The 56,170-nt window shown below is 59.0% G+C and carries 54 protein-coding genes and 2 pseudogenes (2 of these 56 running past the window's edge); 37 read left to right on the top strand and 19 right to left on the bottom strand.

Features of this window, described 5'->3' with window-relative positions; all coding sequences use genetic code 11:
- Both ACTG2U_RS13295 and ACTG2U_RS13290 read left to right on the top strand, forming a co-directional pair.
- On the top strand, positions 1–699 hold the final stretch of the coding sequence (locus ACTG2U_RS13295) for a sensor histidine kinase (protein WP_043820734.1). The gene continues 1,890 nt to the left of window position 1, outside the view; the window shows 699 of its 2,589 coding nt (coding positions 1,891–2,589); its start codon lies beyond the left edge, outside the window; it ends in the stop codon at positions 697–699.
- 58 nt (positions 700–757) lie between these two features.
- On the top strand, positions 758–1,441 hold the full coding sequence (locus ACTG2U_RS13290; RefSeq protein ID WP_033138525.1) for a response regulator: 684 nt from the start codon (positions 758–760) through the stop codon (positions 1,439–1,441).
- 4 nt (positions 1,442–1,445) lie between these two features.
- On the opposite strand, the gene ACTG2U_RS13285 is transcribed toward ACTG2U_RS13290, so the two are convergent.
- The gene (locus tag ACTG2U_RS13285) at positions 1,446–2,573 is read right to left on the bottom strand and encodes a multidrug effflux MFS transporter (RefSeq protein WP_439974585.1); all 1,128 of its coding nucleotides are present in this window, start codon (positions 2,571–2,573) and stop codon (positions 1,446–1,448) included.
- Between the two features lie 92 nt (positions 2,574–2,665).
- Here ACTG2U_RS13285 and ACTG2U_RS13280 point away from each other — a divergent pair, with 92 nt between their 5' ends.
- The gene (locus tag ACTG2U_RS13280) at positions 2,666–3,454 is read left to right on the top strand and encodes an AraC family transcriptional regulator (protein WP_429012917.1); all 789 of its coding nucleotides are present in this window, start codon (positions 2,666–2,668) and stop codon (positions 3,452–3,454) included.
- On the opposite strand, the gene ACTG2U_RS13275 is transcribed toward ACTG2U_RS13280, so the two are convergent.
- Entirely contained in the window at positions 3,420–3,653 is a 234-nt protein-coding gene (locus ACTG2U_RS13275) for a hypothetical protein (RefSeq protein ID WP_139473927.1), read from the bottom strand. The two genes, ACTG2U_RS13280 and ACTG2U_RS13275, sit on opposite strands and share 35 nt — an antisense overlap.
- A gap of 293 nt (positions 3,654–3,946) precedes the next feature.
- Here ACTG2U_RS13275 and ACTG2U_RS13270 point away from each other — a divergent pair, with 293 nt between their 5' ends.
- Entirely contained in the window at positions 3,947–5,197 is a 1,251-nt protein-coding gene (locus ACTG2U_RS13270; protein ID WP_439974584.1) for a valine--pyruvate transaminase, read from the top strand.
- 71 nt (positions 5,198–5,268) lie between these two features.
- Here the strand turns inward: ACTG2U_RS13270 and ACTG2U_RS13265 are convergent, their stop codons facing one another.
- Together ACTG2U_RS13265 and ACTG2U_RS13260 are read right to left on the bottom strand one after the other, a co-directional pair.
- Complete coding sequence (locus ACTG2U_RS13265; RefSeq protein ID WP_042063298.1) at positions 5,269–5,709, bottom strand: Hsp20 family protein; 441 nt, start codon at positions 5,707–5,709, stop codon at positions 5,269–5,271.
- Between the two features lie 92 nt (positions 5,710–5,801).
- A complete protein-coding gene (locus tag ACTG2U_RS13260) occupies positions 5,802–6,215 on the bottom strand; it encodes an Hsp20 family protein (RefSeq protein WP_005339298.1) in 414 nt (137 codons plus the stop codon).
- Positions 6,216–6,495: 280 nt separating this feature from the next.
- On the opposite strand from ACTG2U_RS13260, the gene ACTG2U_RS13255 reads away from it, so the two are divergent.
- Entirely contained in the window at positions 6,496–7,266 is a 771-nt protein-coding gene (locus ACTG2U_RS13255; protein WP_335844234.1) for an MBL fold metallo-hydrolase, read from the top strand.
- A gap of 91 nt (positions 7,267–7,357) precedes the next feature.
- A complete protein-coding gene (locus ACTG2U_RS13250) occupies positions 7,358–8,317 on the top strand; it encodes a helix-turn-helix domain-containing protein (RefSeq protein WP_429012920.1) in 960 nt (319 codons plus the stop codon).
- A gap of 103 nt (positions 8,318–8,420) precedes the next feature.
- On the opposite strand, the gene gyrB is transcribed toward ACTG2U_RS13250, so the two are convergent.
- The 4 genes from gyrB to dnaA all read right to left on the bottom strand — a co-directional run bounded on the left by gyrB (position 8,421) and on the right by dnaA (position 14,492).
- Positions 8,421–10,832, bottom strand: a complete 2,412-nt coding sequence (gene gyrB / locus ACTG2U_RS13245) for a DNA topoisomerase (ATP-hydrolyzing) subunit B (protein WP_005357188.1) — start codon at positions 10,830–10,832, stop codon at positions 8,421–8,423.
- Positions 10,829–11,932 carry a DNA replication/repair protein RecF gene (recF, locus tag ACTG2U_RS13240; protein ID WP_005339305.1) on the bottom strand — a complete coding sequence of 368 codons (1,104 nt, stop codon included), beginning with the start codon at positions 11,930–11,932 and terminating at the stop codon, positions 10,829–10,831. Before recF ends, gyrB begins: the two co-directional genes overlap by 4 nt.
- A gap of 2 nt (positions 11,933–11,934) precedes the next feature.
- Positions 11,935–13,038, bottom strand: coding sequence for a DNA polymerase III subunit beta (gene dnaN / locus ACTG2U_RS13235; RefSeq protein WP_005339306.1), 1,104 nt, complete (start codon positions 13,036–13,038; stop codon positions 11,935–11,937).
- 83 nt (positions 13,039–13,121) lie between these two features.
- On the bottom strand, positions 13,122–14,492 hold the full coding sequence (gene dnaA, locus ACTG2U_RS13230; RefSeq protein ID WP_005339307.1) for a chromosomal replication initiator protein DnaA: 1,371 nt from the start codon (positions 14,490–14,492) through the stop codon (positions 13,122–13,124).
- A gap of 311 nt (positions 14,493–14,803) precedes the next feature.
- Here dnaA and ACTG2U_RS13225 point away from each other — a divergent pair, with 311 nt between their 5' ends.
- The 8 genes from ACTG2U_RS13225 to mnmE all read left to right on the top strand — a co-directional run bounded on the left by ACTG2U_RS13225 (position 14,804) and on the right by mnmE (position 21,070).
- Entirely contained in the window at positions 14,804–15,562 is a 759-nt protein-coding gene (locus ACTG2U_RS13225) for an amino acid ABC transporter substrate-binding protein (protein WP_005339308.1), read from the top strand.
- Positions 15,563–16,231, top strand: a complete 669-nt coding sequence (locus ACTG2U_RS13220; RefSeq protein WP_019445518.1) for an amino acid ABC transporter permease — start codon at positions 15,563–15,565, stop codon at positions 16,229–16,231.
- Between the two features lie 12 nt (positions 16,232–16,243).
- Positions 16,244–16,978, top strand: a complete 735-nt coding sequence (locus ACTG2U_RS13215) for an amino acid ABC transporter ATP-binding protein (protein ID WP_058059797.1) — start codon at positions 16,244–16,246, stop codon at positions 16,976–16,978.
- A gap of 270 nt (positions 16,979–17,248) precedes the next feature.
- Entirely contained in the window at positions 17,249–17,383 is a 135-nt protein-coding gene (gene rpmH, locus ACTG2U_RS13210) for a 50S ribosomal protein L34 (RefSeq protein WP_005307156.1), read from the top strand.
- Positions 17,383–17,742, top strand: coding sequence for a ribonuclease P protein component (gene rnpA / locus ACTG2U_RS13205; protein WP_005342318.1), 360 nt, complete (start codon positions 17,383–17,385; stop codon positions 17,740–17,742). Before rpmH ends, rnpA begins: the two co-directional genes overlap by 1 nt.
- Positions 17,709–17,957 carry a membrane protein insertion efficiency factor YidD gene (yidD, locus tag ACTG2U_RS13200; RefSeq protein ID WP_075116235.1) on the top strand — a complete coding sequence of 83 codons (249 nt, stop codon included), beginning with the start codon at positions 17,709–17,711 and terminating at the stop codon, positions 17,955–17,957. The genes rnpA and yidD overlap by 34 nt, the downstream gene beginning before the upstream one ends.
- 5 nt (positions 17,958–17,962) lie before the next feature.
- Entirely contained in the window at positions 17,963–19,609 is a 1,647-nt protein-coding gene (gene yidC / locus ACTG2U_RS13195) for a membrane protein insertase YidC (protein WP_005342319.1), read from the top strand.
- Between the two features lie 99 nt (positions 19,610–19,708).
- On the top strand, positions 19,709–21,070 hold the full coding sequence (mnmE, locus tag ACTG2U_RS13190; protein WP_335812797.1) for a tRNA uridine-5-carboxymethylaminomethyl(34) synthesis GTPase MnmE: 1,362 nt from the start codon (positions 19,709–19,711) through the stop codon (positions 21,068–21,070).
- Between the two features lie 73 nt (positions 21,071–21,143).
- On the opposite strand, the gene fhuB is transcribed toward mnmE, so the two are convergent.
- From fhuB to ACTG2U_RS13165, 5 genes and pseudogenes are all read right to left on the bottom strand, one after another.
- A complete protein-coding gene (gene fhuB / locus ACTG2U_RS13185; protein ID WP_439974583.1) occupies positions 21,144–23,126 on the bottom strand; it encodes a Fe(3+)-hydroxamate ABC transporter permease FhuB in 1,983 nt (660 codons plus the stop codon).
- On the bottom strand, positions 23,123–24,016 hold the full coding sequence (locus ACTG2U_RS13180; RefSeq protein ID WP_335812817.1) for an ABC transporter substrate-binding protein: 894 nt from the start codon (positions 24,014–24,016) through the stop codon (positions 23,123–23,125). Before ACTG2U_RS13180 ends, fhuB begins: the two co-directional genes overlap by 4 nt.
- A gap of 33 nt (positions 24,017–24,049) precedes the next feature.
- Positions 24,050–24,814, bottom strand: coding sequence for an ATP-binding cassette domain-containing protein (locus ACTG2U_RS13175; RefSeq protein WP_439974581.1), 765 nt, complete (start codon positions 24,812–24,814; stop codon positions 24,050–24,052).
- Positions 24,815–24,860: 46 nt separating this feature from the next.
- Positions 24,861–26,506 (bottom strand): annotated as a pseudogene (locus ACTG2U_RS13170) (multidrug ABC transporter permease/ATP-binding protein).
- A 79-nt stretch (positions 26,507–26,585) separates the two neighbouring features.
- Positions 26,586–28,682 (bottom strand): TonB-dependent siderophore receptor, encoded by a 2,097-nt coding sequence (locus ACTG2U_RS13165; RefSeq protein ID WP_439974580.1) that lies wholly within the window; start codon positions 28,680–28,682, stop codon positions 26,586–26,588.
- A 396-nt stretch (positions 28,683–29,078) separates the two neighbouring features.
- On the opposite strand from ACTG2U_RS13165, the gene mioC reads away from it, so the two are divergent.
- The 15 genes and pseudogenes from mioC (at position 29,079) to glmU (ending at position 42,864) form a co-directional block, all read left to right on the top strand.
- Positions 29,079–29,528, top strand: a complete 450-nt coding sequence (gene mioC, locus ACTG2U_RS13160) for an FMN-binding protein MioC (RefSeq protein ID WP_033138545.1) — start codon at positions 29,079–29,081, stop codon at positions 29,526–29,528.
- Between the two features lie 508 nt (positions 29,529–30,036).
- The gene (mnmG, locus tag ACTG2U_RS13155) at positions 30,037–31,926 is read left to right on the top strand and encodes a tRNA uridine-5-carboxymethylaminomethyl(34) synthesis enzyme MnmG (protein ID WP_429151258.1); all 1,890 of its coding nucleotides are present in this window, start codon (positions 30,037–30,039) and stop codon (positions 31,924–31,926) included.
- A 21-nt stretch (positions 31,927–31,947) separates the two neighbouring features.
- A pseudogene (gene rsmG, locus ACTG2U_RS13150) lies at positions 31,948–32,573 on the top strand (16S rRNA (guanine(527)-N(7))-methyltransferase RsmG).
- A 26-nt stretch (positions 32,574–32,599) separates the two neighbouring features.
- Positions 32,600–33,403, top strand: coding sequence for a ParA family protein (locus ACTG2U_RS13145; protein WP_005357226.1), 804 nt, complete (start codon positions 32,600–32,602; stop codon positions 33,401–33,403).
- Positions 33,400–34,308, top strand: coding sequence for a ParB/RepB/Spo0J family partition protein (locus tag ACTG2U_RS13140; RefSeq protein WP_201948175.1), 909 nt, complete (start codon positions 33,400–33,402; stop codon positions 34,306–34,308). The genes ACTG2U_RS13145 and ACTG2U_RS13140 overlap by 4 nt, the downstream gene beginning before the upstream one ends.
- Positions 34,309–34,498: 190 nt before the next feature.
- Complete coding sequence (locus ACTG2U_RS13135) at positions 34,499–34,909, top strand: ATP synthase subunit I (protein WP_257687330.1); 411 nt, start codon at positions 34,499–34,501, stop codon at positions 34,907–34,909.
- Positions 34,910–34,917: 8 nt separating this feature from the next.
- Positions 34,918–35,700, top strand: coding sequence for a F0F1 ATP synthase subunit A (gene atpB / locus ACTG2U_RS13130; protein WP_005339335.1), 783 nt, complete (start codon positions 34,918–34,920; stop codon positions 35,698–35,700).
- A gap of 58 nt (positions 35,701–35,758) precedes the next feature.
- Positions 35,759–36,001 (top strand): F0F1 ATP synthase subunit C, encoded by a 243-nt coding sequence (gene atpE / locus ACTG2U_RS13125; RefSeq protein WP_005307205.1) that lies wholly within the window; start codon positions 35,759–35,761, stop codon positions 35,999–36,001.
- Positions 36,002–36,055: 54 nt separating this feature from the next.
- Positions 36,056–36,526 (top strand): F0F1 ATP synthase subunit B, encoded by a 471-nt coding sequence (gene atpF, locus ACTG2U_RS13120; RefSeq protein ID WP_005339336.1) that lies wholly within the window; start codon positions 36,056–36,058, stop codon positions 36,524–36,526.
- 13 nt (positions 36,527–36,539) lie between these two features.
- Positions 36,540–37,073, top strand: coding sequence for a F0F1 ATP synthase subunit delta (gene atpH, locus ACTG2U_RS13115; RefSeq protein ID WP_005339341.1), 534 nt, complete (start codon positions 36,540–36,542; stop codon positions 37,071–37,073).
- Positions 37,074–37,088: 15 nt separating this feature from the next.
- Positions 37,089–38,630, top strand: coding sequence for a F0F1 ATP synthase subunit alpha (atpA, locus tag ACTG2U_RS13110; protein WP_005339342.1), 1,542 nt, complete (start codon positions 37,089–37,091; stop codon positions 38,628–38,630).
- A gap of 43 nt (positions 38,631–38,673) precedes the next feature.
- The gene (gene atpG / locus ACTG2U_RS13105; protein ID WP_005339343.1) at positions 38,674–39,540 is read left to right on the top strand and encodes a F0F1 ATP synthase subunit gamma; all 867 of its coding nucleotides are present in this window, start codon (positions 38,674–38,676) and stop codon (positions 39,538–39,540) included.
- A gap of 33 nt (positions 39,541–39,573) precedes the next feature.
- Positions 39,574–40,962 carry a F0F1 ATP synthase subunit beta gene (gene atpD, locus ACTG2U_RS13100; protein ID WP_005342353.1) on the top strand — a complete coding sequence of 463 codons (1,389 nt, stop codon included), beginning with the start codon at positions 39,574–39,576 and terminating at the stop codon, positions 40,960–40,962.
- An 18-nt stretch (positions 40,963–40,980) separates the two neighbouring features.
- A complete protein-coding gene (locus ACTG2U_RS13095) occupies positions 40,981–41,409 on the top strand; it encodes a F0F1 ATP synthase subunit epsilon (protein ID WP_005339345.1) in 429 nt (142 codons plus the stop codon).
- 93 nt (positions 41,410–41,502) lie between these two features.
- The gene (glmU, locus tag ACTG2U_RS13090; protein WP_439974579.1) at positions 41,503–42,864 is read left to right on the top strand and encodes a bifunctional UDP-N-acetylglucosamine diphosphorylase/glucosamine-1-phosphate N-acetyltransferase GlmU; all 1,362 of its coding nucleotides are present in this window, start codon (positions 41,503–41,505) and stop codon (positions 42,862–42,864) included.
- A 70-nt stretch (positions 42,865–42,934) separates the two neighbouring features.
- Here glmU and creD read toward each other — a convergent pair whose 3' ends face one another.
- The 5 genes from creD to blrA form a co-directional block, all read right to left on the bottom strand.
- Positions 42,935–44,266 carry a cell envelope integrity protein CreD gene (creD, locus tag ACTG2U_RS13085; RefSeq protein WP_439974578.1) on the bottom strand — a complete coding sequence of 444 codons (1,332 nt, stop codon included), beginning with the start codon at positions 44,264–44,266 and terminating at the stop codon, positions 42,935–42,937.
- A 116-nt stretch (positions 44,267–44,382) separates the two neighbouring features.
- Positions 44,383–44,862 carry a DUF1566 domain-containing protein gene (locus ACTG2U_RS13080; RefSeq protein WP_439974577.1) on the bottom strand — a complete coding sequence of 160 codons (480 nt, stop codon included), beginning with the start codon at positions 44,860–44,862 and terminating at the stop codon, positions 44,383–44,385.
- Between the two features lie 111 nt (positions 44,863–44,973).
- On the bottom strand, positions 44,974–45,768 hold the full coding sequence (blaOXA, locus tag ACTG2U_RS13075) for an OXA-12 family class D beta-lactamase (protein WP_439974576.1): 795 nt from the start codon (positions 45,766–45,768) through the stop codon (positions 44,974–44,976).
- A gap of 80 nt (positions 45,769–45,848) precedes the next feature.
- Positions 45,849–47,270 (bottom strand): beta-lactam sensor histidine kinase BlrB, encoded by a 1,422-nt coding sequence (gene blrB / locus ACTG2U_RS13070; RefSeq protein WP_439974575.1) that lies wholly within the window; start codon positions 47,268–47,270, stop codon positions 45,849–45,851.
- Positions 47,267–47,941, bottom strand: coding sequence for a beta-lactam response regulator transcription factor BlrA (blrA, locus tag ACTG2U_RS13065; protein ID WP_439974573.1), 675 nt, complete (start codon positions 47,939–47,941; stop codon positions 47,267–47,269). The genes blrB and blrA overlap by 4 nt, the downstream gene beginning before the upstream one ends.
- 122 nt (positions 47,942–48,063) lie before the next feature.
- Between blrA and ACTG2U_RS13060 the strand changes: the two genes are divergently transcribed.
- Together ACTG2U_RS13060 and glmS are read left to right on the top strand one after the other, a co-directional pair.
- On the top strand, positions 48,064–48,837 hold the full coding sequence (locus tag ACTG2U_RS13060; RefSeq protein ID WP_005339356.1) for a DeoR/GlpR family DNA-binding transcription regulator: 774 nt from the start codon (positions 48,064–48,066) through the stop codon (positions 48,835–48,837).
- Between the two features lie 55 nt (positions 48,838–48,892).
- The gene (gene glmS, locus ACTG2U_RS13055; RefSeq protein WP_439974572.1) at positions 48,893–50,725 is read left to right on the top strand and encodes a glutamine--fructose-6-phosphate transaminase (isomerizing); all 1,833 of its coding nucleotides are present in this window, start codon (positions 48,893–48,895) and stop codon (positions 50,723–50,725) included.
- Between the two features lie 58 nt (positions 50,726–50,783).
- Here glmS and ACTG2U_RS13050 read toward each other — a convergent pair whose 3' ends face one another.
- Positions 50,784–51,560: a helix-turn-helix transcriptional regulator gene (locus tag ACTG2U_RS13050; protein ID WP_005357256.1), complete on the bottom strand. Its 777-nt coding sequence runs from the start codon at positions 51,558–51,560 to the stop codon at positions 50,784–50,786.
- Between the two features lie 210 nt (positions 51,561–51,770).
- Between ACTG2U_RS13050 and ACTG2U_RS13045 the strand changes: the two genes are divergently transcribed.
- The 6 genes in view from ACTG2U_RS13045 to ACTG2U_RS13020 are tightly spaced (at most 2 nt apart) and all read left to right on the top strand, a layout consistent with a single transcriptional unit that may run on beyond the window.
- Complete coding sequence (locus ACTG2U_RS13045; protein ID WP_439974571.1) at positions 51,771–52,532, top strand: DUF3450 domain-containing protein; 762 nt, start codon at positions 51,771–51,773, stop codon at positions 52,530–52,532.
- Positions 52,529–53,833, top strand: coding sequence for a MotA/TolQ/ExbB proton channel family protein (locus tag ACTG2U_RS13040; protein ID WP_429012938.1), 1,305 nt, complete (start codon positions 52,529–52,531; stop codon positions 53,831–53,833). Before ACTG2U_RS13045 ends, ACTG2U_RS13040 begins: the two co-directional genes overlap by 4 nt.
- A complete protein-coding gene (locus ACTG2U_RS13035) occupies positions 53,830–54,360 on the top strand; it encodes a MotA/TolQ/ExbB proton channel family protein (RefSeq protein ID WP_005339367.1) in 531 nt (176 codons plus the stop codon). Before ACTG2U_RS13040 ends, ACTG2U_RS13035 begins: the two co-directional genes overlap by 4 nt.
- Positions 54,357–54,758 (top strand): ExbD/TolR family protein, encoded by a 402-nt coding sequence (locus tag ACTG2U_RS13030; RefSeq protein WP_005339369.1) that lies wholly within the window; start codon positions 54,357–54,359, stop codon positions 54,756–54,758. The genes ACTG2U_RS13035 and ACTG2U_RS13030 overlap by 4 nt, the downstream gene beginning before the upstream one ends.
- Positions 54,755–55,417, top strand: coding sequence for an energy transducer TonB (locus ACTG2U_RS13025; protein ID WP_160882005.1), 663 nt, complete (start codon positions 54,755–54,757; stop codon positions 55,415–55,417). The genes ACTG2U_RS13030 and ACTG2U_RS13025 overlap by 4 nt, the downstream gene beginning before the upstream one ends.
- A 2-nt stretch (positions 55,418–55,419) precedes the next feature.
- On the top strand, positions 55,420–56,170 hold the 5' portion of the coding sequence (locus ACTG2U_RS13020) for a hypothetical protein (protein WP_429012940.1). 428 nt of this gene lie beyond the right edge of the window; 751 of the gene's 1,179 nt are visible here — the first part of the coding sequence; it begins with the start codon at positions 55,420–55,422; its stop codon lies off the right edge, out of view.

The raw sequence follows: 56,170 nt of genomic DNA, 5'->3' as shown, positions 1-56,170 counted from the left end.
GACCGGATGCGCGCGGCCCTGCTCTCCTCGGTCTCCCACGATTTGAAGACGCCGCTGGCGACCATCATGGGCGCCGGCAGCACCCTGCTGGAATATGGTGACCGGATCCCCGCCGAAGACCGTGACGAACTGCTCCACTCGGTGCAGGAGGAGGCGCGCCGCCTCCACAGCTATGTGCAGAATCTGCTGGATATGACCCGCATCGGCTCCCCCGACTTCCAGCTGAAACGGGACTGGGTCGATCTGGCGGATCTGGTGGAGAGCGCCCGCAAACGGCTCGACTCCTCCTGGCGCCAGCACAAGCTGCTGGTCCATTTCGATCAGCATGTGCCCCAGCTCTATGTCCATGGCGCCCTGATCGAGCAGGTGCTGGTCAACATCCTCGACAACGCCTCCCGCTACTCGCCAGCTGGCACCCCCATCGAGTTCAAGGTGATGGTGGCCGAACCCGACCTCATCATCGATATCATCGATATCGGGGTCGGTATCGCCGAGTCGGATCGGGAGAAGATCTTCAATCTCTTCTACACCCAGCCGGTGGGCGATTGCGGCAGCCGTGGCACCGGGCTTGGCCTCGCCATTTCCCGCGCTATGATAGAGGCCCACGGCGGCAAGATTTGGGCCTTCTCCGGCCCCAATGGCAACGGCACCTGCATGCGTATCTCCCTGCCGCTCGCCCTCAATTCACCGGAGGTCTGATGGCTGACCGCCAGCTCGGGTCACTCAGCCCCTCCCACCATTCGCCTCTGGAGGTTCGATGGCACACATTCTGGTCATAGATGATGAAGCGGCGATCCGTCGCTTTCTGCGGATCAGCCTGATTGCCGAGGGGCATCAGGTGAGTGAGGCGGTGGGGGTCAATGAAGGGCTGGAGCAGTACCGCCATCTCAACCCCGATCTGGTGATCCTCGATCTCGGCCTGCCTGATGGCGATGGTATTCAGGTACTGCAGGCCATTCGCGAACACCACCCCAACCCGGTGCTGGTGTTGTCGGCCCGTGATTCGGAGCAGGAGAAGGTGCGCTTGCTGGATGCCGGTGCCAACGACTACATGAGCAAGCCGTTTGGCATCGGCGAGATGATGGCCCGCATTCGCGTACTCTTGCGCCAGCGGGCTGGCGTCAGCAGCGGCGAGCGACGCCACTTCCCCCAATGCGGCCTGACGCTCGATATCAGCAGCCACAAGGTAACCATGAAAGACGAGGAGATCCCCCTCTCCCGCAAGGAGTTCGCCCTGTTGCAGGCGCTGGTGTGCCACCCCGGCAAGCTGGTGATGCAGACCCAGCTGCTCAACGACATCTGGGGGCCGAGCCACAAGGAAGACACCCACTACCTGCGCATCGTCATCGCCAGTCTGCGCAAAAAGCTGGGGGATAACCCCCAGCAACCGACGCTTATCGAGACCGAATCCGGTATTGGCTACCGCTTTATCGGCAACTGACGTTTCACGTGGAACGACGCCCGCAGCAAATCAGCGCCAGCAGACCACAGCCACTCAGCAACAGGCCGAGATCCTGCAATCCGGCCGCTACTGCCAACCCCAGACTGAGCATCAGGTAATAACCAAGCCCGAACAGGGCGCCAGCACTGCCAGCTACCTCACGATAGGCCAGCAGCGCCTGACTCAGCACATTGGGGATAGCCAGCCCGAAGGCCACCACCACACCCATCATGGGCAACAGGAACCAGAGGCTGGCCTGACTCGCCCAGACCAGCAGCCCGGCGACCAGCGCCAGAGCGCAAGCCAGTCTACTCAGAGAGGACGGCAGCCACCCCCTCCCCAGCAGATGCTTGTTGAGCAGGCTGCCGAGCAGGGTCGCCAGCGCCAGCAAGATCCCCGAATAGCCAAACTCGCCGGTGCTCAATCCCAATCCGGCAAACAGGAAGGGGGCCAGACTGTAGTAACCAAACAACATGGTGTTGAACAGGGCGACCAGCATGGCACTGCGCCAGAGCCCACCATCTTTTATCATCCGGCACACCAGCGGCCAGAGCGCGACTCGCTGGGTACTAACCTGACGGGTTTCCGGCAACTGCCAGCAGGTCACCAGCAGCAAACCGACCGCCAGTATCAGCAGACCGCTGAACACCCCAAGATAGCCGAACCCGCTCGCCAGCTGCCCACCACTGAGCAACCCCAACACTGGGCTGAGTGAGAGCGCAATGCCCATCACCGAGAAGACCCGCGCCAGATCGCTGCCCTGATAGCTGTCGCGCAGCATGGTCTGGGTCACCACGGATCCCACGGCGGCGCCAAAAGCCGAGATAACCCGGGCCACAAGCAGGGTTTCAAACTGGTTGGCCAGCAGCGCCAGCAGGGTGCCGACACCATAGGTGAGCAGACCCGCCAGCATGGCGGGACGCCGCCCGATCAGATCGCATAGCCGCCCCCAGCAGACCACGCCCACCGCAAACGCCAGAAAATAGACCGACAGGGTCTGGGATGCCTGCCCCTCGCTCACCCGAAACTGGCTGGCGATGTGGGTCAGTACCGGGCTGTAGATGGTCTCCACAATTTGGGGAAACATCATCAATCCCACCACCAGCCAGAGCGGTGGCAACTTGTTGTTCATGACAAACCTCCTTCACAAGAGGTCGCCAGTCTAGAGAGATTCAAATTGTCTGATTACAATAAGCAGGACTATAAACATCAAAAATCGGACATATGGCCTTTATTCTTCCCGATCACCCTTTTGACCCCGACCAGCTGACGGGCAGCGTGATCGGCATTGCCTCCGCCCTCGGCTGGCACGACTCGGGTCTGCATCAACATCAACGCCATCAGCTGCTGTTCGCCCAATCCGGCTGCATGACCATGGAGCTGGAAGGTCGGGTCTGCCTGCTGCCACCTACCCGCGCCGCCTGGCTGCCAGCGGGCACCGCCCACCGGGTACTGATGCGCGGTGTCGTCGCCTACCGATCCCTCTACTTCCAGCCGCACCCCGAGTTGCCCGGCACGGTCGAAGTGCTGGCGGTCAATCCGCTGCTGCACGAACTGATCGAACGGATGGCGCTCTGGCCGTGGGACAAACCGCAAGAGCAGCAGCAACGGACGGTGGCACTGTTTATGGAGGAGTTGGAGCAGGCACCGCGGGAGTCGTGGCAGTTGCCGCTGCCGACCGATCCCAGACTGGGCGACTGGCTACAGCAGTTGAAACGGGGGGATGCCCTGCCCGATCGGCTCAACCGGCTGGCCGAACGGGTGGGTGCCAGTGACAAGACCATTGGCCGCATCTTCATGCGGGAGACCGGCATGAGCTATCAGGCGTGGCGTCAGCAGTGGCGGCTGTTGCGCGCCATGGAGCTGCTGGCAGAACGCGAGCCCATCAGCCGGATTGCCGCTGCGCTGGAGTTCTCCAGCGACAGCGCCTTCATCAGCTTCTTCAAACAACATACGGGACAGACCCCCCTGCGCTACCTCAGCTCTCGGGGTGAGTCGCCACAGCCTGGCTAGCTTCCACCACCAGAGTATCCAGCGCCAGCGGCTTGAGGTTATGCAACGCATCCTGCACCACGGCATGGGATGCCTGTTGCAACTCGCTCTGCACATCCTGCTCCAGCTGGACACTATCCAGCTCGGGCCGCGGGTTTTCGTTGGCCATCACGTTCAGGCTCAGGGCACTCACAATCAGGGTGGCGATCAGGCTTTTCATCTGGTTTGCTCCGGTATGGTTGAGATGACCAGATAGCTATTCCAATAGTTGTGCCAATCCTCATGCAATTCATAACATGATGATTTTGTTTAAATTAACTATCTTGCGATACCAAATTGAGTCGCAAAATGCATTCCGCTCGGTCATTTTTAAACCAACAGTTGGTGCTTTTAACCACGCTTGATTTTTGCACCATGTTCCACGTGGAACGTCCCATCTTTTTGATCGACACCCGCTTTTAAACTGAGCTATGGTGCTACATCCCCGTAACTCAAATCTGGATCTGTCACTGAATGGAATTTTCCTTGTTCGGCGAGAAGTTCACTCGCCACGCCGGTATTACCCAACTCATGGATGACCTCAATCAGGGGCTGACCAATCCGGACGCCATCATGCTGGGTGGCGGCAATCCAGCCCCCATCCCCGCCATGCTGGAGCGCTTTCAGGCCGAGGCCAAGAGCCTGCTCGACAACGGCGAGCTGGTCAAAGCGATGGCCAACTACGACGGCCCACAGGGCAAAGACAGGTTCACCAAAGCGCTGGCTGCCCTGCTCAGCAAGGAGTTGGGATGGGATATCTCGGCCCGTAATATCGCCCTGACCAACGGCAGTCAGAATGCCTTCTTCTACCTGTTCAACCTGCTGGCTGGCGAATTTGCCGATGGCCGCAAGAAGAAGGTGCTGTTCCCGCTCGCCCCTGAATACATCGGCTATGCCGACTCAGCGCTGGCCGACGACTACTTCGTGGCCTACAAGCCCACCATCGAGAAGCTGCCCGATGGCCAGTTCAAATACCACGTGGATTTCGAGAGCCTGCAGGTAGGTGACGATATTGGGGTGATCTGCGTCTCCCGCCCGACCAACCCGACCGGCAACGTGCTGACCGACGAAGAGATCGAACATCTCGATCAGATCGCCCGCGACAAGGGGATTCCGCTTCTGATCGACAACGCCTACGGTGTCCCCTTCCCGGGCATCATCTTCAGCGAAGCCAAGCCGTTCTGGAACGCCAACACCATCCTCTGCATGAGCCTCTCCAAGCTCGGCCTGCCGGGCACCCGTTGCGGCATCGTCATCGCCGACGAGAAGATCATCCAGGCCATCACCAACCTGAGCGGCATAATCAATCTGGCGCCGGGCAGTCTGGGGCCCGCCATCACCATCCCGATGATCGAGAGCGGCGATATCATCGCCCTCAGCGAACAGGTGGTGAAGCCCTTCTATCAGCAGAAGGCGGAGCTGGCGGTGCAGCTGCTGCGCGAAGCGATCCCCGACCCGCGCTTCCACATTCATAAACCGGAAGGGGCCCTCTTCCTCTGGCTCTGGTTTGAAGGCTTGCCGATCCACTGTCAGGAGCTGTACGAGCGACTGAAGGCGAAGAACCTGCTGATCGTGCCGGGTCACTACTTCTTCCCCGGCATCGATGACCCCGAGTGGCGCCACAGCCACGAGTGCATCCGCCTCAACTACTCCCAGAGCGAGGAGCTGGTGCGCCGCGGCATCGCCATTCTGGCGGACGAGATCAACACCCTCTACGCTGGTTAATCCAATCCAGCGATACAAAACAGAAAGGCCTGCAGATGCAGGCCTTTGTTGTTTATCGCGATCCGGTTTGCTTAACCGGGCAGCGCCAGCTGGTCGGGTTTACCGATCGGGATGGCGCGGGGCTTGAGCGCCTCCGGCAGTTCGCGGGCCAGGTCGATGGTCAGCAGACCATGCTCCAGCTTGGCGCCCTGCACTTCCACGTGCTGGCTCAGCTTGAAGGCGAGCTCGAAGTCACGCTCGGCAATTCCCTGATGGAGGAACTGACGCTCACCGGCCGCAGCCCCTTTGCGCCCCTTCACCTTGAGGGTGCCGTTTTCGGTCTCCAGCTCCAGCTCTTCGCGCTCGAAGCCAGCCACGGCGACCGTGATGCGATAGCCATCCTGATCACGCTTCTCAATGTTGTACGGGGGGTAAGCGGCGGTCTTCTGATCAAACAGACCTTCCAGCTCACGGGCCATCCGCTCGAAGCCGACAGCGTTGGAATAGAGATGAGAAAAATCGAGGTTACGCATAATCCTATCCTTCTAATAAGCAACAGGTTCAACTCTCCACAGGCCCGTCATCGGCACCCGGGAAATTTTAAAATTTCAGTGAATTCAGGCTATCAGCCGTTGATCTCGATCTTGCGCGGCTTCATAGCCTCGGGCACTTCACGCACCAGCTCGATGTGCAGCAAGCCGTTTTTCAGGTCGGCCCCTTTCACCCGCACATAGTCGGCCAGCTGGAAGCGGCGCTCGAAACCACGTTCGGCGATCCCCTGATAGAGATAGTTGCGCCCGGTGTCGGCCTGCTTGTTGCCCTTCACCGTCAGCAGATTTTCCTGGAAGCTCAGCTCCAGCTCTTCCTGGGTAAAGCCCGCCACCGCCATGCTGATGCGGTAGTCGTTGTCACCCAGTTGCTCGATGTTGTAGGGGGGATAACCGGCATTGCCATTGCTGGCCGCAGATTCGATGAGATTGGCCAGACGATCGAAACCGATGGCAGAACGATAGAGCGGAGAAAAGTCGATAGAACGCATAGTATTACCCTCTTATGAGCGATAACGGATTGTTTGCCCTCCTTATGGACGGGCGCCTGGTCGAAACCTCTGTCGAGCGTTCCGGCCTTGTTACCTATATAGGGGCTCACTTTTTCCTTTCAAGGGGATTTTTTCAAATTTTTTAAATGGCCGCACCGACCTGTAGAACATCAACCTGTTTGCCCGATAGTGATGATAATCGACCCGTGGGCCACTGATGGCAATGCGCTCCGCACTCCATAATTGGTTGCATATCCACCAGCCAACATGGAGCCATCTCATGAAGATTACCCAGGTTCGTAACGCCACCTTGCTGCTCGACTATGCCGGCACCCGCTTTCTGATCGACCCCATGCTCTCGGCCAAGGGAGCCTTCCCCGGCTTTGAGGGCACCGCCAACAGCCATCTGCGCAATCCGCTGGTCGAGCTGCCGCTACCGATCGATGAGCTGGTCGATGTGGACGCCGTGATCGTCACTCACGATCACCCTGACCACTGGGATGACGCCGCCAGAGCCCTGATCCCCAAACATCTGCCGCTCTTGGTACAACATAAAAAAGATGCCGATGCCATTCGTGCCAGTGGCTTTGAGGATGTGCGGCTGCTGAGCGACCAGCCCGAGTTTGCCGGCATTCGCCTGCAGCAGACCGGTGGCCAGCACGGCAGCGACCCGTTGATGGCGGTACTGGGCGAGCGCATGGGAGAGGTATGCGGCGTGGTTTTCTCCCACCCCAATGAACAGAGCCTCTATCTGGCCGGTGATACCATCTGGCATCCCTCGGTCGAACAAGCCCTGCAACAGCATCAACCCGAGGTCATCATCCTCAACTGCGGCGATGCACAGGTGCCCGGACTCGGTTCCATCATCATGGGCAAGGAGGATGTCGCCGCCGTATATCAGGCGGCACCGCAAGCCACGCTGATCGCCAGCCATATGGAGGCGGTCAACCACGCCGTGCTGTCACGCCAGGAGCTGCGCAACTATCTGGCGAAACGGGGCATGACGGATCGGGTACGGGTGCCGCAAGATGGCGAGGCGATATCACTGTGACCCGCAGGGGGGCCATGCCAGACATGGCCCTTCGGCTTTCACTGTCAGACGCTTATGATGAGTGGTCTGCGCACAGAGAGGAGCCAACATAATGCCCACCCCGATCGTTGCCGTGGTGACCTTCGATCACTTCAGCCCTTTTCACTGCGCCGTTCCCTGCCTCATCTTCGGCGATATCCTGCCGGGCCAGCCGCTGTTCGAGCTCAAGATCTGCTGCGGTGATGGCAACCGCCACGCACACTCGGCGCAAGGCTTCACCATTCAGGCGCCCCATGGGCTGGAGGTGCTGGCCGAGGCGGAGATCATCGTTATCCCCTTCTGGCACGACCCGGCAGCACGGCCACCCGCTGCGTTGCTCGATGCCCTGATTGCCGCCAGAGCCAGAGGCGCCCGACTGGTCGGGCTCTGTCTTGGCACCTATGTGCTCGCCTACGCCGGACTACTTAATGGTCGCAAAGCATCGACCCACTGGGAGTATGAGCAGGATTTCTGCCACCGCTTTCCCTGCGTGCAGCTTGATACCAACGCCCTCTATGTGGATGACGATGGGCTGGTCACCTCGGCAGGCACTGCCGCCGGGCTGGACTGCTGCCTCTATCTGGTGCGCCAGTACCACGGCTCAGCCATCGCCAACAAGGTGGCGCGGCGGCTAGTGATCCCGCCCCACCGGGAAGGGGGCCAGGCCCAGTTTATCGAGCAGCCGGTACCCGCCTCCACCCGCGATGTCCGGATGAACCAGTTGCTCGATCACCTGCGTGCTCATCTGGCAGAGCCCCATACCCTGGATTCTTTGGCGGCCCATACCCTGATGAGCCGACGCACCTTTACCCGCCGCTTTCATCAGGCTACCGGCCTCTCGGTGGGTGAATGGCTGCTGGCGGAGCGGCTCAGGCGCAGTCAGGAGTTACTGGAAGTGAGCGGTCATTCCATCGACCGCATTGCCGAGCTGGTCGGCTTCAAGAGTGCCACCTCCCTGCGCAATCACTTTCGCGCCCGCTTTGCCATCTCCCCCAGCGAGTGGCGACGATCTTTTCGCGGCCAAAACCCCTGATACACAGACTCGATGTTTCACGTGGAACGTGCCACCTACTCCGCCCAAAAACAAAAAGCCGCTCACAGGGAGCGGCTTTTGTATATCGAGCTGATAGCGTCGATTAGACGTCGAGGTTGGCTACGCGCAGGGCGTTGGTCTCGATAAAGTCACGACGGGGCTCAACGGCATCACCCATCAGGGTGGAGAAGAGCTGGTCAGCACCGACGGCGTCATCGATGGTGACGCGCAGCATGCGGCGGGCTTCCGGATCCATGGTGGTTTCCCACAGCTGGTCCGGGTTCATCTCACCCAGCCCTTTATAGCGCTGGATGTAGATGCCGCGTTTGCCTTCGCCCATCAACCACTCGACGGCTTCCACAAAGTTGGCAACCGGCTTCACCTTCTCGCCACGCTTGATGAAACCACCTTCCTCGATCAGGTTGGCGATCTCCTTGCCCAGCGAAACCAGCTGACGGTACTCACCGGACTGCAGGAAGTCGTAGCTGAGCGGATATTCGCGGTCAACACCGTGCTGACGAACCACGGCGTGCGGAACGTACAGGCTGCGCTCTTCATCACGACGAACCTGGATCTGGTACTGGATACCGTGGTTGCTCTCGTTGAGCACGGCTTCCATACCCTGACACCAGGCCAGCAGATCGCTCTCGCTGTTCAGCAGCGCTTCGTTCAGCTCCGGCTGATAGATCAGCTGGGTCAGTACCGCTTCCGGCGCACGACGAGACATGCGGGTAATCAGGTGAGTCACCGAGCGGTGCTGGTTGACCAGGCGCTCCAGCGCCTCGCCACCGATGGCCGGGGCAGACTCGTTGACGTGCAGGGTAGCACCATCCAGCGCCATGGCGGTCTGGTACTGCAGCAGCGCGTCTTCGTCTTTCAGATACTGCTCCTGCTTTCCCTTCTTCACTTTGTAGAGCGGCGGCTGGGCGATGTAGACGTAGCCACGTTCGATGATTTCCGGCATCTGACGATAGAAGAAGGTCAGCAGCAGGGTTCGGATGTGCGCACCATCGACGTCCGCATCGGTCATGATGATGATGTTGTGATAACGCAGCTTGTCCGGGTTGTACTCGTCACGACCGATACCGCAGCCCAGTGCGGTGATCAGGGTGCCCACCTCTTGCGAGGAGATCATCTTGTCGAAACGGGCCTTCTCTACGTTCAGGATCTTGCCCTTGAGCGGCAGGATGGCCTGGTTCTTACGGTTGCGACCCTGCTTGGCGGAACCGCCAGCAGAGTCCCCTTCCACTATGTAGAGTTCGGAGAGAGCCGGGTCTTTTTCCTGACAGTCAGCCAGCTTGCCGGGCAGACCGGCGATATCCAGCGCGCCTTTGCGGCGGGTCAGTTCGCGGGCTTTGCGGGCCGCTTCACGGGCACGGGCCGCATCGATGATCTTGTTGACCACGATCTTGGCATCGCCCGGGTTTTCCAGCAGGAAGTCCGCCAGCTTCTCACCCATCGCCTGTTCAACGGCGGTCTTCACTTCGGAAGAGACCAGCTTGTCTTTGGTCTGAGATGAGAACTTGGGATCCGGCACCTTGACGGAGATAACGGCAATCAGACCTTCACGTACGTCGTCGCCACTGGCGGCAGACTTGGCCTTCTTGCTGTAGTCCTCTTTGTCCATATAGGAGTTCAGAGTACGGGTCAGCGCGGTACGGAAGCCAACGAGGTGAGTACCACCATCCCGCTGCGGGATGTTGTTGGTGAAGCAGTAGACCCCTTCCTGATAGGCGTCGTTCCACTGCATCGCCACTTCAACGCCGATACCATCCTGCTCGGTGGTGAAATGGAACACCTTCGGGTGGATCGGGGTCTTGTTCTGGTTCAGGTACTCAACGAATGCCTTGATGCCACCCTCGTAGCAGAAATGCGCCTCGCGGCCATCACGCTCGTCTTGCAGACGGATGGAGACACCGGAGTTGAGGAAGGAGAGCTCGCGCAGGCGCTTGGCCAGGATCTCGTAATGGAACAGGGTATCGCTGAAAATGGCAGGGCTCGGCCAGAAGCGAACTTCGGTACCGGTGCCGGTGCTGTCTCCAATCTGCTTGAGCGGCGCCTGCGGCTCACCCAGATGATAGGTCTGCTCGTAGACGTGGCCGTTACGACGAATGGTCAGCAACAGCTTGTCAGAGAGGGCGTTAACGACTGAGACACCCACGCCGTGCAGGCCGCCGGATACCTTGTAGGAGTTGTCATCAAACTTACCGCCAGCGTGCAGCACGGTCATGATGACCTCTGCGGCGGAGCGGCCCTCCTCCTCGTGCATGTCTACCGGGATACCCCGGCCATTGTCACGCACAGAGACAGAACCGTCGGAATGGATCTTGACCAGAATATCGGAGCAGTAGCCAGCGAGCGCCTCGTCAATGGAGTTATCGACGACCTCGAACACCATGTGGTGCAGACCCGAGCCATCATCCGTATCGCCGATATACATCCCCGGGCGCTTGCGGACCGCATCCAGGCCCTTCAGCACCTTGATATTCGAGGAGTCGTAAGTATTTTCACTCATAGCTTACTCTCTGCCTTCTCTAACGTTTCGGAGATTTTACCCTGTTCCACGTGGAACAACTTGCAGTCATTCGCATCCATCATGTCTGCGAGCTGACCGGTGTCGATGGCGGTGATAAACACCTGGGACGCACACTGCTTCAGCCTTGCGGCCAGCAAGCGGCGCTTGTCGACATCCAGTTCAGAGGCAAAATCGTCAATTAAAAAAATACAGCCACGGCTGCTATGTTGATTCAAATAGAGCCCTTGGGCCAGTCGCATGGCGCAGACCAGCAACTTCAGCTGACCCCGGGACAAAATATCCTGAGCGGGTACACCGTTCGCCTTGAGGCGCACATCGGCTTTCTGTGGACCGACACCGGTATAGCCCAGCGCCCGATCCCGCTCAAACCCCGCCTCCAGCAGATCGCCGAGGGGAGTGTCTTTCTCCCAGCCCCGGTAAAAGCCGAGACTGATATCGAATTCCGGCAGAAAATCCGCCGTCATCTCCTTGATCAGGGGCGTAATGGCCTGACAATAACTGGCGCGAAACTCGGCCAGCTCACCCCCGAGCCGCACCAGCTCCTGATCCCAGAATGCCAGCTGGCGGTACTGAGTGCTCTGGCGCAATAGCGCATTGCGCTGTTTCAGCAGCCGCCGCACTCGCCCCCACAGGGCAAAGAAGGTCGGCTCCTGATGGAAAACGCCCCAATCGAGCCAGGCGCGGCGAGCCTGAGGCCCGCCCGTCAGCAGGTTGAAGCCATCGGGATGGATCAACTGCACCGGCAACAGCTCCGCCAAATCGGCCAACCGCTGGGCCTGTGCCCCGGCAATCTTGAGCTGGGTCTCGCCACTCTTGTCTTTGGCAAGACCGATCGGTACCTGACGCCCCTCCAGCTCGCACTGGGCAAACAGGGTAAAGGCCCTCTCCCCCTGGCGGATAACCCGCCCGGTCAAATGAGTGCGAAAGGAGCGCCCCAGACCAAGGTAGTGAATGGCTTCCAGCACGCTGGTCTTGCCGCTGCCATTGCACCCGACCAGAATGTTGAGGCCGGGCGACAGCTTGAGACTGGCTTGCTGGATATTGCGAAAGTCGCTGAGCTGGAGTTTGACCAGGGACACGACTAGATCCGCATCGGCATCACCACGTACTGAGCATCCTGATGTTCAAAATCCTCAATAATGGCACTGCTGATGGAATCGCTCAGGCTAATCCGAATTTGGTCACATTTTAACGTATTCAGCACGTCGAGCACATAAGAGACGTTAAAGCCGATCTCCATCTCGCCAGCGGCATATTGTACGTCAAGCAGCTCTTCGGCTTCTTCCTGTTCCGGGTTGTTGGCGGTGATGCGCAGCAGGTTTTCCTGCAGATTGAGACGCACCCCACGGAATTTCTCGTTGGAGAGGATAGCGGCGCGGGCAAACGCCTGACGCAGATCCTCACGACCGGCGATCAGGGCCTTGTCGCTGTTGCGCGGAATGACGCGGCGCCAGTCCGGGAAGCGGCCATCCACCAGCTTGGAGGTGAAGATGAAGCCGTCCAGCGCAGCACGCAGGTTGCTGCGACCGATCTGCAGACGTACCGGCTTGTCTTCCGCTTCCAGCAGACGAACCAGCTCCAGTACCCCTTTGCGCGGCAGGATAACCTGATGATCGGGCAGCGATTCCCCGACCACCTCGCGGCGGCAGGTGGCCAGACGGTGACCGTCGGTCGCTACGGTACGCAGACCGTGACCTTCACTCTCGAACAGCATGCCGTTCAGGTAGTAACGCACGTCCTGGCTGGCCATGGAGAACTGAGTCGCATCGATCAGCTTCTTCAGCTCCAGCTGGCTGATATCGAACTCGAGCACGGATTCCCAATCCTCGATGTTCGGATACTCGGTCGCCGGCAGGGTCGAGAGGTTGAAGCGGGAGCGACCGGACCGGATGATCAGGCGCTCGCCTTCGGTATTGAGACGGATCTCGGCGCCTTCCGGCAGACCACGGCAGATATCCAGCAGCTTGCGCGCCGGTACTGTGGTGCGGCCATCTTCGCTGGCCCCGTTCAGATAGACCTGACCGATCATCTCTACTTCGAGATCGGTACCGGTCAGTGACAGCAGACCGTTGCTGACATCAAGCAGCACGTTGCCGAGGATCGGCAGGGTCGGTCGGCCGCCGAGGGCGCCGGACACCAGTTGCAGAGGACGTAACAGGGCCTCACGGCTAATTTCGAGCTGCATCTGTGCTCTCCGTTGTGATTAGGAGGAAAAGATTCGGATCAGGTTGGAATATTCGCGCTGCATCTGTCCACTCGATTCCGTTATCAGGAAGAAAGGGTACGGATCAGGTTGGAATAGTCCTCCTTGATGTCGTGACTCTCCTCCTTCAGCTGCTCGATCTTGCGGCAGGCATGAAGAACGGTAGTGTGGTCACGGCCACCAAAGGCATCACCTATCTCCGGCAAACTGTGGTTGGTCAGCTCCTTGGCCAGTGCCATCGCCAGCTGGCGCGGACGGGCAACGGAGCGGGAACGACGCTTGGAGAGCAGATCCGCCAGCTTGATCTTGTAGTACTCCGCCACCGTCTTCTGGATATTGTCGATGGTGACCAGCTTCTCCTGCAGTGCCAACAGGTCGCGCAGCGCTTCGCGCACGAAATCAATATTGATGGCACGGCCGGTGAAGTTGGCGTTGGCGATCACCCGGTTGAGGGCACCTTCCAGTTCACGGACGTTGGATCGCAGACGTTTGGCGATGAAGAAGGCCACTTCGTCCGGCAGATGGATCTGGTTCTCGTCTGCCTTGCGCATCAGGATCGCGACGCGGGTCTCCAGCTCCGGCGGTTCGATCGCCACGGTCAGGCCCCAGCCGAAGCGGGACTTGAGGCGATCCTCGACACCGTTGATCTCCTTCGGATAGCGATCCGAGGTGAGGATGATCTGCTGGTTACCTTCCAGCAAGGCATTGAAGGTATGGAAGAACTCCTCCTGGGAGCGCTCCTTGTTGGCGAAGAACTGGATGTCATCGATGAGCAGGGCATCGACGCTGCGGTAGTAACGCTTGAACTCTTCAATGGCGTTGTTTTGCAGCGCTTTCACCATGTCCTGAACAAACCGCTCGGAGTGCATATAGATGACTTTGGCATCTTTTTTACTCTCCTTGATAGCATTGCCAACGGCGTGCAACAGGTGGGTTTTACCCAGGCCGGTGCCGCCATAGAGGAACAGCGGGTTGTAAGCACCACCCGGATTGTCTGCTACCTGACGGGCAGCCGCACGCGCCAACTGGTTGGACTTACCCTCGACGAAATTCTCGAAGGTATAGTTCACGTTGGTGTTGCTCTTGTGGTTCGGCTCGGGCTTGGCTTCAGCCTTGCTTTCCCAGCTCTTCTGCAAGTTATTCACAGGCGCGGCACCCTGTACCGGCGCTCTGGCGACAGCAACAGGATGGGGACGATTGCCTATATCAAAACGCAGGGCGGGGCCGTCGACCCCGCAGAGTTCGTTGATGATGCCGTTAACCCGGATGAGATACTTGTCTCGTACCCAGTCCAGAACAAAGCGATTCGGTGCATACAGGGTCAGAGTATTGTCACTCAACTCCGCTTGAAGCGGCCGGATCCACATGCTGAATTCTGCCGAGGGCAACTCATCTTGCAGCCGGTTAAGGCACTGCTGCCATAGCGAAGCAGTCACTCTAAACTCCTGTCGATTGATTAACTAAAGACCGGCTATTCTACGTTTTTAGCCGCCGGATCTCCAGCCATCGCCCGGTGGATCCAGCAAATAAGATCCTTGACTTTCAAGGATCCAGCGCCTTTGGATCGGATTTCATCCCCAAAGTTACCCACAGCTTGATCCACCGTCCGGATTGGTCGATCCCGTGCTTCTCTCCTGTTATTTCATATAACCAAATGTCATTTATTTTTTAAATTTTATTCCAATAACATCAGGGCCAAACCAGTTATTACAACTACAAATACAAGACATTGAGAGAGAGAAACACCATGAAAACATCCATCAAACTGATTTCCGGCGCAGCCATCCTGCTCGCCACCCTGTCCGGTCAGGCCATCGCCCAGGAGACCATCAAGGTCGGCATGTCCGGCAAATATTTCCCGTTCACCTTCGTCAAGCAGGACAAGCTGCAGGGCTTTGAAGTAGATATGTGGAACCAGATCGGCGAGCGCACCGGCTACAAGGTCGAATTCGTGACCGCCAGCTTCTCCGGCCTGTTCGGCATGCTAGAAACCGGCCGCATCGACACCATCTCCAACCAGATCACCATCACCGACGAGCGCAAGGCGAAGTACGACTTCTCCCAGCCTTACGTCTATGACGGCGCCCAGATTGTGGTACGCAAGGGCAACAGTACCATTCACGGTATCAAGGATCTGGAAGGCAAGAAGGTGGCCGTGAACCTGGGTTCCAACTTCGAAGAGCTGCTGCGCAAGAACGACCCGAACAAGAAGATCGACATCCGCACCTATGACTCCGCCTTCGAGCAGGATGTCGCCCTGGGTCGCATCGATGCCTTCGTGATGGACCGCGTCTCCACCGCCCAGCTGATCAAAGAGTCCAAGCTGCCGCTGCAACAGGCTGGCGCACCGTTCGAGACTATCGAGAACGCCCTGCCCTTCCTGAAGACCCCGGAGAAACAGGCGCTGCTGAAGAAGGTCGACGAGGCCCTGACCGCAATGCGCAAGGATGGCTCCCTGCGTCAGATCTCCGAGAAATGGTTCGCTTCCGACATCACCGACAAATAAATGATGGAATTTGACCTCGAATACACGCTGGGGCTGTTTCCCATCCTGCTCAAATACCTGGGCACCACGATGGAGATGGCCCTGTGGGGATTCGTGCTGGCACTCGTACTCTCGCTGGCCCTGGCGATAGTACGGGTGTTTCGCGTCCCTGCGATTCACTGGCTGGCGATGCTCTATATCTCGTTCTTTCGGGGTACACCGCTACTCGTTCAGCTGTTCCTGCTCTACTACGGACTGCCGCAACTGTTCCCGATCTTCGTGGGAATGGATGCCTTTACCGCCGCCATCGTCGGTCTGACCCTGCACTTCGCCGCCTACATGGCCGAGTCGATCCGCGCAGCCATCCTCGGCATTCACAAAAGCCAGATGGAAGCGGCGCTCAGTATCGGCATGAGCCGTTATCAGGCGATGCAGCGGATCATCCTGCCGCAGGCGGCCCGTATCGCCACCCCGTCGCTGATGAACTACTTCATCGACATGATCAAGAGCACCTCGCTGGCCTTCACGCTGGGAGTGGCCGAGATCATGGGCAAGGCGCAAATGGAAGCCTCCTCCTCCTTCAAGTTCTTCGAGAGCTTTATGGCGGTGGCGCTGATCTACTGGGTGGTGGTGATCTTCTTTACCCGCTTGCAGCATCTGCTGGAAGTCCGTCTCAACCGTGCCTATTAAAGGAGGGCGCTCATGATCAAGCTAACCGGCCTCTCCAAGGCATATCACGGCAATCAGGTTCTCAACGGTATCGATCTGGAGGTCAAAAAGGGGGAAATTGTCGTCATCATCGGCCCCTCCGGCACCGGCAAGTCAACCCTGTTGCGCTGCCTGAACCTGCTGGAGACCCCGGATGCGGGCACCCTTGCCATCGACGATCTCGAGCTCAATCTGGCAAATGCCAGTGAACAGCAGGCGATCGAGCTGCGCAAGCGGGCCTCCTTCGTGTTCCAGAACTACGCCCTTTTTGCCAACAAAACAGCGCTCGACAACATCGCCGAAGGGCTGATCACCGTCTGGAAGCAGCCAAAAGCGGAGGCCCGCGCCACAGCGCTCGGCATCCTCAAGGACATTGGTCTTGCCGACAAGCAGGATGCCTATCCGGCCTCCCTTTCCGGCGGCCAGCAGCAGCGGGTCGGCATTGGCCGCGCCATGGCGGCCCACTCCAAGGTGATCCTGTTTGACGAGCCCACCTCGGCCCTCGATCCCGAGTGGGTCGACGAGGTTTTGGGACTGATGAAAGAGTTGGCCCGCCAGCACCAGACCATGGTGGTGGTGACCCATGAGATTGAATTTGCTCGTGATGTTGCCGATCGGGTGATCTTCATGGAAGGGGGGCGGATCGTCGAGCAGGGCCCGCCGGATCAGATATTGGTCGATCCCAAGGATCCCCGTACCCGGGAGTTCTTGCGGAAAGTCCTTAAATAGCTCTCTCTTTGGCGGCCTGGCCGCCTTTTTTATTGAGGGATCCCTTGTTTAACCCCGGGTTGCCAGTATAATCCGGAGCCCTTGATCCTCTGGATCCTCACGCTCGGCAGCGGCCTTTTCAAGACCACGGCAGGATGAGAGGGAACGGCGGATTGACTAAAAGCCGAACTCTGTTTAGAATTCGGCCTCTTTTGCTAGTCGTCACACGCTATAGCTGGCGCGTCGGCTAAGTGTGACAATCAAAACTGTACAGAAATACGGAATCGAATCATGAAACGTACTTTTCAACCGTCCAACCTGAAGCGCAAGCGCTCTCACGGTTTCCGCGCCCGCATGGCAACTGCCAACGGTCGTAAAGTTCTGGCCGCTCGTCGTGCCAAGGGTCGTGCCCGCCTGGTAGTCTAATGCCTACCCAGCACACCTTCTCTCGGGAGTTACGTCTGTTAACTCCCGAACACTTCAAACGCGTTTTCGCCGAGCCTGTCCGGGCCGCCTCTCCGCAGATTACCCTTCTCGCTTCTCCCAATTCGCTCGAACACCCTCGTCTTGGTCTCGCTGTGCCCAAAAAAGCACTCAAGCGTGCCGTTTGGCGTAATCGTGTCAAACGGGTGGTTCGGGAAAGTTTCCGCCTCAAACAACATCAGCTGCCCGCTATCGACATCGTGGTGATCGCCAAGGCCGGTGTGAAAGAGATGGATAACGAGGAACTGTTCAAGTTACTGGAAAAGCTATGGCGCACCCTGTCACGCCGTTGCAATGGGTAGCTATCAAACTGATACGCCTGTATCAGCTAATCATTAGCCCTCTGCTCGGGCCGCGCTGCCGTTTTACCCCAACTTGTTCCCAATTTGCGATAGAAGCCATCCGACTTCACGGTTTCATAAAAGGCGTTTGGTTAGCCAGCAAACGTCTATTAAAATGCCATCCCTTATCCGAGGGTGGTTATGACCCGGTTCCGCAACCAAAGCGAAGAAACTGAAAACTATGGAATCACAACGCAATCTACTCCTGATCGGTTTGCTGTTCGTGAGCTTTCTGCTCTGGCAACAGTGGGAGTCCGACAAGGCTCCGAAGCCGGCCCCGACTACCGTGGCCCAAACCGAACATTTCGTACCTGAAGCCGGTCAGACCGGTGATATTCCTCAGGTTTCCGAGCAAGCCAATGCGACTGCCGCACGCAAGCTGATCACCGTCTCCTCTGACGTGCTCAAGCTGACCCTGGATACCCAGGGTGGCGACATCGTGTCTGCCGAACTGCTGTCTCACAAACTGGAAGAGGGCAAGGACCAACCGTTCGTGCTGCTGACCAGCAAGCCTGAGCACCTCTATATCGCCCAGAGCGGTCTGGTGGGTCGCAATGGTCCGGACAGTCAGGCCGAAGGTCGTCCTACCTATGAAGCCGCCCAGACCAGCTATCAGCTGGCCGATGGTCAGGATCAAGTCGTTGTTCCGATGACCTGGACCGACAGCAAGGGCGTGGTCTTCACCAAGGAGTTCATCCTCAAGCGTGGCGACTATGCCGTTGGCGTTGATTACAAGATCGACAACAAATCTGCCGAGCCGGTTCAGGTGCAGTTCTATGGTCAGCTGAAGCAGACCGTAGCAACGCCGAAGGATCAGGAAGGTCATGCCATGGTAGCCAGCGCTTACCGTGGTGGTGCCTTCTCCACTGAAGATACCCGCTACAAGAAGTACACCTTCGACGAGATGAAGGATGCCGACCTGAACAAGACCACCAAGGGTGGTTGGGTCGCCATGCTGCAACACTACTTCGTCTCTGCCTGGGCACCGAATGCCGACGATACCAACAGCTTCTACAGCCGTGTGATCCCTGGTAAAGGCCAGGCCATCATCGGTTACAAGGCGCCGCTGGTTGACGTGGCTGCCGGCCAACAGGCTGAAGTAACCAGCAAGCTGTGGGTCGGTCCCAAGCTGCAAGACCAGATGGCCAAGGTGGCTAACCACCTCGACCTGACCGTCGACTACGGCTGGCTGTGGTTCATCGCCCAACCGCTGCACTGGCTGCTGACCGTGTTCCACGGTTTCGTCCAGAACTGGGGTCTGGCCATCATCATGCTGACCCTGCTGGTACGCGGCATCATGTTCCCGCTGACCAAGGCCCAGTACACCTCCATGGCCAAGATGCGCATGCTGCAACCCAAGATTGCGGCCCTGCGCGAGCGCTTCGGCGATGACCGCCAGAAGATGTCTCAGGGCATGATGGAGCTGTACAAGAAGGAGAAGGTCAACCCGCTGGGTGGCTGCCTGCCGATCCTGGTTCAGATGCCGATCTTCATCGCCCTTTACTGGGCACTGATGGAGTCCGTTGAACTGCGTCACGCGCCGTTTGCCCTGTGGATCACTGACCTGTCAGTGAAGGACCCCTTCTTCGTGCTGCCAATCCTCATGGGTGCCTCCATGTGGTATCTGCAGAAGATGAGCCCGACCACCGTAACCGACCCGATGCAGCAGAAAGTGATGCAGTTCATGCCGATCATCTTCACTTTCATGTTCCTCTGGTTCCCGGCTGGCCTGACTCTCTACTGGCTGGTGAGCAACGTCATCTCCATCATCCAGCAGACCATCATCTATCGTCAGCTGGAGAAGAAAGGACTGCATTCACGCAGCTAATCTTCCCGTGATGACAAAAGAGGCGGCCTTCGGGCCGCCTTTTTTATTACAATGTCTCCCACTACGTTTTCCTATCAGCGAACAAACGAGCCAAGCAAGATGACAACAGATACGATCGTGGCCCAGGCCACCGCGCCAGGCCGTGGTGGCGTCGGCATAGTCCGGGTCTCCGGCCCCGCCGCCGAACAGGTCGCCGGGATAGTGCTCGGCAAGCTCCCGCGGGTGCGCTACGCCGAATATCTGCCGTTCAAGGATGAGCAAGGCCAGGTACTGGATCAGGGCATCGCCCTGCTGTTCAAAGCCCCCAACAGCTTCACCGGCGAGGATGTGCTGGAGCTGCAGGGCCACGGCGGCCCCGTCATCATGGACATGCTGATCCGCCGCATTCTGAAAATCGACGGCATTCGTCCTGCCCGCCCTGGCGAGTTCAGCGAGCGCGCCTTCATCAACGACAAGCTGGATCTGGCCCAGGCCGAAGCTATCGCTGACCTTATTGAAGCCTCCAGCGAACAGGCCGCCCGCAGCGCCATGCACTCCCTGCAGGGGCAGTTCTCCAGCAAAATCCAGCAACTGGTGGAGAGCCTGATCCGGCTGCGCATCTATGTGGAAGCGGCCATCGACTTCCCGGACGAGGAGATCGACTTCCTCTCCGACGGCAAGGTGGCGGGCGACCTCTACGCCATCATGTCCGAGCTGGACGACGTGCGCGGGGAAGCCAAACAGGGCGCCCTGCTACGGGAAGGGATGAAGGTGGTGATCGCCGGTCGTCCCAACGCCGGCAAATCGAGCCTGCTAAATGCCCTGGCGGGCCGCGAGTCGGCCATCGTCACCGAGATTGCCGGTACCACCCGCGACGTGCTGCGCGAACATATCCATCTCGATGGCATGCCGCTGCACATCATCGACACCGCCGGTCTGCGCGACACTCAGGACAAGGTGGAGCAGATCGGTATCGAGCGCGCCTGGGCCGAGATCGAACAGGCCGATCGGGTGCTGTTTATGGTGGATGGCACCACCACGGATGCGGTTAACCCGCGAGAGATCTGGCCGGAATTTGTTGATCGGTTGCCAAAAAACATCGGCCTCACCGTCATTCGCAACAAGGCCGACCTGACCGGCGAGGATCTGGCACCGAGCCAGGAGCTGGGCCACGCCGTCTACCGTATCTCCGCCAAGACCGAGCTGGGGCTGCCTGCCCTGCGCGAGCACCTGAAAGCCTGCATGGGCTTCCAGGGCAACACCGAAGGGGGCTTTATGGCCCGCCGCCGCCATCTGGATGCGCTGGAGCGTGCCGCCGAGCGGCTGCTGGTGGCCAAAGAGCAGCTGGAAGTGTTCGTGGCAGGCGAGCTGGTGGCCGAAGAGTTGCGCCTCGCACAGGAGTCCCTCTCTGAGATCACCGGTGAATTCAGCTCCGACGATCTGCTGGGCCGTATCTTCTCCAGCTTCTGCATCGGCAAGTAACTCTCCGCACAGCAGGCAATAAAAAGCCCGGGTTCATCCCGGGCTTTTTATTGTGCGTTTTTTGTCCGCAAACCTAGAGGCGACGCAGGCACCACATGAAGTAAGCGCCTCCTAACAAGGTGGATACCAGCCCGACCGGCACCTCCTGCGGGAAGAGGATCTGCTGGCCGACCCAGTCCGCCGATACCATCAACAGGGCGCCGGAAGCGGCGGCCCCAAGCAGGTGCCAGCGTGCCCGCACCAACCCCATCAGCTTGGCCATATGTGGTGCCAGCAGACCAACGAAGGAGAGCGGCCCCACCACCAGGGTGGCGCTGGCGGTGAGCACGGCCACCAGCAGCAGGATGGCAAGCTGGGCACGGTTGAGGCGAATGCCGAGTGCGGTGGCTACCGCCGCCCCCATTGGCAGCAGATCGAGCCAACGGCTCACCAACAGGCAGGCGGCCAGCATCAACAGCGCCAGCCCCACCAGCCCATAGGCCACCGGCAGGGTGACGTAATAGGTAGAACCGGACATCCATGAGAGCAGTTGCTGCACCCGCAGGTCACCGTTGGCCAACGCAATGGCCTGCAGCGGCTCAAACAACGCCGTGATGGCAATACCTGAGAGCAGGATCCGCTCCGGCTGGAAGCCGTGCTTGCGATTGACCACCACCAGCAGCAACAGGCAGCCGAAGGCACCGAGCAAGCCACCGGCCAGCATCAGCGGCAGGGGCAAAGCTGGCAGCAGTAAGGCTGTAGCTATCACACCCATAAAGGTGCTGCCGCTCACCCCCAGCAGCTCCGGACTCGCCATCGGGTTGTTGCTGACCCGCTGCAACAAGGTGCCCGCCAGCGCCAGCAGCACGCCAGCCGCCCCAGCCGCCAGAGTGCGCGGCAACCGCCACTCCAGTTGGGCCTGCCAGCGGAGCCAGCTCGGCCAACTCCAGCCCGTCATTCCCTGTCCAACCAGCAGGGAGGCGACCACGGCCAGCATTAGCCCGACCAGCAACAGGCCAATAAGGCGAGCCGGTGCCGGATGGCGAGCCACCAGCAGGCCGACGTTTGCCTTAGGCGCACCCGACTTGATGCCAAGGCGCGGGATCAGCCAAAGCAGCAGCGGCGCGCCCAGCAGGGCGGTCATGGCACCGGTGGGGATCAAGACCGGCCAGAAGCGACTCAGGCTCTGCAGCAGCAGATCGGTCGCCGCCAGCAGCAGGGCGCCGAGGATTGGAGACCACAGCAGCCGCTGGCCAAGCTGGCGGATCCCGAGCAGCCGCACCATGGCGGGCGCTGCCAACCCGATAAAGCCGATCAGCCCAACCACGCTCACCACGCAAGCGGTGACAAACACCGCCAGCCCCAGTCCGGCAAAACGCAGATGCTGCAGAGAGACCCCCAGACTGCGGGCGCTGGCATCATCCAGCTCCAGCACCGCCAGCGGGCGCACCAGTACTGCGGCCAGCAAAGCGGCTGCCAGCAGGCGGGGCAACAGATAACTCACCCCGCTCCAGCTGTTCTGCACTAGCGAGCCACTGCCCCACACCAGCAAGCCTTTCAGCTCCTCCTGAAAGAACAGCAAGAGCCCCATGCTGATGGCCGCCAGATAGAGGTTGATCACCAGCCCGGCAAAGACGATGACCACCGGATTGAGCTGGCGACGCCAGGCCAGAGCAAACACCAGTGCCATCGCGAGGCTGCCACCGGCCATGGCGATCCACTCCCGCCCCAACAGCAACCAGGAGGGGGCAAACAGGGTCACCATCATCAACGCCAGTTGGGCACCGGAGGCCACCCCCAAGGTGGTCGGTGACGCGAGCGGGTTGCGCAGCACCTGCTGCATCAGGGTGCCCGCCAGCCCGAGCGCCGCCCCGGCCAGCAGGGTGACCGCCAAGCGGGGCAACCAGCTGAAATGCACCACCGCTTGGCTGACGTCATTAAGATTGGGGGCGAAGAGGCTCTGCCACCAGAGCGCAGCGGGCAGCTGGCGAGCCAGCTCCCAATACGCGAGCGAGAGGGTCAACCCCAGCAGGATCGAGACCGGCCGCAGCAGCGGCGATGTGAGCAGTCGCTTCATCGGCTCGCCTCCATACGCTCGGCATCTTGCAACAATGCATCGCTGAGCAGACCGGCGAAACGGCGGGCGGCCAATACGCCACCAAAACTCCAGACCGCAGGTAGATGCAGCACGGGCGCCTGCCGTACCAGCGGCAGATGCTGCCACAGCCCAGGCTCCTGCAGCCGTTCGCTCACCCCTACCGGGATGGGATCGACTACCACCAGCCGCGCGGTTGGCAAGGTCATGAACTGCTCGATGCTGACCACCGAGAAACCCCAGTCATTGGTCTGCTCTTGCCAGCCATTACGCAGCCCAAGCCGCGTCATCACCGCATCGAACAGGCTGTGGCGACCAAACACCCGCACATGGCGCTCATCGATAAACTGCACCACCAGCAGGGGCGGCAAATCCGCAGGCAATCTGGCCTGCATGCTGGCGAGATCCCGATCCAGCCCGGCCAGCAGCCGTTCGCCCTCGGCGGTTTTGCCCACTATACGGGCGAGGGTCAGGGTCACCTCGTGCAGTCTCTGCCACAGATCGGTTTGCCCATCATAGAGGGCGATGGTACTCACCGGCGCGATGCGGGAAAGAGTTGGTGCCAGCGGGGCCGCCAGCGGCGAGATGAGGATGCGATCGGGTTTGAGCTCCGCCAGCAGCTCGCGGTTGGGCTGGGTGCGCAGGCCGATATCCACCACTCCGGCGGGTAGCCGTGGCTCGCCAACCCATGCCTGATAGGGGCCAACATCCCCCACCGCCAGCGGAGTCACCCCGAGTGCCAGCAGGGTTTCGGCTATGGTCCAGTCGACGGTGGCGATACGGGGTACCGGGCTGGTGGCCTCGTTTGTTGCGGATGATTGTGCAGCCTGCAACGGGAGTGGCAGCAGCAGGCTGATAAGGCAGGGTGCCATTTTCTTAAATAAACGGTTCAAGAGAGCCCCCGGTCAGACGATGGCGATGGGATGGGCATGGGCCGGGTGGCGAATGACCTCCATCGGGATGCCATAGATGGCGTGCAGGGTCTCGCTGGTCATGAGCCCCTCAGGTTCGCCGTGGGTAAGCAGGCGGCCGGAGTGGAGCGCCACCAGCCGATCACAGAAGCGGGAGGCCATATTGATGTCGTGAATGACGATTATGACCCCGAGGTTTAGCTGACGGCTCAACTGCTTGATGAGCGTCAGCACCTCCACCTGATGGGCCACATCCAGCGCGGCCAGCGGCTCGTCCAGCAGGATGAAGCGGCTCTCTTGGGCCAGCAGCATCGCCAGCCAGACCCGCCCCCGCTCGCCGCCGGAGAGGGTATCCACCAGCCGATCGGCAAAGCGTTCGGTATGGGTAAGGGCGATGGCCCGATCGACCTGACGGTGATCCTCCGCCCCCATCCGGCCCAGCAGGCCGCGCCAGGGGTAGCGGCCCATATCCACCAGCTCCCGCCCGAGCAGATTCTCGGCGCTCGGCAGATGCTGGGGCAGATAGGCCACCTGACGGGCAAACTCCCGATTGCCCCAGTCGGGCAGCGGCTTGCCATCGAACAGGATCTCGCCGTCGCTGAGGGGTTGCTGGCGTGCCAGCAGCTTGAGCAGGGTCGATTTGCCCGACCCATTGTGGCCGATGAGGCCATAGACCTGTCCCTGCTCGAAACGCAGGTCGGTGGGGTGCAGCAGCGTTCGGTCATTGACCGTGAAGCTGGCTGATTTCATCTCGAACATAAGCAATTCCTGTGCTGGCTTGCCGCCAGTCTCATCGGTGCCGGCATCAAGCCGGCACCTCGCAATCCAGATGGGCGATCGCATCGCGGCTCACTTCGGCGCGGCGCGCCCCGGTCAGCTCAGTGAGCTGGCCCTGCCGCATCTCCAGCAGGCGATCGGCCAGCGGGAAGTAGTGATCGTCGTGACTGATGGCAATCACCGTCTTGCCCATCTCCTTGAGGCGCGGCAACAGCACCTGATAGAAGATGCGGCGGAACTGGGGATCCTGATCCGCAGCCCACTCGTCAAACAGCATCACCTCGCGCTGCTCGGCCAGCGCCAGCAGCAGGGCGACCCGCTTGCGCTGCCCTTGGGAGAGATCGATATCGGCGATAAAGCCATCCTCGATGGTGAGCTTGCTGCCCATCTGCAACCGCTCCAGCCACTCGGCTACCAGCTCATCTTTGGGTTCCGGCCCCAGCAGGTGCTGGAACAGGTGATAGTCGGTGAAGATGGCGGAGAAGAGCGCCAGATAGCCGTTGCGATCGGTGATCGGCTCACCATCCAGCAGGATCCGGCCCGATACCGGCTGGTAAAGGCCGGTCAGCAGCATGGCCAGGGTCGACTTGCCGGATCCATTGCCACCGATGATGAAGATCTGCTCCCCCTTTTCGATGACCAGATCGATGGGACCAACGGCAAAGCCGCCCTCCCCCTGATAGTGAAAGCTCACCTGCTCCAGCTCGATACGCTGCCAGGGGCGGATGGCGGGCTGCAGCGGGAAGTCAGCATCCGGCTCGGCCAGATTGAGGGCGGCGATCTTGTCGAACGCCACCTGAGCGGCAAGCAGGGTCGGCAGGGCGCCCATCCCTGCAACAGCGGGGTGCGCAGGAACAGCAGGGTCAGGGCGAAGGTGGCGGCCACATTGGTGTTGGCCCAGCCAAGGCCGTTGGCCAGAAAGAAGACCAGACCGATGGCCCCCAGCATCATGATATTCGACCAGTTCACCGCGCTCAGGTGATAGGTGTCAGCGCGGATGATCTGCTGGCGGTAGTCACGGGCATTCTGCTCATAGAGCTGGTGGTAAACGAAGTGAGCCCGCTCGCGGTTGAGCGCCAGCTCCTTGCTGCCCGCGATGATGGCCTGATAGTTCTGATAGAGCCGATCTTCGGCCTGACGCATGTGGGAGAGATGGCGATAAACACGGTTCACCAGCAACCAGCCCACCACCATGGTGACGGTGACCCAGAGGGCGGTCACCCCGAGCAGGGCCGGAGAGAGCCAGCCGAGATAGAGGGCAGAACCCAGCGTGAGCACCAGCCCCTGCACCAGCTCCGGCAGGCGCACGAAGGCAATGGTGATCTGGCCGATATCGCTGGAGAGGGAGGCCAGCAGCGGCCCCTGACCAATCTGGCGGATGCGGGCGACATCGCTATCCAACAGTTGCTTGAGCAGACGGCCACGCAACCGGTAGACAAAATGGTGACCGAGAGTGGTCAGGGCCAGCTGAGATCCGAGTGTGATCACCAGCAGCAGCACAATCAGGCCGACCAGCTGACCGAGGATCGGCAGCGGATCACCTATAGATTCGATAAGATACTGATTAATAAAAGCAATAACGCCAATCCCGCTGACGGCACTGAGCAGACTGAGCAGGGTAATGGCGATAAAAGGCCAACGATATTGGCGATAAACCAGAGACAAGAGTTCCATAACGGACCGGTATTCCAGAGAGGTCAGAACAACTGCGGGTGAAAAGAAGGGCGGGAATCCGGTTCCCGCCCGACTTCGATTACCAGCGGTAGTTGATGCTGCCCACTACGCTGCGCGGCTCGCCGTAGTAGCAGTAATAGTCACAACTGGCCACGTAGGTTTCACCCAGCAGGTTGTTGACGTTGAGCTGGGCACGCCAGTTCTTGGCAAAGTCATACCCGATCATCGCATCCCAGACGGTATGGGCCGGCACCTCGGCAGAGCCGTAGATGGGGGTGAAATCCGCATTCACGGCGCCAATACCCACGCTGGAACCGATATAACGTACACCGGTACCCAGCTCCAGACCCGAAGCCACCCCTTGCTGCACCTTGTAGTTGCCCCAGAAGGAGGCCTGGTGACGAGGGATCAGGCTGGCACGGCGATCGCCACTGCCGGTGTCGTTGGTTTTGGCATCGGTGTAGGTATAAGCAGCGGTCAGACGCAGCGCATCGGTCACCTGCACGCTCCCTTCCAGCTCAATCCCCTGAGAGGTCACTTCACCCGCCTGGGTCTGCTGGCCGGAACCGGTAGAGACCAGCGAGTTGGTCTGGGCCAGATCGAACAGCGCCAGATTGATGTAACCGTCGAGGAAGGCAGGCGCATACTTCACGCCGGTCTCGTAGAGCTTGCCCTTGAGCGGCTTGTAGGAACTCTTGGTGTTGGGATCTATCCCCGGCAGCACCTCGAACGACTCGGCATAGGCAAAGTAGGGAGAGAGGCCGTTGTCAGCCAGATACATCAGGCTGCCCGAGAGGGAGAGCTCGTGATCGTACTGGCGCTCGTCCTTGCTGGTATTGGTATTGTGGGTCTCCACATAGTCGAAACGGCCACCGGCAGTCAGCAACCAGCGATCGTCCCAGCGGATCTGGTGCTGGGCATAGAGGCCGCTCTGGCCCTTGCTGCTCTTCTGGTGAGTGGCGGTCGATTCGTCAAAACCGGGGAAGCCGCTGTAATCCGGGTTCATGGTATTGATGGAGCCCATACCGTAGTTGTCGGCCTCGACCCCTTCATTGACGTGACGCTGCAGATCCACCCCCAGCAGCAAGGTCTGCTCCGTGCTGTCGGTGTTCCAGTAACCCACCATCTGGTTATCCATGGTGGCACTCTTGGTATTGCCATCGCGGTAAACCAGACCACGACTGGCGGTTGTGCCTTCATAGGTCGGGAAGATATAGGTCTGGCGCAGCAGCAGATCGTTGTAGTTGAAGCGGACGTTCTGCTTGAACTCCCAGGTCTGGTTGAGCTGGTGGGCCAGCTCATAACCGGTGGAGATCTGGGTATTGCGGTTGCGATCGTAATCCGGCTGGCTCAGGTTGGTGGAGGGATCAATCTGGCCACCTGACGTATTCAGGGTGCCATAGACCGGGAAAAAGCCGTTGGTCGGGACCCCTTCGTCGTGCAGGAAGCTGGCCAGCAGGGTCAGGCTGGTACGATCCGAAAGATCGAAGGTGACGCTCGGCGCCAGATAAACCCGATCGTTGTAAGTACCGGTAAGCACACCATCACGCTCTTTATAAAGAGCAACCATGCGGTAACGGCTGTTGTCGGAGAGCGCGTCAGAGACATCCACCCCGACCTGACGATGATCCCGGCTGCCAAGCTGCAGATCCACCTGCCCTTGCGGCGTGGTGGTCGGTCGCTTGCTGATGGCATTGATCACCCCGCCCGGAGGCGCCTCACCGTAAAGGATCGAGGCAGGCCCCTTCAGCACTTCCACACTCTCCAGACCGAACGGTTCCGGCGTCCAGACGTAGTAGCCGGTGCCAAACAACCGGTTGCCATCCAGATAAGAGGCGGCATCGAAGCCACGCACCTTGAACCAGTCGGTGTTGTTGTCGGAACCATAGAGACCGGTCAATACGCCGGAACGGTAGCGAATCGCTTCATCCAGCTGCAACACGGCGTGCTGATCCAGTTCCTCGCGATTAACTACGGAAACGGCGCGAGGGGTCTCGGCCATCGGCACTTCCACCTTCATGGCCGTACCGGTCACTACCATGGTTTCGCTGGCTTTGGGCAGTTCAGCGGTGGTTTGTTCGGCCATCAGCGGCAGGGAGACGAGCAAACCGGAGAGCGAAAGCACGCCGAAGGCGCCCTTCTTGCCGGGTCCTGTTGTGTATTTTTGCGCAATCATATTAAAGTCTCGTTTATCAATGAGTTATGTTGTTTTAATTGTTATTTGTGGTCGTTTGTCACGACATCACCCTGTTCCATGGGCGAATAAAGCAGCGCAATCCTACTACAGGAGCCGTGATCGAATCGATTCAATAATTGCTAATCATTTGCATCTACATTGTTATCTAGCTGCATCATTGGCAGGATTTCGCGGGAGATGGGAGCCATCAGGAGAGCTATGAGCGGAGAAGAAAATGGAGAGGAATATAAAGAAGCAGAAAAAATATCGACGGGATGGATCCGGTGGCATTATCTGACTGGATCCATTATCCCCAAGCTTTATCCATATTTATCCACACCCTTTGGCGGTAGAATCCGGCTTTCCGTTTCTTTGTCTGAAATCAGGATCCATTCCATGGCCAAACTCAATCTCGTCGTCGGTTCCATGCTGGGCGCCGCCGAATATGTCGCAGACCACGTCGCCAACCTGCTGGAACAGGCTGGCCACCAGACCCGGATCCACAACCCGGCCAAGCTGGCAGAGGTGCTGGATGATGCGGGATCCATCCTGCTGGTGGTCACTTCCACCCATGGTGCCGGGGATGTGCCTGACAACCTGCAACCCTTCGCCAAGGATCTTGCCGAGCAGCATCCGGATCTTAATTCATTGAAATATGGCGTGATCGCCCTTGGTGACAGCAGTTATGACACCTTTTGCCAGGGTGGCAAGACGCTGGATCGGCTGCTGGCCGAGTGCGGAGCCAGCCGGATTGGCGAGCGGCTCGACATTGATGTGACCCAACACGAGATCCCCGAAGATGCCGCAGAAGTGTGGATCCGCGACTGGATGACGATGATCGCCTGATCAGCGTACGGGAGATCCTGAAAAAAAGCTTGATCTCCCCACTTATCCCCAGATCGACTATCCACCATGTTATTAACAGATTGATCCGGGGGAGTTGTTCTACAAGGTTACCCACAACGCCCAGGGGTAATGTGCATAACTATGGTGTAAAGCTCTGCAAAACCTATAGTTATCCATGTATTAGATCCAGACCGACAGACCTCTGTGTATAAAAGTCCTGGTTATCCCCTCGTTCACCGGGCCTGGATCCAAGCTTTTCCACAAGCTAGGATCGTCCTTAAATTAATGATCTTTATGATCAAAAAGTGCTTATCAACAGAAAGGGCGGATCCTAATAAGAGATCCAGTAAAAGATCGATCTAAAGATCCTTAAGATCTAATTAGTGGATCCTCCCTTCATACTGAACGTTAAGTAGACGTTCCCCTCAGGACGCGAAACAGATAGAATGTTCCGCCCTTTAGCCCAGGCAAATAAAGATCTTCAGGCGTGCAGATCAAGGTGATCCCAATGCAATACCATGAACAATTTGATGTGATCGTCGTCGGTGGCGGTCATGCCGGAACCGAAGCAGCAACAGCGGCAGCCCGTATGGGCATGAACACCCTGTTGCTGACCCACAATATCGATACGCTGGGACACATGTCCTGTAATCCGGCGATCGGCGGGATCGGCAAGGGACACCTGGTCAGGGAAGTTGACGCACTCGGCGGGATCATGGCGCGTGCCATTGATCTTGGCGGGATCCAGTTCCGCACCCTCAACTCCTCCAAGGGCCCGGCAGTGCGAGCCACTCGTGCCCAGGCGGATCGCCTGCTCTACAAGGCCGTCGTTCGCCAGATGCTGGAGAACTACCCGAACCTGAAGATCTTCCAGCAAGCCTGTGACGATCTGATCATGGACGGGGATCGTGTTGCCGGTGTGGTCACCCAGAGCGGGATCCGCATCAGCGGCAAGACTGTGGTGCTGACGGTCGGTACCTTCCTGAACGGTTTGATCCACATTGGGATGGAGAACTACAAGGGCGGCCGTGCCGGGGATCCTCCCTCGATCGCCCTGGCCCAGCGCCTGCGTGAACTGCCGTTGCGCATCGATCGTCTCAAGACTGGCACCCCGCCGCGCATCGATGCCCGCAGCGTCGATTTCTCCGTAATGCAGGAGCAGCACGGCGACGATCCGCGTCCGGTCTTCTCGTTTATCGGCGATGCCAGCCAGCATCCCCATCAGGTGCCCTGCTACGTCACCCACACCAACGAGCGTACCCACGAGGTGATCCGCAATAACCTAGATCGCAGCCCCATGTACGCCGGGGTGATCGAGGGGATCGGCCCACGCTACTGCCCGTCGATCGAAGACAAGATCACCCGTTTCGCCGACAAGACGGCGCACCAGATCTTCGTCGAGCCGGAAGGCCTGACCACCCACGAACTCTATCCGAACGGGATCTCCACCAGCCTGCCGTTTGACGTGCAGGTGCAGATCGTCCGCTCCGTGCGTGGTTTCGAGAATGCCCACATCACCCGCCCCGGCTATGCCATCGAATATGATTTCTTCGATCCGCGGGATCTCAAGTCCAACATGGAGAGCAAGTGCATTCCAAACCTGTTCTTCGCTGGCCAGATCAACGGCACGACCGGTTACGAAGAGGCAGCGGCACAAGGCCTGATGGCCGGCCTGAACGCGGCCCTGCGTGCCCAGGACAAGGATCCCTGGAACCCGCGTCGGGATCAGGCCTACATGGGCGTGATGATGGATGATCTCTCCACCCTGGGGACCCGCGAGCCTTACCGAATGTTCACCAGCCGCGCCGAATATCGCCTGCTGCTGCGGGAAGACAACGCCGATATCCGCCTGACAGCCATCGGTCGCGAGCTGGGTCTGGTGGATGACGAGCGCTGGAGCAAATTCAACGCCAAGATGGAACAGGTCGAGCTGGAGCGTCAGCGCATGCGTTCAACCTGGATCCACCCGCAACATCCGTCACTGGAGGCAGTCAACGCCCTGGTCAATACCCCGCTGACCCGCGAACAGAGTCTGGAAGAGCTGCTGCGTCGCCCCGAGGTGACCTATGATGCGCTGATGGCCATCGAAGGGGTTGGCCCTTCCGTGACTGATCCTGCCGCGGCCGAACAGGTTGAGATCCAGATCAAGTACGCCGGTTACATCGAGCGTCAGCACGATGAAGTGGAAAAGCAGCTGCGAAACGAGAACACCTTGCTGCCGCTGGATCTGGACTATCGCGAGGTGAACGGCCTCTCCAACGAGGTGAAAGCCAAGCTGAACGATGCCAAGCCGCAGACCATTGGTCAGGCTTCCCGCATCTCCGGCATCACCCCGGCGGCCATCTCCATCCTGCTGGTTCACCTGAAAAAACACGGCCTGCTGCGTAAAACCGCCTGAGGATTCTTACCGTTGGAAAATATGCTGGAAAGATTGAACGGCCTGCTCATGCAGGCCGGAATTGTTATCACCGATACCCAAAAGAGCCAACTGGTGCAGTTGGTCGAGTTGCTGCACAAGTGGAACAAGGCTTACAATCTCACCTCGGTGCGAGATCCGGACGCCATGCTGGTCAAGCATATCCTCGATAGCCTGGTGGTAAGCCCCCACTTGCACGGTGAGCGCTTCATCGACGTGGGACAGGTCCCGGCCTGCCGGGATTGCCGCTGGCGATCATCAATCCGGACAAGCAGTTCGTCCTGCTCGACAGTCTGGGCAAGCGGATCAACTTCATCCGCCAGGTGATCCAGGAGCTGGGTCTGACCAATGTGACGCCGGTCAAATCCCGGGTTGAAGAGTATCAACCCGAGGTGGGATTTGATGGTGTACTGAGTCGGGCATTTGCCTCGCTGGAGGACATGCTGAGCTGGTGTCACCACCTGCCGTCAGAACAGGGCTGCTTCCTGGCGCTCAAGGGACAATATCCCGAGCAGGAGCTGGCCCAGTTGCCTGCCAATATCCGTCTGGTAGCCTGTCATGAGTTGCGGGTGCCGGAGCTGGAAGGCGAACGTCATCTGCTGGAATTCAAACATATCCAGCCCGAATAGGGTCGCAGTTTCATTTAGGGGATCGTGTGGGAAAAGTCATCGCCATAGCCAACCAGAAGGGTGGAGTGGGTAAAACCACCACCTGTGTGAATCTGGCCGCCTCCATGGCTGCCACCCGGCGCAAGGTGCTGGTGATCGATCTGGATCCGCAGGGCAATGCCACCATGGGCAGCGGTGTCGACAAGTATGACGTCGAGCGCACCGCCTATGAGTTGCTGATCGAGGATGCCCCCATCAGCGAAGTGATCATCCCCGAAACTACCGGGGGTTATCACCTGATCGCCGCCAATGCCGACGTGACCGCGGCCGAAATCCGTCTGATGGAATTTTTCGCCCGCGAAATCCGCCTGCGCAATGCGCTGGCCTCGGTGCGGGACAAATACGACTACGTCTTCATCGACTGCCCGCCCTCTCTCAACATGCTGACCGTGAACGCCATGGCCGCCGCCGACTCCGTGCTGGTGCCCATGCAGTGCGAATATTACGCGCTGGAGGGGCTCACCGCCCTGGTCGACACCATCAGCAAGCTGGCCGCCGTGGTCAATCCGGAGCTCAAGATCGAAGGGGTGCTGCGCACCATGTTTGATCACCGCAACCGGCTGGCCAATGATGTGTCCGATCAGCTAAAACAGCACTTTGGCGACAAGGTCTACCGCACCATCATTCCCCGCAACGTTAGACTGGCTGAAGCCCCGAGTTTCGGTGCACCGGCCATGCACTATGACAAATCATCGGTGGGCGCCAAGGCCTACCTGGCACTGGCTGGCGAGATCCTGCGCCGCCAGGAGCAGGAACGTCAGGCGACCATCGCAGACCGAGAGAGCATATGACTCCGAAAAAACGTGGACTGGGCAAGGGGCTGGATGCCCTGCTCAGTACCAGCACGGCTGCCCGCCAGAAACAGGTGATGAGCGATCAACGTACTGAAGAGGCCATGGCCCCCACCAATCAGGGCGAGCTGCGCAAGCTGCCGGTGGAGTGGTTGCAGTCCGGCAAGTACCAGCCCCGCAAAGACATGTCCCAGGATGCACTGGAAGAGCTTGCCAACTCCATCCGCGCCCAGGGGGTGATCCAGCCCATCGTGGTACGCCCTCTCGGCGAACAGTCCTTCGAAATCATCGCTGGTGAGCGGCGCTGGCGCGCGTCCCAGCTGGCACGGCTCGAGGTGGTGCCCTGCATCGTCAAGGATGTACCCGACGAGGCTGCCGTCGCCATCGCGCTGATAGAGAATATTCAGCGGGAAGACCTCAATGCCATCGAAGAGGCGGTCGCTCTACAAAGACTGCTGACCGAATTTGAACTCACCCACCAGCAGGTGGCCGAGGCGGTGGGCAAGTCCCGCACCACGGTGACCAACCTGTTGCGTCTCAACCAGCTCAACGACGACGTGAAGCGTTTCGTCGAGCATGGCGACCTCGACATGGGCCATGCCCGTGCCCTGCTGGCCCTGAGCGGCCAGGCCCAGTCTGAACTGGCCAGGCTGGTTGCCCAGAAAGGGCTGACCGTACGCGATACCGAGAAGCTGGTGCAAAAAGCGCTCGAACCGGCAAAAGCCAGGGTCGAACCGGCCCGTGATCCGCAGATCGGCTACCTGGAGCGCCAACTGGCAGAAAAAATTGGCAATCAGGTGCAACTTCAGCCTGGCAAGCGGGATAGCGGGAAGTTAGTAATAAGTTACGAGAATTTGTCCGATTTGGACCGTATATTGGGCTATTTTGGCGTGTCGGAATCGTGATTTTTACGCTTTTTGTAGTAATAAAACATCCATTCCTTTTGATATGACCATAACCCTGATTTGCCGCGGAAAGCCGCAAAAATTAAGGATTTTTGTCATATTGCAATAGCTGCCCTCAAGGGTATAATTTGACCGGCTTTAAGAGCTGTTAACATGGGGTCTTCGGATCCCGATTTTTTACAGTTCTGTAATGTTCAGGGGTAGGTTGGTGAAGCAGAAAATAGCCTTGGAAGGTTTGACTCTGGCCTTGGTTATGCTCGTTTGTCAGCTCATCCTGATCCTGGCGATGAGTGCCGTCTGGTTTTACCTGACTGGTGCCAGCGCCGGTTATTCCGCCCTCTACGGAGGGGGGATGTACTGGGTTCCTCAAGCCTTGTTTACTGTCTGGGTGCTGCGCCGCAAGGTGACAACCGAGAGTGTGGGCCTGGTTTTGCGGGACTTTTATGGTGGGGCAGGGATTAAGCTCATTTCTACAACAGGTCTATTCGCCCTGCTGTTTGGTGCGGAAGTCGAGGTCGTTACCGTCTCGTTTTTCGCCACTTATATCCTCGCCCTCGTTGTACAGTGGATGGTTTCATTCACGCTTAACAACCACTATTAGGAAAACTCATGTCTGCAACCGGAGAAGTCCTGACTCCTCAGGGATATATCTCCCACCACCTGACCCACCTTCAAGTCGGGTCCGGGTTCTGGACGGTCAATATCGACTCAATGGTATTTTCCGTCGTGCTAGGCGCCCTGTTTATCCTGCTGTTCCGCAAAGTAGCCGTTAACGCTACCAGCGGGGTGCCGGGTAAGCTGCAGTGCTTTGTGGAGATGCTGGTCGAGTTTGTGAATGGTAACGTCAAAGACATCTTTCACGGTCGCAACAAGGTCATCGCACCTTTGGGGCTGACGGTGTTTGTGTGGATCTTCCTGATGAACTTCATGGATCTGATCCCCGTTGACTTTATCCCTCACGCTGCACAATTGATGGGTATTCCCTATCTGCGTGTGGTTCCCTCTGCTGACGTTAACATCACCATGTCCATGGCTTTGGGCGTGTTCTTCTTGATCCTGTATTACAGCATCAAGGTCAAGGGTATCGGCGGGTTTGTGAAGGAGCTGACGCTTCAGCCTTTCAACCACCCGGCGGCCATCCCGGTTAACCTCATCCTGGAAACTGTTACGCTGATTTCCAAACCTGTTTCTCTGGGTCTTCGACTGTTCGGCAACATGTATGCTGGCGAACTGATCTTTATCCTGATTGCTGGTTTGTTACCCTGGTGGTCACAGTGGATCCTGTCCGTGCCTTGGGCAATTTTCCACATCCTGATCATCACTTTGCAGGCATTCATTTTCATGGTTCTGACCATCGTCTATCTGTCGATGGCGCAGGAAGACCATGGTTGATGCAACTCAAATAATCCTTTTTATACAATCAATTACATCTAAATAACTGGAGATCCTCATGGAAAACTTGAACATGGACCTGCTGTACATCGCTGCTGCAATGATGATGGGTCTGGCTGCTATCGGCGCTTCCATCGGTATCGGTATCTTGGGTGGCAAGTTCCTGGAAGGTGCTGCTCGTCAACCGGATCTGATCCCTGTTCTGCGTACCCAGTTCTTCATCGTAATGGGTCTGGTGGATGCGATCCCGATGATCGCCGTTGGTCTGGGTCTGTACGTGATGTTTGCGGTTGCTGGCTAAGTCGTTACGACTCTCTAGGCATAACCCATTAACTAACTTAAGAGGACATCGGCTGTGAATATCAATGCCACCCTCCTCGGCCAAGCAATTGCTTTTTTCTTCTTCGTAGTGTTTTGCATGAAGTACGTATGGCCGCCGCTGATTGCTGCCATCGAAGCCCGTCAGAAAGCTATTGCTGACGGTCTATCTTCTGCCGAGCGTGCCAAGAAAGATCTGGATTTGGCCAAGGCCAACGCCACCGATCAGCTGAAAGAAGCCAAGCTGCAGGCTGCTGAAATCATTGAACAGGCTAACAAACGTAAAGCCCAGATCATTGATGAAGCTGCCGCTGGTGCCCAGTCTGAGCGGGAAAAAATCCTGGCTCAGGGCCGTGCCGAGATCGAAGCTGAACGTCATCGTGCCAAAGAAGAACTGCGTAAGCAGGTTGCTGCTCTTGCCATTGCTGGTGCAGAGAAGATCCTGGCGCGTCAAATCGACCAGGCTGCCAACAGCGACATCGTCGACAAACTGGTAGCAGAACTGTAACGGGAACGGGGCTATGTCTGAACTGACTACAATCGCTCGCCCCTACGCCAAGGCTGCTTTCGAGTTTGCCGTTGAGCACAAGGCGGTTGACCAGTGGCTGGGTATGCTCGGTTTCGCTGCGCAAGTAGTGGAAAACGAGACCATGCACAACCTGGTAAACGGCTCTGTGGCCGCCGAAGAGCTGGCAACGCTGTTTGTCGGTGTCTGCGGTGAGCAACTCGACGTGCATGGCCAGAACCTGATCCGGGTGATGGCCGAGAATGGTCGCTTGGGTGTGCTGCCGGCGGTCGTTGCTGAATTTGTAGCATTCAAAGCTGAACTGGATAAAGAGGTTCAGGCTGACGTGATTTCGGCGATCGAACTGACCGACCAGCAGAAAGCCAATATTCAGGCTTCTCTGGAACAACGTCTCGCGCGCAAAGTGAAGCTGAATTGCAGCATCGATGCGTCCTTGATGGCCGGGGTGCTCATCAAGGCCGGTGATCTGGTAATCGACGGCACAGTCCGCGGTAAGCTGGATCGCATGGCTGACGCGCTGCAATCTTGATTGGGGTATTAGAGCATGCAACTGAATTCCACTGAAATCGCCGAGCTGATCAAGCAGCGCATTGCGCAGTTTGATGTAAAGAGCGAAGCGCGTAACGAAGGTACTATCGTCTCTGTGAGCGACGGTATCATTCGTATTCACGGCCTGGCTGATGCCATGCAGGGTGAGATGATCGAGCTGCCGGGCAACCGCTACGCTCTGGCATTGAACCTGGAGCGTGACTCCGTCGGTGCGGTGATTATGGGTTCCTATGACGGTCTGTCAGAAGGAATGAAAGTAAAAGGTACTGGCCGTATTCTGGAAGTGCCGGTAGGTCGTGGTCTGTTGGGCCGGGTGTTGAACACCCTGGGTCAGCCGATCGACGGTAAAGGTCCGATCGACAACGACGGCTTCTCGCCGATCGAAGTGATCGCACCGGGCGTTATCGAGCGTAAGTCTGTTGACCAGCCGGTCCAGACCGGTCTGAAAGCCATCGATGCCATGATCCCAATCGGTCGTGGCCAGCGTGAGCTGATCATCGGTGACCGTCAGGTTGGTAAGACCGCCATCGCGATCGACACCATCATCAACCAGAAAGATTCCGGCATTAAGTGTGTTTACGTTGCGATTGGCCAGAAGGCCTCCACCATCGCCAACGTGGTGCGCAAGCTGGAAGAGCACGGCGCCCTGGCCAACACCATTGTGGTTGTTGCCTCTGCCTCCGAAGCGGCTGCCCTGCAGTACCTAGCTCCGTATGCCGGTTGCTCCATGGGTGAGTACTTCCGTGACCGCGGTGAAGACGCGCTGATCATCTATGATGACCTGTCCAAGCAGGCCGTAGCTTATCGCCAGATCTCCCTGCTGCTGCGCCGTCCGCCAGGACGTGAAGCTTACCCGGGTGACGTTTTCTATCTGCACTCCCGTTTGCTGGAGCGTGCAGCTCGCGTTAACGCCGAGTACGTAGAGAAGTTCACCAAGGGTGAAGTGAAAGGCAAAACCGGTTCTTTGACCGCACTGCCAATCATCGAAACCCAGGCGGGTGACGTATCTGCGTTCGTTCCGACCAACGTGATCTCCATCACCGATGGTCAGATCTTCCTGACTTCACAGCTGTTCAACTCCGGTATTCGTCCGGCGGTTGACCCGGGTATCTCCGTATCCCGTGTAGGTGGTGCTGCTCAGACCAAGATCGTCAAGAAGCTGTCCGGTGGTATCCGTACCGCGCTGGCCCAGTATCGCGAACTGGCGGCATTCGCCCAGTTCTCTTCCGATCTGGACGAGGCGACTCGCAAGCAGCTGGATCACGGTGTGAAAGTGACCGAGCTGATGAAGCAGAAGCAGTACTCTCCGCTGAGCGTGGCTCACCAGTCTCTGGTGTTGTTCGCCGCCGAGAAAGGCTATCTCTCCGATGTCGAGCTGAACAAGATCGTCGACTTCGAAGCCGCTCTGCTCTCTTACGCCAATACCCAGCATGCCGAGCTGATGGCTGAAATCAATGCCAAAGCCGACTACAACGACGCGATCGTTGGCAAGCTGACTGCGTTGCTGGATAGCTTCAAAGCAACCCAGACCTGGTAAGCGTGTGTGGCAGCGTGAGCTGCCACTTGATGGAGAGTAAGAGATGGCCGGCGCAAAAGAGATACGTAACAAGATCGGGAGTGTGAAAAACACTCAGAAGATCACCGGCGCTATGGAAATGGTGGCAGCAAGCAAAATGCGCCGTGCGCAGGAACGCATGTCTGCCAGCCGTCCGTACGCTGAAACCATGCGCAAGGTGATCGGCCATATCGCTCAGGGGAACTTGGAATACAAGCACCCCTACCTCATCGAACGTGAGGTCAAGCGAGTGGGTTACATCGTCGTCTCCACCGACCGTGGCCTGTGTGGTGGTCTGAACATCAACCTGTTCAAGGCTGCCCTCAATGATATGAAGCAATGGAGCGCGAAAGGTGCCAAGGTTGACCTGGCACTGATCGGTAACAAGGCCTCCAACTTCTTTGAACGGCACGGCGCCAAGGTTAAAGCTCATGTCGCAGGACTGGGCGATAGTCCGAGCGTCAATGACCTGATTGGTTCAGTCAAGGTCATGCTGAAGGCTTACGACAACGGTGAGATTGACAAGCTGTATCTGGTGTACAACAAGTTCGTCAACACCATGGTGCAGCAACCACGGGTCGATCAACTGCTGCCTTTGCCCGTAACTGAAGACAGCAAGCTCGCCAAGAAACACCACTGGGATTACCTCTATGAGCCGGATCCCAAGAAGCTGCTGGATACCCTGCTGGTTCGCTACGTCGAATCTCAGGTTTACCAGGGTGTAGTGGAAAACTTGGCAAGTGAACAGGCAGCCCGAATGGTTGCCATGCAAGCCGCGACTGACAACGCCGGTAACCTGATTAACGATCTGCAACTGGTATACAACAAGGCCCGTCAGGCCAGTATTACCCAGGAGCTGACAGAGATCGTATCCGGTGCTGCTGCGGTGTAAGGCAAGGGTTATCAAAGGTTTAGAGGATTTGACATGAGTAACGGTTTCATCGTCCAAATCATCGGCGCTGTGGTGGACATCGAGTTCCCGCAGGATGCCGTGCCCCAGGTGTACGATGCACTGAAGGTCGTTAGCGAAGGTCAAGGCCAGGGTCTGGTGCTGGAAGTTCAGCAACAGATCGGTGGCGGCGTCGTTCGTTGCATCACCATGGGCTCCTCCGACGGTCTGCGTCGTGGGTTGGAAGTAGTGAATAGCGGTAAATCCATCCAGGTTCCGGTCGGTACTGCGACTCTGGGTCGGATCATGAACGTACTGGGCGAGCCAATCGACGAAAAAGGTCCGATCGGTGAAGAAGAGTGCTGGTCTATCCACCGCGCTGCCCCCAGCTACGAAGATCAGTCCAACAGCAACGATCTGCTGGAAACCGGCATCAAGGTTATCGACCTGGTATGCCCGTTCGCCAAGGGTGGTAAAGTTGGTCTGTTCGGTGGTGCCGGTGTAGGCAAAACCGTAAACATGATGGAGCTGATCCGTAACATCGCGATCGAGCACAGTGGTTACTCTGTATTCGCCGGTGTAGGTGAGCGTACCCGTGAGGGTAACGACTTCTACCACGAGATGATGGAGTCCAACGTACTGGACAAAGTATCTCTGGTTTACGGTCAGATGAACGAGCCGCCCGGAAACCGTCTGCGCGTTGCGCTGACCGGCCTGACCATGGCCGAGAAGTTCCGTGACGAAGGTCGTGACGTGCTGTTCTTCGTGGACAACATCTATCGTTACACCCTGGCCGGTACTGAAGTATCCGCACTGCTGGGCCGTATGCCTTCCGCAGTAGGTTACCAGCCGACTCTGGCCGAGGAGATGGGTGTTCTGCAAGAACGTATCACCTCCACCAAGACCGGTTCCATCACCTCCGTACAGGCCGTTTACGTGCCTGCGGATGACTTGACTGACCCGTCTCCGGCGACCACCTTCGCCCACCTGGATGCGACCGTCGTACTGTCCCGTCAAATCGCGGCACTGGGTATCTACCCGGCCGTTGACCCGCTGGACTCTACCTCTCGTCAGCTGGATCCGCTGGTTGTTGGCAAAGAGCACTACGAGACTGCTCGTGGCGTTCAGACCGTACTGCAGCGCTACAAAGAGCTGAAGGACATCATCGCCATCCTGGGTATGGATGAACTGTCAGAAGAAGACAAACTGACCGTAGCCCGTGCCCGTAAGATCGAGCGTTTCCTGTCCCAGCCGTTCTTCGTAGCAGAAGTGTTTACCGGTTCTCCGGGTAAATACGTGCCGCTGAAAGAGACCATTCGTGGTTTCCAGGGCATCCTGAAAGGCGAGTATGACGATCTGCCCGAGCAGGCGTTCTACATGGTTGGCGGTATCGACGAAGTCGTCGAGAAATCCAAGAAACTGTAAGCCTCGACAGGAGGGCCCATGGCAGAGATGATCTCCTTTCACCTGGACGTGGTGAGCGCCGAAGGAAAACTGTTTTCCGGTCGCGTGCAATCCGCTCAGGTATCAGGCTCCGAAGGTGAGTTGGGTCTCCGCCACGGTCATGCTCCGTTGCTGACTGCCATCAAGCCGGGTCTGGTCCGCTTGGTGAAGCAGAACGGAACTGAAGAGGTGCTGTACATCTCCGGCGGTATGCTGGAAGTACAACCTGAATCCGTGACCGTGCTGGCGGACACCGCGATTCGTGCTGACGACTTGGATGAGGCGAAAGCCCAAGAAGCCAAGCGCGCAGCCGAAGAGCGGATCCACAGCTCCCATGGTGATATCGACTACGCCCAGGCCGCTACCGAGCTGGCCAAGGCGATGGCTCAACTGCGAGTTATCGATATCGTCAAAAAGAATTACCGCTAATAACGGTGATGTAAAAAGCGACCTTCGGGTCGCTTTTTTTTTACCCGTTGGATAGACTCCGCCGAGTATTTCTCATGTTCCAAAGGCCAATTTATGTCCCTCAACGTCGTGATCCTGGCTGCGGGTAAAGGTACCCGTATGCGTTCCGTTCTGCCCAAGGTACTGCACCCGGTAGCCAACAAACCCATGGTTTCCCATGTGATCGATACTGCCCGTCAGGTCGGTGCCGAGCAGCTGCATCTGGTTTATGGCCACGGTGCCGAGCTGCTGAAAGAGCGGATCGTGGCGGCTGATGTGAACTGGGTGCTGCAAGCTCAGCAGCTGGGGACAGGTCACGCCGTCGCCCAGGCCATCCCGTTTTGGAAGGATGAAGACGATGTGCTGGTGCTCTACGGCGATACCCCGCTGATCCAGCCAGAGACCCTGCAGCGACTGCTGGCTGCCAAGGCTGAAAACGGGATGGCACTGCTGACCGTAGTGCTCGACAACCCGACCGGCTATGGCCGTATCGTCCGTGAAAATGGTCAGGTAGTCGGCATCGTCGAGCAGAAGGATGCCAATGCCGAACAGCTGGCGATCCGCGAGGTGAACACCGGCGTGCTGGTGGCCAACGGCGGTCAGCTGCGCAGCTGGCTATCCCGTCTGGACAACAAGAATGCCCAGGGCGAATTCTACCTGACCGACGTGATCGCCATGGCGCACGGCGATGGCTGTCCGATCGCGGCGGTCCATCCGGAGCGTGCCGCCGAGGTGGAAGGGGCCAACAACCGGGTCCAGCTGGCTGCCCTTGAACGCAGCTACCAGCAGATGCAGGCCGAGAAGCTGATGATCGCCGGTGCCACCCTGATTGACCCTGCCCGCTTCGATCTGCGCGGAACCCTCGAGATCGGTGAAGAGGTGGTGATCGACGTCAACGTGATTATCGAAGGCAAGGTAACCCTCGGCAACCACGTCCGTATTGGTGCCGGTGCCGTGCTGAAGGATTGTGTCATTGGCGATCACACCGAAGTGAAGCCCTACTCCATCGTTGAAGGGGCTCAGGTGGCGGATCAGTGCTCGGTCGGCCCGTTTGCCCGTCTGCGCCCGGGTGCCGTGCTGGAGCAGGATGCCCACGTCGGCAACTTCGTCGAGATGAAGAAGGCTCGTTTGGGGGTTGGTTCCAAGTGCGGTCATTTGACCTATCTGGGTGATGCCGAGATCGGAGCCGGGGTAAATATCGGTGCTGGTACCATCACCTGCAACTACGACGGGGTCAACAAATTCCAGACCATCATCGAGGATGATGTGTTCGTCGGTTCCGATACCCAGCTGGTGGCGCCGGTGCGCATCGGTAAGGGGGCGACTCTGGGGGCGGGTTCTACCATCACCAAGGATGTGGCCGAGAACGAGCTGGTGATCACCCGGGTGCCCCAGCGCCACATCAAGAACTGGGCTCGCCCGGTCAAGAAGAAGTGATGCCCGATCAATAAAATAGAACCGGCGCCTGATGGCGCCGGTTTTTTTGGCCTATGACTGATGGCTGGTGTCACTGGTCGATGACTGGGGGGCCGCCCATGTGGTGGCGGGGGGCGCTGTAGTCCATCACCTGATACCAGTCGAGCTTGCGGGTCAGCAGCATGATCAGCGCCAGGGTGGCGAACAAGAGCAGGGCCCCGAGCAGCAGAGCAATCTCTTCGGCTTGCAGCAGGCTGTAGAGGATGGCATAGACCAGCCCGAGCAGCGCTGCGAAGCCGATCCCCTGTTTCGGGCCACCCAGCACATGACTGAGGTAGAAGCCGTTGAGCAGTACGCTGGCCAGTGCGGCCACCAGATAGGCCCAGCCAAAACCGAGGTGTTCGGTCAGGGCCAGCAGCACCAGATAGAAGATAGCCAGCCCCATGCCTACCAGCGCGTACTGGATCGGGTGAACCCTCAGCCCCTTGAGCAGCTCGAACATAAAGAAGCTGATAAAGGTGAGGCCGATGAAGAGCAGGGCATATTTGGCCGCCCGTTCGTTGAGCTGATAGTGATCCACCGGCTGCACCAGACTGACGCTGAAGCTGGGGAGATGTTTGGAGGCGCTTTGGATCATGTCAGGGAACTGATTCTCCATATCTGTGGCAAACCAACTTGTCTGCCAGTCAGCATTGAAACCTTGATCTTTTACTGTACGGGTGGTGGGCAGGAAATCGCCCAGGAAGTTGGGGTGGGGCCAGTTACCGGACAAGGTTAGTTTGCTGTCACGACCGACCGGAATCAGGGTGAATTTTTCCATACCCTGTAGGGAAATCTTTATATCGAACCACCCTCCTTGCTGTTGTTTGGTGGTTAGCGGGACATGCACGCCGGATCGGTTGCCAAGCCGTGCACCGGGGGTGACAGTCAGTAGCTCGTTGGCGAAGGTGATGGTTGGTATCTGAATGATGCCTCGAGCGTCGGAGACGATTAGGCTGAGATAGGGTTGGCCGGGTATGCTGTCACGTGGTGGCTGCCAATCAGGGACCGCTGGTAATTGGCCGGTTAGAGTGACGTTAGCCTGATACAGCTGGGCTTGGTAGATCCCCAGTTTGCGTGGTGTTACCTCCATATTCGCTGTGGCCGTTAACTGTTCTGGCAAGAGGTAGCGGTAGCGTGTCTCTACCTCTCTCCGAGTTTCCTTACCATTGGTCATAATCAGCTCTCTTGTATACGGGAGGACAATTACGGGGCCTATTAGGCGCTGCGGTCCGCTCGTACTGGCCATTATCTGTTTGATGGCTTGTGCGCGGTAAGCCTGACGCTCCCGGTTCAGCTCCATGATGGATTGCACCGGCACCATCAACAGCAGGCTGAGCAACAGCAGCAGAAAGATCTTGTGGGTGAATATCTGTTTGACCATGACACGTCTCCTTGTTCTGTGGAGTGAGTCTGTCAGTCTGGCGTGAAGTGGTGATGGGCTTGTGTGAAGTGGCTGTGAACTGAGCAAAACGGCGCCATCAGGCGCCGTCTGATTGTTCAGGGGCGGGAGCGCACCAGCCGGGCGGCTTGCGCGAAGCGATCGGTATGGCCATCGATCACTCCGTGTATAAAGTCGATGTAGTAGACCAGTTCCGGCATCTCCTCGATGGTGCTGGATGTCCAGTAGGGAGCGGCATTTTCCCCGTTGTCATGGATGTCCGGAAAGAAGCTGGGGTCTGTCATCGGCGCCCGGCAATTTTCGTCGAGCAGGGTGAAGAGCTCCTCTATGGTGGGGAGACGCCACCCCTCGCCAAGGCGGGCCGCTTCATCCTTGGCTTCAAGCAGCGTCAGCAGGGCCGGTGTGCCCACGCATCCTTTCCCCTCCTGCCACTCGCTGCCCAGACTGCACGCCTGCCATTCGAGCTGGTTGAGCCGATCATGGATGACTCCCCCTTGCCGACTCAGGCGATCGGAGAGGTCGCAGGCGGCCAGCGCCATGCTGGCTGGAAGCCAGAGCAGCCACAGGAATAATTTCATTTTTGTCTCTTGTGCGGATGGCGGTCAGCCCGGTGTCGGCGGGCTGACCCTGATGATCGGAGTGGGCTGCGAAGCTTTGGCCTCCAGCCCTGTCGTCAGGTTATGTGGGGATCAGAGTTTCTTGAGTTGCGCGGGCAGGGCGGCCAGCACCTCTTCTTTCGCCTTGAGGGAGGCGAACTGCTTGCCAGGCTTTTGCACCACGGTATGGACGAAGATCAGCTGCTTGCCCGGTTTGCTGGCCCAGCCGACGAACCAGCCGATCTGCTGATCGCGGTTTAGGCTGCCATCCAGCTTCTTCGGGTAGCCCATGCCGGTCTTGCCGTGGATCTGCCAGCCGTCGATCTCGCTCACCTTGAGGATATTGGCGGTGTACTGCAGGGTCTGCGCCGAGACCGGCAGCTTGCCGCTCAGCATCTTGCCGAGGAAGCGGGCCTGCTCCTCCGGACTGATGGCGAGGCTGGAGCTGAGCCAGGCCTGGGTCAGGCCGTCATGTTTGCCCGGATTGCCGGAGAGATCCCGGTTGCCGTAGTCGAAGCGGTCGACATATTGCTGGAAGCGCTCCATCCCCAGCCATTCGGTGATCTGCTGGGAGAACCAGACGACCGAGTAGGTTTCCCAGCGGCGCGGGGTGGTGGTTTCACGCCAGGCGGGCAGCCAGCCGTCATAGCTCGGTTTGTAAGGCAGTGCTGGATGCTCTTCATCCACCAGATAGCCGCTGTCGTAACCCATCAGCGCCAGCGGGATCTTGAAAGTGGACGCGGGCGGCAGCTGGCTGGAGCAGTCCCCTTCGCTGGAGAGGGTCTGGCCGTTGCCGTCAGCATAGAGAAAGCAGCCGCTGGCGGCGGAGGCAGGCTGGGCTGCGAGCAGACCGGCAGCCAGCAGGCTGGAGAGAAGCAGGCGGGACATAGCATTTCCTTGAGCAAATGGATGAGAGAAAGCGGCAGTCTAATGCCGCTTTGTGTGGGGAATGTGAAGTTGCGGGGGGACTAGGTGAATGGCAGCCAGAGTTCCGCCAGCGCGCCTCCCTCTGGCCGGTTGCTCAGGGTCAGACGGCCGCCATGCTGGTGGGCTACCTCATGGGCGAAGCTGAGCCCCAGACCGCTGCTCTTGCCCTTGTCCGGTCGTGGCAGCGAGTAGAAGCGCTCGAAGATGCGCGGCAGGGCGTAGTCGGGAATGCCGGGGCCGCTGTCGGTGACTCGAAAACAGTAGCCCTCCTCCTGCTGGCTGCCGCTCAGGGTGACCAGCCCGTTGGTGGGAGAGAAGTCGATGGCGTTATCCAGCAGGTTGCCGATGGCCTGCTCCACCAGCAGCGGATCCCACTTCTGTTTCGGCGCGCTGGCCAGCTTGGCCACCAACTCGACCTGACGGCGCTGGGCGATTATCTGGCGGGCGTCGAGGGTGCGCTTGCCCAGTTTCGCTGGCTCCACCGACTGGCGATCCAGCCCCTGCCCCGACTCCAGCCGCGCCAGTTGCAGCATTCGCTCGATCAGCTGCTGCATGCGCGCGGTTTCCAGATTGATGTTGCCGATAAACCGTTTGGCAACTTCGGGGGGCGGCGTTTCGGCCAAAATCTCCCCTGCCCCGCGAATGGCGGCCAGCGGGCTCTTCAGCTCGTGGGTCAGGCTGTGCACATAGGCTTCGATGTAGCTTTTGCCATCGAGCTGGTGGCGCATGGTCTCCAGTGAGCGGCCGAGCCGATCCAGCTCGACGGTGTGCAGCCGTGGCAGCGGTGCCGCCTCCCCCTTGCTGACCGAGTCGGCGTAGTGCACCAGCTTGCCGATGGCGCGGTTGAGCCACCACACCAGCAGGCTGCCGATCAGCAGCGAGATGAGTAGCATCTGGCCGCCGGCCCGCAGCAGCTCCTGTTCCCCCCGCTCAATGGCGGGCATCAGGGTGCGATTGGGTTTGGCGACGGTGAGGGAGCCGATGATCTCGGCCCCTTCCCGCAGCGGCGCTGCCACATACATGGTCGAGCTGGCGGCATCGTCGGGATCGGTGCGGGTGCTGCGGGCGCCATACTGGCCGCGCAGGGTGCGGTAGACATCGTTCCAGCGGGAATAATCCTTGCCCAGATCCGTGCCGTCGGAGTCGTAAATCACCATCCCCTTCTGGTCAGTGACATAGATGCGGTACTCCGCCTGCTGCTTGAGGTGGCCATCGATCATCGCATTGATGGGATTCTGGTTGAGGCGGGCGAAGGCGCTGGCCAACCGCCCGTTCATCATATTGCCCTCTTTCAGATCATCGAGGGCGAGCGGCGCCAGCAGCTGGGTCATGTCTACCAGAGTATCCTCGGTGGCGCTGCGCACCCCGGGTTTTATCTCCTCGACGAAGATCTCCAGTACAAACCAGGCGGCCAGCGCGAAGATCAGCAGCAGGCCGCACAGCAGTTGCAACCCGAGTCTCATGCCAGCTCCAGGCTGTAGCCCAGCCCGCGGTGGGTGAGGATCAGGTTGGCTTCTGGATCATGTTCGCGCAGCTTGGCGCGGATGGTCTTGATGTGGGTATCGACGGTGCGATCCAGACTCTCCTCCGCATCTTGCCACACCAGATCCATCAGCTGCTGGCGGGAGTAGACCCGCCCCGGCGCCTGCATCAGGGTCTTGAATAGTAGATATTCGTAGCGGGTGAGGGCCAGCGGTTGGCCGCGAAAGTGAATGCGGGCCCGCTCTTCATCCAGTACCAGCAGGGCGCTGGGTTGGGGGGCGACGGGTTGGCTGCGGCGCAGGATGACTCGCACCCGGGCACACACTTCCCTTGGCGAGAAGGGTTTGGCCACATAGTCGTCGGCACCGATCTCCAGTCCGATCAGCCGGTCTATCTCCTCGCTGCGGGCGGTGAGGAACATCAGGGGGATATCGGTCAGCGCCCTCACCTGCTTGCAGAGTTCGAAGCCGCTGATGTCGGGCAGCCCCACATCGAGGATCAGGAAGTCGGGTCGCGTCTGTTCCAGTCGTGTCAGCAACTGCTGGCCCAGCATGAACCACTCCACCTCAAACCCGTCGGTCTGCAGGGCGTAAATCAGGGTGTCGGCGATGCTGGCCTCATCCTCCACCAGCCAGATGACTCTCTTTTGCATGGCATCCTCGTCGCAAATTGGCACCCCATTCTGGCATCGAACTAAATCGGATCCTATTTGCTGTTTTATTTTTCCGAAAAAGGGGCTAATATTTCGATGTTCTTTCGAATCGAAACTTAAAAATGACCAAACGTAATACTCAACAACGCCGACACACCATAGTGACCCTGGTACAAGAGCAGGGTGAAGTGAGCGTCGACGCCCTCGCCAAACACTTTTCTACCTCCGAAGTGACTATCCGTAAAGATCTGGCGGTACTGGAGACCGGCGGTCTGCTGCTGCGTCGTTATGGTGGTGCCGTTCCCTTGCCGAGCGAGATGGTGGTCGAGGCCAATCCTGAACAAGTTTCGAACCGAAAGTTAGCCATTGCCCGTGCGGCGGCCGAGCGGCTGCGTGATCACAATCGTGTCATCATCGACAGCGGCAGCACCACCAGCGCCATGATCCCCATGCTGGGCAACAAGCGCGGCCTCATCGTGATGACCAACTCCCTCAATGTGGCCGGTGCCCTGCGCGAGCTGGAAAATGAGCCTACCCTGTTAATGACCGGTGGCACTTGGGACCCTCACTCCGAATCCTTCCAGGGGCAGGTGGCAGAACAGGTGTTGCGATCCTACGACTTCGACCAGCTATTTATCGGTGCCGACGGCATCGACCCGGAGCGTGGCACCACCACCTTCAACGAGCTGGTGGGCCTGTCGCGGGTCATGGCCGAGGTGTCGCGGGAGGTCATTGTGATGGTCGAATCGGAAAAGATCGGCCGCAAGATCCCCAATCTCGAACTTCCCTGGTCGAGCATCCATACCCTGGTGACCGACGAGGGGCTGGCCAGCGAGGCCAGAGAACAGATTCAAGCCCAGGGGGTGACGCTTATCTGCGCCCCGGTCACTTGCTGACACGAGCTCTGAACCATCCAACTGACTTTACGATTTGCATCTCAAGGAGAAGTGTATGTGTGGCATCGTCGGGGCTGTCGCCCAACGTGATGTGGCTGAAATTCTGGTAGAGGGCCTGCGCCGTCTGGAGTACCGCGGTTATGACTCCGCCGGTGTGGCCGTGTTCAGCGCCAACCAGCCGTTGCAGCGGGTTCGCCGTCTGGGCAAGGTGGCCGAGCTGGCCAAGGCGCTCGACGAGCAGTCCGTCCATGGTGGTACCGGCATCGCCCATACCCGCTGGGCCACTCACGGCGAGCCCTCCGAGCGCAATGCCCACCCCCACGTCTCCGAGCATATCGTGGTGGTACACAACGGCATCATCGAGAACCACGAAGAGCTGCGGGAAGAGTTGAAGGCGCTGGGCTATGTGTTCAGCTCCGACACTGATACCGAGGTGATTGCCCATCTGGTCCATCACGAGCTGAAGAGCACCGGCAGCCTGCTGGCCGCCATGCAGACTGCGGTGAAGCAGCTGCGCGGTGCCTACGGTACCGTGGTGATGGATAGCCGCGACGACAGCCGCGTGGTGGTTGCCCGTTCCGGTTCACCGCTGGTGATCGGCCGCGGTATCGGCGAGAACTTTATCGCCTCCGACCAGATGGCGCTGCTGCCGGTGACCCGTCGTTTCATCTTCCTGGAAGAGGGTGATGTGGCCGAAGTGACCCGTCGCGATGTGCATATCTTCGATACCAACGGTAACGCCGTGGTGCGTGAAGAGCAGGAGTCCGAACTCTCCCACGATGCCGGTGACAAGGGTGAATACCGTCACTACATGCTCAAAGAGATCCACGAGCAACCCAAAGCGATCACCAACACCCTGGAAGGGCGTCTGGGCAGCGATCACGTGGTGGTCGAATCGTTCGGCAACGGCGCTCGCGCCATCTTTGACAAGGTCGAGCACGTCCAGATCGTCGCCTGCGGCACCTCCTATCACTCCGGCATGGTGGCTCGCTACTGGTTCGAAGAGATCGCTGGCGTCTCCTGCGATGTGGAGATCGCCTCCGAGTTCCGCTATCGCAAATCGGTAGTGCGCCCCAACAGCCTGCTGGTGACCCTCTCCCAGAGCGGCGAGACTGCCGATACCCTGGCGGCGCTGCGTCTGGCCAAGGAATCCGGCTACATGAGCTCGCTGGCTATCTGCAACGTGCCGGGCTCCTCGCTGGTGCGTGAATCGGATCTGGCCTTTATGACCCGCGCGGGGGCAGAAATTGGAGTGGCCTCCACCAAGGCGTTCACCACCCAGCTGGCTGGCCTGCTGATGCTGGTGGCCTCGGTCGGTCACTGCCGTGGCCACCTGAGCGCCGCCGCCGAGGCTGAACTGGTCAAGGCGCTGCAAGCCCTGCCGCTGCGTATTAAAGAGAGTCTGGCGCTGGCCAAGGATATCGAAACCCTGGCCGAAGAGTTTGCCGACAAGCAGCACAGCCTGTTCCTCGGCCGCGGCAGCCAGTACCCCATCGCCATGGAGGGGGCGCTCAAGCTCAAAGAGATCTCCTACATCCACGCCGAAGCCTATGCCGCTGGCGAGCTGAAGCACGGCCCGCTGGCGCTGATCGATGCCGAGATGCCCATCATTGTGGTGGCGCCGAACAACGATCTGCTGGAGAAGCTCAAGTCCAACGTGGAAGAGGTGCGCGCCCGTGGCGGTATCCTCTACGTGTTCGCCGATGCCGATACCGGCTTCAAGAGCGACGAGACCATGCGGGTCATGAACCTCAACCACGTGGAAGAGGTGATCGCCCCCATCGTCTATACCGTGCCGCTGCAGCTGCTCTCCTACCACGTTGCCCTGATCAAGGGCACTGACGTGGACCAGCCGCGCAACTTGGCAAAATCGGTGACCGTTGAGTAAGTCACTCTCTCAAATGAAAAAGAGCCGCAATTGCGGCTCTTTTTGTTTCGGCTGAGGGTTACGACAGCCGCAGGTTGGTGATGGTGACCTCGTCGAGGGAGGGCACTATGATGCCGCTGGTGATCCCTTTGGCGATGGCCTGACTGCGGTTCTTTGAGTCGGTCTTGTTGGTCACCTGGGTCAGGTGAAAGTTGACCGTCCGCTCACTGATGCCGAGGATGGTGGCGATCTCCCAGGAGGTCTTGCCCTCGCTGGCCCAGAACAGGCACTCCTTCTCCCGATCCGACAGTTCGGTCAGGTATTTCATCATATCCGGTCTGCTTTTTATCAGTTGCAGCGCGGAGTTGAAGATGTAGCTGGCGCAGAACGACAGCAGCGGGACATTTTCAAACATCAGGTCGGAGTTGGATTTCTCCTTGGTGATGAATGAGAGGATGCCGTGCTCCCCCTGCGGGGTGTGCAGCGGAAAGGAGACGCCATTGCGTACCCCGAAATCGGCGGCCAGGTTCATCACGTCGCGGCTGGCGCTGGGCAGCCAGGGAGAGTCGCAGTCGAGCTTGTTCCAGAAGATCGGCTGGGTCTGTTTCAACCCCAGATAGACCACCGGATCCTGGGTCAGATACTGGTTTTCGCTGTAGGCGTCAAACCAGGTGGTCGGACAGTTGTTGAACAGTGCCACGTGGGATTTTTGCATGCTGATGGGGAAAATAATCAGCAGCCGAAAGTAATCAAAGCCCATTTGATGACTGAAGCGCTCCAGCAGTTGCTGGATATCGCTGGTTTTTGTTGCCTTGGTGAACTTGTCGATATGTTCCCAGATCGCATCGTTGAGCATTACTTTCTCCTTTTTCGATCTCTATCACACTGATCGAAAAGATTTTTTATCGTTATTTATATTTGTGCGGTGGCTATTGGCGCCACTTATTCCGTGCGTGCTTAAAAATTATCCTGTTTTTGTGCATAAAGGCCAAGAAAATCCTCTCGTTGCCAGTCCGCCCTGCATTTGAGATAATGATAATAGTTATCATTAGTAAGATGTATTTCAATGAACAAATTATGGGGTGTGGCCCTGCTGCCACTGTCAGTCCACTTTGCTGCCATCGGGGATGAGCTGGTTGCTCCCGCCCTCAAGAACAGCATAGCTGCCGGGAAAGCCTCCCAGCAGCGGGTGGAAAAAGCCGCCGATGCCGCCGTTGCCGCACGACTGGAGCTGCAAAATGCCCAACTGCAACTGCGCGATCTCGAAGCCTACAACCGCTACATGCAATCTCTGGTGGCCGATCAGCAAAATGAGCTGGGTAAATTGAGCCAGCAGCTGGAAGCGGTGCAAGAGACCCGTCAGGGCTTGATCCCGCTGATGTTGCAGATGCAGGCAGATCTGGAACAGCTGGTGCAAAACGACATCCCGCTGCGCAAGGAAGATCGGCTGGCGCGGGTTGAACAGTTGAAAGCGACCCTGGCCCGCGCAGACGTTAGCGAGGCAGAGAAATTCCGTCAGCTGCTGCAGGCCTATCAGATTGAAGCCGAGTACGGCAGCCGGATGGACAGCTATTCCGCCGAGCTGGAGCTGGATGGTGCTCCGCGTCGGGTCGATGTGCTGGCGCTGGGTCGGGTCTCCCTGCTGGCGATGACGGCCGATCGCAGTCAGGCATGGTGCTGGTCTGCCGAGGCGAAGCAGTGGCAAGCCCTCGACAGCCAGTGGCTCTCCCCTATCGCCGAGGCGATGGATGTGGCCGCCGACAAGAAAGTTCCCCAGTTGCTCAATGTCCCCCTCTCTGTCAGCCGCAGTCAGGAGGCCCAATCATGAGAGTCACCATGAAGTGGTTCCCCCTCCTTATTGCCCTCTCCTGCGGTGCCAATGCCGCTGTCGCTGATGAGTGGCAGCAGCAGGAACAGGCTCGTGAACAGCAGGCTCAGCAAGATCTGGCGACCGTTGCCAAGGAGCTCGGCACTGCCCGCGCCAGACTGGCTGAGGCCCAGCGCCTGAGCAAGGAGCTGGCCGGCAAGTTCGCCAGCAACGAGAAGCAGCTGGTCGAGCTTAACGCACAGTGGGAGCAAGCCTCCGGCGACATGAACGAGATATTCGCGGTCACCCGTCAGGGCGCCAGCGATGCGGTCAAGCTGCTGAGCGAATCCGCCGTAGAGGGCCAGTACCCGGAGCGTCTCGCCCCGCTGAAAACCATGGCACAGGATAAACAGGTGCCGGATCGCGCCGCCCTCGCCCTGCTGCCCGCCACGCTGCTGCAGGAGATCCGCGAATCTGGCCGGATTGCTCAGTTCAACGGCAAGGTGCTCGATGCCCAGGGGGCTGCCAGCGAGCAGTCGCTGACCCGGGTTGGCAGTTTTGCCCTGCTGGGGAGCGAAGGCTTCCTGCAACCGACCGCCGAAGGCTTGAGCCCGGTACTGGGTCTGCCCGGTAGCGTGCTCTTTGCCGTTGCGGCTTATCAGGGTCAGGAAGGGGAAGCGCTGCCGCTGGATCCTTCTCATGGCACTCTACTGGCGATGCTGGCACAGGCACCTACCTTCTGGCAGCAGGTACAGCAAGGTGGTCAGGTCGGCGCCATTATCGTGCTGCTGGCCGCTATCGGTTTGGGAATTGCGGCAGTACGGCTGTGGAGCCTCTCCCGCGAACTGGGTCGGGTGCGCCGCCAGCTCAAGAGCGGCGAGTATCACGCCGACAACGCCCTCGGCCGGGTGCTGACGGTGGCAGACAAACACCCCGAGCTGAGCATGGAGACCCTCGAGCTGCGTCTTGATGAGGCGATCCTGCAGGAGACCCCTCGCATGGAGCGCGGCATCGGCATGGTCAAGGTGATCGCGGCCATCGCCCCCATGCTGGGTCTGCTCGGTACCGTGACCGGGATGATCGGCACCTTCCAGGCCATCACCCAGTTTGGCACCGGCGATCCCAAGATCATGGCGGGCGGCATCTCCATGGCGCTGGTTACCACGGTACAGGGTCTGGTTGCGGCCATTCCGCTGATCCTGGCTCACAGCCTGCTGCAATCCCGCTTCACCGAGCTTTCCAATGTACTGGAGCAGCAGGTAGCCGGCATTCTGGCCGAGCGCGCCGAGAGCAATAACGGCGGGATGGAGCGAGCAGCATGATGCTCGACATCTGGCAACAGCTGCAGAGTTTCATGGGCCGTGGCGGCCCTGTGCTCTGGGTCATTCTGGCCCTGCTGGTGCTGATGTGGATTTTGATGATCGAGCGGCTGCTCTACCTCAATCTAGGTTTCGGCCCCTTGCAGCAACAGCTGCTCGGCCGCTGGCAGGCCCGCAGCGAGCGCCACAGCTGGCACGCCCGAGCGATCCGCAGCCGCTGGCTGGCACAGGCGGAGCTGGAACTGAACCGTCATCTGATCTTCATCCGCACCCTGGTGGTGCTCTGCCCCATGCTGGGGCTGCTGGGCACTGTGACCGGCATGATCGGCGTATTCGATGCGTTGGCTGCGGCCAACCGCTTTAACCCGGAGAGCATGGCGGGCGGGATCTCCCGCGCCACCATCCCCACCATGGCGGGCATGGTGGTGGCGCTCTCCGGCGTGTTGTTACTCAGTCGGCTCGAGAGTCAGGCCAAGCGTGCGCTGGCCAAGACCCGGGACGGCCTGCGAGAAGAGAAGGTAATGCAATGAGACGGCAATCCAAACGCCAGCGTGACGAAGTGCAGATCGACATGACCCCCATGCTGGATATCGTGTTCATCATGCTGATCTTCTTTATTGTCACCACCTCCTTCGTGCGTGAAGCCGGGCTCGAGGTACACAGACCCCAGGCCAGTCAGGCCAAGGCGCAGAAATCTTCCAGCATCATGCTGGCGATCGGGGCTCAGGGTCAGATTTTCCTCGACCGCAAGCAGATCGATGTGGAGCGGGTACAGGCCACCATCGCCCGTCTGCTGGCGGAGCAGCCCGATGCCAGCCTGGTGATCCAGGCCGACGAGCGAGTGCCCCATGGCAAGGTGGTGCGGGTGATGGATGAGGCCAAGGCGGCGGGTATCGCCAATATCGCCGTGGCGGTGGCGCCGAAATGAAATACAAGCTGATGAGCCTGGGGCTGGGGATCGCCCTCAGTCTGGGCATCCTGCTGTTCATGGCCACGCTGGTTGAACCGCCCCGGGGCGAGAAGGTGGCGAGCGAACAGAAGCCCATCGTCATCAATATGCAGAACGAGGTGACCGAGGTGCAGGTGCGCGAGCGTCCGGTGCCGCAGGAGCCTGAACCTCTGCCAGAGCCTCCCGCAGCATTGGCCTCGACACCGCTGCCGATGCCTGCCGCGGCCCCCTTGGCTGCCGTTGAGCCGAGTCTGGATCTGGTTTCCAGCCTCAGCGCGGTGCAGGTCTATGCCCCCGGAGTGGCGACCAGTACCGCACCGGTATTGAGTGGCAACTACCACGGCCAGCAGCAGGGAGTGGGTATCGGCGCAGGTGACATGCTGATGCCGCTGCAACGGATCGAGCCGGTCTACCCCTATCGTGCCCAGCAGTCAGGGATCGAAGGATTCGTCACCCTGCGCTTTAGCGTGAATGCCGAAGGTGGCGTGCAGGATGTGGAAGTGGTCGAGGCCAAGCCCAAGCGTCAGTTCGAGCGGGCGGCCATTCAGGCGATCAACAAGTGGCGCTATCAACCGAGACCGGGCGCTACCGACAAGCTGGTGCAAGTCATCACGCTCAAATTCAAACTGGAGTCATAACTATGTTGCGGATCTGGATCTGTCTGCTGGCCCTGGTCGGCCAAGCCTGTCTGGCGATGGAGGTCAGCCCTCACTTCTCCCGTCAGCTTGAACCCGTGATGAAGCTCTATCAGTCCGGTCAGTGGCAACAAGCCCAGAGCAAGGCGTCCGGCCTCAAGCCAAATAGCGATGCCGAGCGTGCCTGGCTGGCGCAGCTGCAAGCCTCGCTGGCGGCCAATCTGCAACAGACCGCCGAGGCGAGCCGTTATGTCGAACAGGCCCTTGCCTATAAAGAGTGGCCCGAGCAACAACAGCTCCAGTTGCTGCGACTGCGCGGCGATATTCAGGCCCAGCAATCCAACTGGTCTGGTGCCATCGCCAGCTACAAGGCGGCGCTGGCGCTCAAGCAAGACGATGCGCTGCGCCTGCGTCTGGCTGGCCTCTATTACCACAACAAGCAGTACGGTGACGCCGCCAGTCAGAGCGAACAGTTGTTGAAAAAGGGTTGGCAGAAGCAGGCCGCCATTATTCGTCTCTCCGCCCTCACCGCTCAGCAACGTTATGGCGTGGCGGCCGATCAGGCGGCTGAGTTGATCAGCCACGAACCCAAAGAGAGCAAATGGTGGCAACAGGCGGTATCGCTCAACCTCTCCGCCAAACGTGGCGATCAGGCGTTGGCTCTGTTGCAAACAGCTATCGACAGAAAACTGATGGATGATGCGTCTGCCCGCAATCAGCTGATCCGTCTCTATGCCTGGCAAGGGCTGCCTTATC

Origin of the sequence: Aeromonas sp. 95A (assembly GCF_051919235.1) — a bacterium.
GTDB classification, from domain to species: Bacteria; Pseudomonadota; Gammaproteobacteria; order Enterobacterales; family Aeromonadaceae; genus Aeromonas; species Aeromonas veronii.
This window is presented reverse-complemented; position numbering and strand designations above follow the sequence as displayed.

What these genes read in the sequence shown, in the direction of transcription:
- atpD (WP_005342353.1), top strand. Translation starts at nt 39,574, where the DNA reads ATGAGTAACGGTTTCATCGTCCAAATCATCGGCGCTGTGGTGGACATC.
- ACTG2U_RS13250 (WP_429012920.1), top strand. Translation starts at nt 7,358, where the DNA reads ATGCCCACCCCGATCGTTGCCGTGGTGACCTTCGATCACTTCAGCCCT.
- rpmH (WP_005307156.1), top strand. Translation starts at nt 17,249, where the DNA reads ATGAAACGTACTTTTCAACCGTCCAACCTGAAGCGCAAGCGCTCTCAC.
- yidD (WP_075116235.1), top strand. Translation starts at nt 17,709, where the DNA reads ATGGCGCACCCTGTCACGCCGTTGCAATGGGTAGCTATCAAACTGATA.
- ACTG2U_RS13175 (WP_439974581.1), bottom strand. Translation starts at nt 24,814, where the DNA reads ATGTTCGAGATGAAATCAGCCAGCTTCACGGTCAATGACCGAACGCTG.
- ACTG2U_RS13290 (WP_033138525.1), top strand. Translation starts at nt 758, where the DNA reads ATGGCACACATTCTGGTCATAGATGATGAAGCGGCGATCCGTCGCTTT.
- gyrB (WP_005357188.1), bottom strand. Translation starts at nt 10,832, where the DNA reads ATGAGTGAAAATACTTACGACTCCTCGAATATCAAGGTGCTGAAGGGC.
- ACTG2U_RS13045 (WP_439974571.1), top strand. Translation starts at nt 51,771, where the DNA reads ATGAACAAATTATGGGGTGTGGCCCTGCTGCCACTGTCAGTCCACTTT.
- ACTG2U_RS13280 (WP_429012917.1), top strand. Translation starts at nt 2,666, where the DNA reads ATGGCCTTTATTCTTCCCGATCACCCTTTTGACCCCGACCAGCTGACG.
- atpA (WP_005339342.1), top strand. Translation starts at nt 37,089, where the DNA reads ATGCAACTGAATTCCACTGAAATCGCCGAGCTGATCAAGCAGCGCATT.
- dnaN (WP_005339306.1), bottom strand. Translation starts at nt 13,038, where the DNA reads ATGCAGCTCGAAATTAGCCGTGAGGCCCTGTTACGTCCTCTGCAACTG.
- ACTG2U_RS13035 (WP_005339367.1), top strand. Translation starts at nt 53,830, where the DNA reads ATGATGCTCGACATCTGGCAACAGCTGCAGAGTTTCATGGGCCGTGGC.
- yidC (WP_005342319.1), top strand. Translation starts at nt 17,963, where the DNA reads ATGGAATCACAACGCAATCTACTCCTGATCGGTTTGCTGTTCGTGAGC.
- atpH (WP_005339341.1), top strand. Translation starts at nt 36,540, where the DNA reads ATGTCTGAACTGACTACAATCGCTCGCCCCTACGCCAAGGCTGCTTTC.
- glmS (WP_439974572.1), top strand. Translation starts at nt 48,893, where the DNA reads ATGTGTGGCATCGTCGGGGCTGTCGCCCAACGTGATGTGGCTGAAATT.
- ACTG2U_RS13265 (WP_042063298.1), bottom strand. Translation starts at nt 5,709, where the DNA reads ATGCGTAACCTCGATTTTTCTCATCTCTATTCCAACGCTGTCGGCTTC.
- ACTG2U_RS13215 (WP_058059797.1), top strand. Translation starts at nt 16,244, where the DNA reads ATGATCAAGCTAACCGGCCTCTCCAAGGCATATCACGGCAATCAGGTT.
- ACTG2U_RS13040 (WP_429012938.1), top strand. Translation starts at nt 52,529, where the DNA reads ATGAGAGTCACCATGAAGTGGTTCCCCCTCCTTATTGCCCTCTCCTGC.
- atpB (WP_005339335.1), top strand. Translation starts at nt 34,918, where the DNA reads ATGTCTGCAACCGGAGAAGTCCTGACTCCTCAGGGATATATCTCCCAC.
- mnmE (WP_335812797.1), top strand. Translation starts at nt 19,709, where the DNA reads ATGACAACAGATACGATCGTGGCCCAGGCCACCGCGCCAGGCCGTGGT.
- ACTG2U_RS13060 (WP_005339356.1), top strand. Translation starts at nt 48,064, where the DNA reads ATGACCAAACGTAATACTCAACAACGCCGACACACCATAGTGACCCTG.
- ACTG2U_RS13285 (WP_439974585.1), bottom strand. Translation starts at nt 2,573, where the DNA reads ATGAACAACAAGTTGCCACCGCTCTGGCTGGTGGTGGGATTGATGATG.
- ACTG2U_RS13260 (WP_005339298.1), bottom strand. Translation starts at nt 6,215, where the DNA reads ATGCGTTCTATCGACTTTTCTCCGCTCTATCGTTCTGCCATCGGTTTC.
- fhuB (WP_439974583.1), bottom strand. Translation starts at nt 23,126, where the DNA reads ATGAAGCGACTGCTCACATCGCCGCTGCTGCGGCCGGTCTCGATCCTG.
- ACTG2U_RS13165 (WP_439974580.1), bottom strand. Translation starts at nt 28,682, where the DNA reads ATGATTGCGCAAAAATACACAACAGGACCCGGCAAGAAGGGCGCCTTC.
- blaOXA (WP_439974576.1), bottom strand. Translation starts at nt 45,768, where the DNA reads ATGTCCCGCCTGCTTCTCTCCAGCCTGCTGGCTGCCGGTCTGCTCGCA.
- rnpA (WP_005342318.1), top strand. Translation starts at nt 17,383, where the DNA reads ATGCCTACCCAGCACACCTTCTCTCGGGAGTTACGTCTGTTAACTCCC.
- blrB (WP_439974575.1), bottom strand. Translation starts at nt 47,270, where the DNA reads ATGAGACTCGGGTTGCAACTGCTGTGCGGCCTGCTGCTGATCTTCGCG.
- glmU (WP_439974579.1), top strand. Translation starts at nt 41,503, where the DNA reads ATGTCCCTCAACGTCGTGATCCTGGCTGCGGGTAAAGGTACCCGTATG.
- ACTG2U_RS13140 (WP_201948175.1), top strand. Translation starts at nt 33,400, where the DNA reads ATGACTCCGAAAAAACGTGGACTGGGCAAGGGGCTGGATGCCCTGCTC.
- atpG (WP_005339343.1), top strand. Translation starts at nt 38,674, where the DNA reads ATGGCCGGCGCAAAAGAGATACGTAACAAGATCGGGAGTGTGAAAAAC.
- ACTG2U_RS13225 (WP_005339308.1), top strand. Translation starts at nt 14,804, where the DNA reads ATGAAAACATCCATCAAACTGATTTCCGGCGCAGCCATCCTGCTCGCC.
- ACTG2U_RS13080 (WP_439974577.1), bottom strand. Translation starts at nt 44,862, where the DNA reads ATGAAATTATTCCTGTGGCTGCTCTGGCTTCCAGCCAGCATGGCGCTG.
- atpE (WP_005307205.1), top strand. Translation starts at nt 35,759, where the DNA reads ATGGAAAACTTGAACATGGACCTGCTGTACATCGCTGCTGCAATGATG.
- ACTG2U_RS13135 (WP_257687330.1), top strand. Translation starts at nt 34,499, where the DNA reads ATGTTCAGGGGTAGGTTGGTGAAGCAGAAAATAGCCTTGGAAGGTTTG.
- ACTG2U_RS13180 (WP_335812817.1), bottom strand. Translation starts at nt 24,016, where the DNA reads ATGGCACCCTGCCTTATCAGCCTGCTGCTGCCACTCCCGTTGCAGGCT.
- creD (WP_439974578.1), bottom strand. Translation starts at nt 44,266, where the DNA reads ATGGTCAAACAGATATTCACCCACAAGATCTTTCTGCTGCTGTTGCTC.
- mioC (WP_033138545.1), top strand. Translation starts at nt 29,079, where the DNA reads ATGGCCAAACTCAATCTCGTCGTCGGTTCCATGCTGGGCGCCGCCGAA.
- ACTG2U_RS13255 (WP_335844234.1), top strand. Translation starts at nt 6,496, where the DNA reads ATGAAGATTACCCAGGTTCGTAACGCCACCTTGCTGCTCGACTATGCC.
- ACTG2U_RS13050 (WP_005357256.1), bottom strand. Translation starts at nt 51,560, where the DNA reads ATGCTCAACGATGCGATCTGGGAACATATCGACAAGTTCACCAAGGCA.
- ACTG2U_RS13220 (WP_019445518.1), top strand. Translation starts at nt 15,563, where the DNA reads ATGATGGAATTTGACCTCGAATACACGCTGGGGCTGTTTCCCATCCTG.
- blrA (WP_439974573.1), bottom strand. Translation starts at nt 47,941, where the DNA reads ATGCAAAAGAGAGTCATCTGGCTGGTGGAGGATGAGGCCAGCATCGCC.
- ACTG2U_RS13270 (WP_439974584.1), top strand. Translation starts at nt 3,947, where the DNA reads ATGGAATTTTCCTTGTTCGGCGAGAAGTTCACTCGCCACGCCGGTATT.
- ACTG2U_RS13025 (WP_160882005.1), top strand. Translation starts at nt 54,755, where the DNA reads ATGAAATACAAGCTGATGAGCCTGGGGCTGGGGATCGCCCTCAGTCTG.
- ACTG2U_RS13095 (WP_005339345.1), top strand. Translation starts at nt 40,981, where the DNA reads ATGGCAGAGATGATCTCCTTTCACCTGGACGTGGTGAGCGCCGAAGGA.
- ACTG2U_RS13275 (WP_139473927.1), bottom strand. Translation starts at nt 3,653, where the DNA reads ATGAAAAGCCTGATCGCCACCCTGATTGTGAGTGCCCTGAGCCTGAAC.
- mnmG (WP_429151258.1), top strand. Translation starts at nt 30,037, where the DNA reads ATGCAATACCATGAACAATTTGATGTGATCGTCGTCGGTGGCGGTCAT.
- ACTG2U_RS13030 (WP_005339369.1), top strand. Translation starts at nt 54,357, where the DNA reads ATGAGACGGCAATCCAAACGCCAGCGTGACGAAGTGCAGATCGACATG.